Origin of the sequence: Kitasatospora sp. NBC_00458, from assembly GCF_036013975.1 — a bacterium.
Lineage (GTDB): Bacteria > Actinomycetota > Actinomycetes > Streptomycetales > Streptomycetaceae > Kitasatospora.
Genome location: NZ_CP107904.1, coordinates 6,017,577 through 6,075,247 on the forward strand (window position 1 = coordinate 6,017,577; position 57,671 = coordinate 6,075,247).

At 74.8% G+C, this 57,671-nt stretch carries 39 protein-coding genes and 2 pseudogenes (1 of these 41 only partly in view); 34 read left to right on the plus strand and 7 right to left on the minus strand.

The window, feature by feature from the left end:
- The 5 genes and pseudogenes from miaA to hflX all read left to right on the plus strand — a co-directional run.
- A pseudogene (gene miaA, locus OG550_RS25120) lies at window positions 1-675 on the plus strand (tRNA (adenosine(37)-N6)-dimethylallyltransferase MiaA); its annotated part reaches 234 nt to the left of the window's first position; the annotation flags it as partial.
- Window positions 676-924: 249 nt separating this feature from the next.
- Window positions 925-1,467: a hypothetical protein gene (locus tag OG550_RS25125; protein ID WP_327681155.1), complete on the plus strand. Its 543-nt coding sequence runs from the start codon at window positions 925-927 to the stop codon at window positions 1,465-1,467.
- Window positions 1,468-1,606: 139 nt separating this feature from the next.
- A complete protein-coding gene (gene dapF, locus OG550_RS25130; protein ID WP_327681157.1) occupies window positions 1,607-2,515 on the plus strand; it encodes a diaminopimelate epimerase in 909 nt (302 codons plus the stop codon).
- 198 nt (window positions 2,516-2,713) lie between these two features.
- On the plus strand, window positions 2,714-5,215 hold the full coding sequence (locus OG550_RS25135; protein WP_327681159.1) for a RelA/SpoT family protein: 2,502 nt from the start codon (window positions 2,714-2,716) through the stop codon (window positions 5,213-5,215).
- 109 nt (window positions 5,216-5,324) lie between these two features.
- Entirely contained in the window at window positions 5,325-6,833 is a 1,509-nt protein-coding gene (gene hflX, locus OG550_RS25140) for a GTPase HflX (protein ID WP_327681161.1), read from the plus strand.
- 111 nt (window positions 6,834-6,944) lie between these two features.
- On the opposite strand, the gene OG550_RS25145 is transcribed toward hflX, so the two are convergent.
- The gene (locus OG550_RS25145; protein WP_327681163.1) at window positions 6,945-8,105 is read right to left on the minus strand and encodes a trypsin-like serine peptidase; all 1,161 of its coding nucleotides are present in this window, start codon (window positions 8,103-8,105) and stop codon (window positions 6,945-6,947) included.
- A gap of 355 nt (window positions 8,106-8,460) precedes the next feature.
- Here OG550_RS25145 and OG550_RS25150 point away from each other — a divergent pair, with 355 nt between their 5' ends.
- The 5 genes and pseudogenes from OG550_RS25150 (at window position 8,461) to OG550_RS25170 (ending at window position 16,620) form a co-directional block, all read left to right on the plus strand.
- On the plus strand, window positions 8,461-10,350 hold the full coding sequence (locus OG550_RS25150; RefSeq protein WP_327681165.1) for an IucA/IucC family protein: 1,890 nt from the start codon (window positions 8,461-8,463) through the stop codon (window positions 10,348-10,350).
- A pseudogene (locus OG550_RS25155) lies at window positions 10,242-10,916 on the plus strand (GNAT family N-acetyltransferase); the annotation flags it as partial. The gene OG550_RS25150 and the pseudogene OG550_RS25155, both read left to right, overlap by 109 nt.
- Before the next feature lie 168 nt (window positions 10,917-11,084).
- Window positions 11,085-12,590, plus strand: coding sequence for a lysine N(6)-hydroxylase/L-ornithine N(5)-oxygenase family protein (locus tag OG550_RS25160; protein WP_327681167.1), 1,506 nt, complete (start codon window positions 11,085-11,087; stop codon window positions 12,588-12,590).
- Complete coding sequence (locus OG550_RS25165; protein ID WP_327681169.1) at window positions 12,568-14,466, plus strand: IucA/IucC family protein; 1,899 nt, start codon at window positions 12,568-12,570, stop codon at window positions 14,464-14,466. The genes OG550_RS25160 and OG550_RS25165 overlap by 23 nt, the downstream gene beginning before the upstream one ends.
- 12 nt (window positions 14,467-14,478) lie before the next feature.
- On the plus strand, window positions 14,479-16,620 hold the full coding sequence (locus tag OG550_RS25170) for an ATP-dependent DNA helicase (RefSeq protein WP_327681170.1): 2,142 nt from the start codon (window positions 14,479-14,481) through the stop codon (window positions 16,618-16,620).
- 166 nt (window positions 16,621-16,786) lie between these two features.
- Here the strand turns inward: OG550_RS25170 and lexA are convergent, their stop codons facing one another.
- Window positions 16,787-17,449, minus strand: a complete 663-nt coding sequence (lexA, locus tag OG550_RS25175; RefSeq protein WP_224281048.1) for a transcriptional repressor LexA — start codon at window positions 17,447-17,449, stop codon at window positions 16,787-16,789.
- A 567-nt stretch (window positions 17,450-18,016) separates the two neighbouring features.
- Between lexA and nrdR the strand changes: the two genes are divergently transcribed.
- Window positions 18,017-18,514 carry a transcriptional regulator NrdR gene (gene nrdR, locus OG550_RS25180; protein ID WP_327681172.1) on the plus strand — a complete coding sequence of 166 codons (498 nt, stop codon included), beginning with the start codon at window positions 18,017-18,019 and terminating at the stop codon, window positions 18,512-18,514.
- Window positions 18,515-18,731: 217 nt separating this feature from the next.
- Window positions 18,732-21,638, plus strand: a complete 2,907-nt coding sequence (locus OG550_RS25185) for a vitamin B12-dependent ribonucleotide reductase (RefSeq protein WP_327681174.1) — start codon at window positions 18,732-18,734, stop codon at window positions 21,636-21,638.
- Window positions 21,639-21,755: 117 nt separating this feature from the next.
- On the opposite strand, the gene OG550_RS25190 is transcribed toward OG550_RS25185, so the two are convergent.
- A complete protein-coding gene (locus tag OG550_RS25190) occupies window positions 21,756-22,151 on the minus strand; it encodes a winged helix-turn-helix transcriptional regulator (protein ID WP_327681176.1) in 396 nt (131 codons plus the stop codon).
- Window positions 22,152-22,219: 68 nt separating this feature from the next.
- Between OG550_RS25190 and OG550_RS25195 the strand changes: the two genes are divergently transcribed.
- The 14 genes from OG550_RS25195 (at window position 22,220) to OG550_RS25260 (ending at window position 39,355) form a co-directional block, all read left to right on the plus strand.
- Window positions 22,220-22,888, plus strand: coding sequence for a nitroreductase family protein (locus OG550_RS25195; RefSeq protein WP_327681178.1), 669 nt, complete (start codon window positions 22,220-22,222; stop codon window positions 22,886-22,888).
- Between the two features lie 153 nt (window positions 22,889-23,041).
- On the plus strand, window positions 23,042-23,278 hold the full coding sequence (locus tag OG550_RS25200; RefSeq protein ID WP_327681180.1) for an RNA polymerase subunit sigma-70: 237 nt from the start codon (window positions 23,042-23,044) through the stop codon (window positions 23,276-23,278).
- 3 nt (window positions 23,279-23,281) lie between these two features.
- Window positions 23,282-23,845 (plus strand): Clp protease N-terminal domain-containing protein, encoded by a 564-nt coding sequence (locus tag OG550_RS25205; RefSeq protein ID WP_327681182.1) that lies wholly within the window; start codon window positions 23,282-23,284, stop codon window positions 23,843-23,845.
- Between the two features lie 236 nt (window positions 23,846-24,081).
- Entirely contained in the window at window positions 24,082-25,827 is a 1,746-nt protein-coding gene (locus tag OG550_RS25210; protein WP_327681184.1) for a sensor histidine kinase, read from the plus strand.
- Entirely contained in the window at window positions 25,827-26,294 is a 468-nt protein-coding gene (locus OG550_RS25215) for a roadblock/LC7 domain-containing protein (RefSeq protein WP_327681186.1), read from the plus strand. Before OG550_RS25210 ends, OG550_RS25215 begins: the two co-directional genes overlap by 1 nt.
- Window positions 26,291-26,680: a DUF742 domain-containing protein gene (locus OG550_RS25220; RefSeq protein WP_327681188.1), complete on the plus strand. Its 390-nt coding sequence runs from the start codon at window positions 26,291-26,293 to the stop codon at window positions 26,678-26,680. The genes OG550_RS25215 and OG550_RS25220 overlap by 4 nt, the downstream gene beginning before the upstream one ends.
- Complete coding sequence (locus tag OG550_RS25225) at window positions 26,661-27,440, plus strand: GTP-binding protein (RefSeq protein WP_327681190.1); 780 nt, start codon at window positions 26,661-26,663, stop codon at window positions 27,438-27,440. The genes OG550_RS25220 and OG550_RS25225 overlap by 20 nt, the downstream gene beginning before the upstream one ends.
- Window positions 27,437-28,681 carry a cytochrome P450 gene (locus OG550_RS25230; RefSeq protein ID WP_327681191.1) on the plus strand — a complete coding sequence of 415 codons (1,245 nt, stop codon included), beginning with the start codon at window positions 27,437-27,439 and terminating at the stop codon, window positions 28,679-28,681. The genes OG550_RS25225 and OG550_RS25230 overlap by 4 nt, the downstream gene beginning before the upstream one ends.
- A 48-nt stretch (window positions 28,682-28,729) precedes the next feature.
- A complete protein-coding gene (locus tag OG550_RS25235) occupies window positions 28,730-29,956 on the plus strand; it encodes a cytochrome P450 family protein (protein ID WP_327681193.1) in 1,227 nt (408 codons plus the stop codon).
- Window positions 29,957-30,292: 336 nt separating this feature from the next.
- The gene (locus OG550_RS25240; protein ID WP_327681195.1) at window positions 30,293-31,681 is read left to right on the plus strand and encodes an ABC transporter substrate-binding protein; all 1,389 of its coding nucleotides are present in this window, start codon (window positions 30,293-30,295) and stop codon (window positions 31,679-31,681) included.
- Between the two features lie 272 nt (window positions 31,682-31,953).
- The gene (locus OG550_RS25245; protein WP_327681197.1) at window positions 31,954-32,961 is read left to right on the plus strand and encodes a carbohydrate ABC transporter permease; all 1,008 of its coding nucleotides are present in this window, start codon (window positions 31,954-31,956) and stop codon (window positions 32,959-32,961) included.
- Window positions 32,958-33,875 (plus strand): carbohydrate ABC transporter permease, encoded by a 918-nt coding sequence (locus tag OG550_RS25250; protein ID WP_327681199.1) that lies wholly within the window; start codon window positions 32,958-32,960, stop codon window positions 33,873-33,875. Before OG550_RS25245 ends, OG550_RS25250 begins: the two co-directional genes overlap by 4 nt.
- A 227-nt stretch (window positions 33,876-34,102) precedes the next feature.
- Window positions 34,103-37,267, plus strand: coding sequence for an Ig-like domain-containing protein (locus OG550_RS25255; RefSeq protein WP_327681201.1), 3,165 nt, complete (start codon window positions 34,103-34,105; stop codon window positions 37,265-37,267).
- A gap of 516 nt (window positions 37,268-37,783) precedes the next feature.
- On the plus strand, window positions 37,784-39,355 hold the full coding sequence (locus tag OG550_RS25260) for a DUF4153 domain-containing protein (protein ID WP_327681203.1): 1,572 nt from the start codon (window positions 37,784-37,786) through the stop codon (window positions 39,353-39,355).
- 245 nt (window positions 39,356-39,600) lie between these two features.
- On the opposite strand, the gene OG550_RS25265 is transcribed toward OG550_RS25260, so the two are convergent.
- Window positions 39,601-41,148: an MFS transporter gene (locus OG550_RS25265; protein ID WP_442906076.1), complete on the minus strand. Its 1,548-nt coding sequence runs from the start codon at window positions 41,146-41,148 to the stop codon at window positions 39,601-39,603.
- A 160-nt stretch (window positions 41,149-41,308) separates the two neighbouring features.
- On the opposite strand from OG550_RS25265, the gene OG550_RS25270 reads away from it, so the two are divergent.
- The 3 genes from OG550_RS25270 to OG550_RS25280 all read left to right on the plus strand — a co-directional run bounded on the left by OG550_RS25270 (window position 41,309) and on the right by OG550_RS25280 (window position 43,688).
- Window positions 41,309-42,013 carry a TetR/AcrR family transcriptional regulator gene (locus OG550_RS25270; protein ID WP_327684129.1) on the plus strand — a complete coding sequence of 235 codons (705 nt, stop codon included), beginning with the start codon at window positions 41,309-41,311 and terminating at the stop codon, window positions 42,011-42,013.
- Between the two features lie 155 nt (window positions 42,014-42,168).
- Window positions 42,169-42,879: a ribonuclease HII gene (locus tag OG550_RS25275; protein ID WP_327681205.1), complete on the plus strand. Its 711-nt coding sequence runs from the start codon at window positions 42,169-42,171 to the stop codon at window positions 42,877-42,879.
- A gap of 101 nt (window positions 42,880-42,980) precedes the next feature.
- Complete coding sequence (locus OG550_RS25280; RefSeq protein WP_327681207.1) at window positions 42,981-43,688, plus strand: hypothetical protein; 708 nt, start codon at window positions 42,981-42,983, stop codon at window positions 43,686-43,688.
- 278 nt (window positions 43,689-43,966) lie between these two features.
- On the opposite strand, the gene OG550_RS25285 is transcribed toward OG550_RS25280, so the two are convergent.
- Window positions 43,967-44,686 (minus strand): hypothetical protein, encoded by a 720-nt coding sequence (locus OG550_RS25285; RefSeq protein WP_327681208.1) that lies wholly within the window; start codon window positions 44,684-44,686, stop codon window positions 43,967-43,969.
- Between the two features lie 389 nt (window positions 44,687-45,075).
- Complete coding sequence (locus tag OG550_RS25290; RefSeq protein WP_327681209.1) at window positions 45,076-47,274, minus strand: RecQ family ATP-dependent DNA helicase; 2,199 nt, start codon at window positions 47,272-47,274, stop codon at window positions 45,076-45,078.
- Window positions 47,275-47,504: 230 nt separating this feature from the next.
- Between OG550_RS25290 and OG550_RS25295 the strand changes: the two genes are divergently transcribed.
- Window positions 47,505-49,247, plus strand: coding sequence for a DUF4192 domain-containing protein (locus OG550_RS25295; protein WP_327681211.1), 1,743 nt, complete (start codon window positions 47,505-47,507; stop codon window positions 49,245-49,247).
- Between the two features lie 104 nt (window positions 49,248-49,351).
- Here the strand turns inward: OG550_RS25295 and OG550_RS25300 are convergent, their stop codons facing one another.
- A complete protein-coding gene (locus OG550_RS25300; RefSeq protein ID WP_327681213.1) occupies window positions 49,352-50,668 on the minus strand; it encodes an alpha/beta fold hydrolase in 1,317 nt (438 codons plus the stop codon).
- Between the two features lie 693 nt (window positions 50,669-51,361).
- Between OG550_RS25300 and OG550_RS25305 the strand changes: the two genes are divergently transcribed.
- From OG550_RS25305 to OG550_RS25320, 4 genes are all read left to right on the plus strand, one after another.
- On the plus strand, window positions 51,362-53,485 hold the full coding sequence (locus OG550_RS25305; protein ID WP_327684131.1) for a glycogen debranching N-terminal domain-containing protein: 2,124 nt from the start codon (window positions 51,362-51,364) through the stop codon (window positions 53,483-53,485).
- 109 nt (window positions 53,486-53,594) lie between these two features.
- On the plus strand, window positions 53,595-54,353 hold the full coding sequence (locus tag OG550_RS25310; RefSeq protein ID WP_327681215.1) for an NUDIX hydrolase: 759 nt from the start codon (window positions 53,595-53,597) through the stop codon (window positions 54,351-54,353).
- A gap of 373 nt (window positions 54,354-54,726) precedes the next feature.
- Window positions 54,727-56,556, plus strand: coding sequence for an ATP-binding cassette domain-containing protein (locus OG550_RS25315; RefSeq protein ID WP_327681217.1), 1,830 nt, complete (start codon window positions 54,727-54,729; stop codon window positions 56,554-56,556).
- A 3-nt stretch (window positions 56,557-56,559) separates the two neighbouring features.
- Window positions 56,560-57,465, plus strand: coding sequence for a hypothetical protein (locus OG550_RS25320; RefSeq protein WP_327681219.1), 906 nt, complete (start codon window positions 56,560-56,562; stop codon window positions 57,463-57,465).
- Window positions 57,466-57,671: the final 206 nt, after the last annotated feature.

Genomic DNA, 57,671 nt, shown 5'->3' on the forward strand with positions numbered 1-57,671 from the left:
CTGGCCCGGGCCGAGATGGACCGGCTGATCGCGGCCGGCCGCACCCCCGTCCTGGTCGGCGGCTCCGGGCTGTACGTGCGGGCGGCGATCGACGAGATGGAGTTCCCCGGGACCGACCCGGAGGTCCGCGCCCGGCTGGAGGCCGAGCTGGCCGAGTCCGGCCCGTACGCGCTGCACCGCCGGCTGGCCGGACTGGACCCGGCGGCCGCCGAGGCGATCCTGACGAGCAACGGGCGGCGGATCGTCCGCGCGCTGGAGGTCATCGAGATCACCGGGCAGCCGTTCACCGCGAACCTGCCGACCAACACCGCCGTCTACGACGCGGTGCAGATCGGCGTCGCGGTGCCCCGGGCCGAGCTGGACGAGCGGATCACCCTGCGGGTGGACCGGATGTGGCAGGCCGGGCTGCTCGACGAGGTGCGGGCGCTGGAGGGGCTCGGGCTGCGCGAGGGGCGGACCGCGTCCAGGGCGCTCGGCTACCAGCAGGTGCTGGACCACTTCGCCGGGGAGTGCACCGAGGACGAGGCGCGCGCCGAGACCGTCCGGGCCACCAAGCGGTTCGCCCGCCGCCAGGAGTCCTGGTTCCGCCGGGACGACCGCATCCACTGGCTGGCCCGGCCCGCCGGCACCGACCCGGTCGGGCTGCTGGAGCGCTCGCTGGAGCTGATCGACCGTCAGGAACCCGCCGTCCGACAGGCGCTTTCCGGCCACCCGGCGGTGCAGCTGCGCGCGCAGACGGGCGTGCAGGACGAACCGGCGGTCACGACCGGATCACGTGATGGCCACGGATCACCCGCCGACCCCGGTCAGGCCCGGAACGCCCCCCTGGACATGCCATCATCGATGCCATAAGGGATCGACCCGGCGGGTCGATCGTGCCCGGCCGCGAGTTCGCACTCGTGTCGAACTGTCAGGGGAGGCCGCGTGTCGACGGGTACCGGCCCCGAAACCGGCCAGAGCGCCGCTTCGAGGAGCGGCAGCGCCACCAAGGCGCAGGCCGGCGGTCTCGACGCCTCGGCGCTGACCGACCTGCCCGACCTGCCGGTGCTGCCCGGTCTCGACGCCCCCACCTCGTACGCGGTCGCCCTGCCGGCGCTGGACACCCGCGCCCCGGCCGGGGCCGTGCACGAGCGGGAGATCCGTCCGCGCCGCCGGCTCCGCTGGTGGCAGACGCTGCCGATCGCCCTGCTGGCCACGGCCGGTTCGCTGATGTTCTCCTTCCCGCTGGCCTTCGGCTCGGCCGGGGCCGGCTCGGCGATGATCGGGATGCTGGGCCTGCTGCTCACCGCGGCCTCGGTCGGCTGGGGCGCGATGGCCGCTCGGCACGCCGGCTACAAGTGGCCGGGCCTGCCGCGCCGCGGCACCGGTGAGCGGGCCGGGTGGAAGGCGATCGTGATCTACACGCTGATCGTGCTGGCCGCCTGTGCGCTGGCCCTCTGGCGAGTGGTCCGGCTCTCCGGCCGGTAGGTCCCGTCCGGCGGCTCCGGTCCGGCGGGCCCCGCCCCGCGGGTCCCGTTCACGGCCCGCCGGTCCCGTCCGGCGGCGTCCCGTCCGCGCGGTGGAACCGGAGCGCGGCGGTCCGGCCCGGCTCGGTAGCATCGGGAGGGTGACCGCATCCTCCGCTCAGCCCGCCGGCCTCCCCTTCCTCAAGGGGCACGGTACCCAGAACGACTTCGTCATCGTCCCCGACCTGGACGGCCGGCTGGCGATCGGCCCGCGCGCCGTCGCCGCGCTCTGCGACCGCAGGGCCGGGATCGGCGGCGACGGAGTGCTGCGCGTGGTGCGCTCCGCCGCCGATCCGGCCGCGGCCGACCAGGCGGACCGGGCCGAGTGGTTCATGGACTACCGCAACTCCGACGGCTCGATCGGCGAGATGTGCGGCAACGGCGTCCGGGTCTTCGCCCGGTACCTGGTCGAGGCCGGGCTGGCCGAGCCGGGCGAGCTGGCGGTGGCCACCCGGGCCGGGGTGCGGACGGTGCGGGTCGCCGAGGACGCCGAGGATGGCACGCCGGGCGAGGTCACCGTGGACATGGGCCGCGCGGTGCTGCCCGGCCCGGACGGGATCGAGGTCGTGGTCGGCGAGCGGCGCTGGCCGGCCCGGAACGTCAACATGGGCAACCCGCACGCGGTGGCGTTCATCGAGAGCCTGGACCACGCGGGCGACCTGCTGACCGCACCGGAGACCGGCCCCGAGGGCGTCTACCCGCAGGGCGTCAACGTCGAGTTCGTGGTGGACCGGGGGCCGCGGCACGTCGCGATGCGGGTGCACGAGCGCGGCTCCGGCGAGACCCGCTCCTGCGGCACCGGCGCCTGCGCCGTCGCGGTGGCCACCGCGCGCCGGGACGGCGTGGACCCGGCGGTCACCGGCGAGGCCGTCACGTACACGGTGGACGTTCCGGGCGGCCGGCTGGTGATCACCGAGCACCCGGACGGCCGGGTGGAGAAGACCGGCCCGGCGGTGATCGTGGCCCGCGGCGAGCTGGACCCGGGCTGGCTGGCCGCGCTGGAGGGGTGACACCCGCGCGCGGCCGCGGACCGGGCCCGTGCCGGTGGGCGCGGCCCGTCCGTTTGCCCATTCCGTATGCGGCCGAATCCCCCCGTTCGGGTGATACCCATGACGGACGGGAAGCAGGGCATCGCGGAACGTGCTCTGCTCGGTAGCATGGACCACCGGGTCGGCCCAAGCTCCCGGTGACCGCTGCCGGAGGTGCCGATGACCATCGAAGCCGGGCAGCCCCTGGCGGGGCAGCCGACGTCCGCACGGCAGGCCGGGCCCAGGCGGCCCCTCGGGGGGCTCGGCCGGGCAGCCCTCGGCCGCGCCGGCCGGGCCGCGCTGCTGGCCACCGGCCGCCCGCCGGTGCCGGACGCCCTCGAACCGCTGGTCCAGGCCCACCGGCGGCACCACCCGCAGGCCGACCTCGGCCTGCTCGGCCGCGCCTACCGGCTGGCGGAGGCGAGCCACCGCGGGCAGAAGCGGAAGAGCGGCGAGCCGTACATCACCCACCCGCTCGCCGTCACCATGATCCTGTCCCAACTCGGCGCCGAGACCACCACCTTGGTCGCCTCGCTGCTCCACGACACCGTGGAGGACACCGAGTTGACGCTGGATCAGGTCAGTGCCGGGTTCGGTCCCGAAGTCGCCTACCTGGTCGACGGGGTGACCAAACTGGAGAAGGTCGACTTCGGTGCGGCCGCCGAGGCCGAGACCTTCCGCAAGATGCTGGTCGCCACCGGGGACGACGTCCGGGTCATGGTGATCAAGCTCGCCGACCGGCTGCACAACATGCGCACCATCCGGCACATGAAGCCGGCCAGCCAGGTGCGGATCGCCAAGGTCACCCGGGACGTCCTGATCCCGCTGGCCGAACGGCTCGGCATCCAGGTCCTCAAGGCGGAGCTGGAGGACATCGTCTTCGCCACCCTGCACCCCGAGGAGCACACCCGCACCCGCTCCCTGCTCGCCCGCCACGAGGCCGGTCAGGACACCCTGCTGGATCCGTTCGCCCGGACCCTGGGCCGCCAGCTGGCCGAGGCCGGGATCGCCGCCGAGGTCACCGTCCGCCCCCGGCACTGCGTCTCGCTGCACCGGGTGCTGCTCAAGCGGGCCGCCGCGCCCGGCCCGGACGGCCGGCCCCAGGGGCCGCAGCCCGCCGACTTCGGGCGGCTGCTGGTGGTGGTCGAGGAGAACGCCGACTGCTACGCCGTCCTCGGCGAGCTGCACACCTGCTGGACGCCGCTGCCGGGCGAGTTCAAGGACTTCGTGGCCGCCCCCAAGTTCAACCTGTACCAGTCGCTGCACACCGCCGTGGCGCTGTCCGGCGGCGAGGTGGTCGAGGTGCTGGTGCGCACCCGGCGGATGCACGAGGTCGCCGAGACCGGCGTGGTCGCGCTCGGCGACCCCCGGCAGCCCGGCGGCGGCGACCAGGGCGGGGACGAACTCGACCGCACCGACCCGGCCAGGCCCGGCTGGCTCTCCCGGCTGCTGGAGTGGCAGCAGGAGACCCCGGACCCGGACGCCTTCTGGTCCGCGCTCACCGCCGACCTGGCCGGGGACCGCGAGATCACCGTCGTCACCGAGCACGGCGTGACGCTCCAGCTGAGGGCCGGCGCCAGCTGTGTGGACGCCGCGTACCTGCTCGGCGAGGAGACCGGCCACCGCTGTATCGGCGCCCGGGTCAACGGCCGGCTCACCGCGCTCTCCACGGTCCTCCAGGACGGCGACCAGGTCGCCATCCTCACCGACGAGCCCGCGGCACCGGACGGGGCCGGGCCCCCCGGAGGGGCCGGGGACACCCAGGCCGGGCCCGGCGGCCACCGGGCCGAACCGTCCGGTCCGGCCCCCGAGTGGCTGGCGCACGCCCGCACCCCCGCCGCGCGGCTGGCCATCGAACGCTGGCTGGCCGACCACCCGCCGCGCCGCCCGGTTGTCCGCACCGGCCCCTCCGCCGGTCAGCCGGCGCCGCCCGCGCACCGTGCCGCGGCCGACCGGCCGGCCGCCCCGGTCACGGTCGCCGGCCGCCCCGCCGCACCGGTCCGGCTGGCCCGCTGCTGCACCCCCGTACCGCCCGACGCGATCGCCGGCTACCCGATCCGCGGCGGCACCGTCGCCGTCCACCGGGCCGACTGCCCGGCGGGGGAGCGGATGCGGGCGGACGGCCGCGTCGCCCTGGAGGTCGGCTGGCGGCCCGGCGGCGCACCGCCCGCGGGCTACCGGGCCACCCTGCGCGCCGAGGCGCTGAACCGGCCGCGGCTGCTCGCCGACCTCACCGCGGCGATCTCGGCGGAGGGCGTCGGGATCGTCTCCGCCGAGGTCGAGCCGCCGCAGGAGCTGCGGGTCCGGCACACCTACACCGTCGAACTGCCCGACCCGGCCGTGCTGGCCGCCGTGCTCCGGGCGATGCTCAGGGTCTCCGGGGTGTACGACGTCGGCCGCCCGCACGCCCCGGCGGGCGGCGGCCCGGGGAGGACCCCGGCCGGTGCCGCACCGGGGGAGGGGTCGGTGGGGCGGCCGCCGGAGACAAGGGGGGAAACGCGGGAGGAGACGGGGGAGGAGAGGGGCGGGAAGGGGCCGGAGGAGGGACCGGGGGAGGCGCCCCGGCGAAATGGGGATGCCCCGCCCGCGCCGGGCGTGCGAACATCATGGGGAATTCACGGCCGGACCGCGGCGTTGACCGGGCAGAGAAGTCTCAGCCCGTTCCGCGGCCCCGAGGGGTAGCTCACACCTCGCCCGAGTGGTAGACGGGGCGGCAGCTGGGCAGACTCCGGGCACGACCGTCCGTACGGTCGCGCACAGGCCACCCGAGAACCAGCAGCCTAAGGACAGAATGACCTCCACGTTCGACACCCGCGACCACGCCGACGCCCCGCGCCGCACGGACGGTCTGCGGGCGGAAGCCCTCATGGACGAGGACCTCGCGGCCATCGACGAGGACCTCGGCAACCACTACGACGGCGACCAGTACGACCGCAGCGAGCGTGCCGCGCTGCGCCGTGTCGCCGGCCTCTCCACCGAACTCCAGGACGTCACCGAGGTCGAGTACCGCCAGCTCCGGCTGGAGCGCGTGGTGCTCGTGGGCGTCTGGACCGACGGCACCGCCGAGGAGGCGGAGAACTCGCTCGCCGAGCTCGCCGCGCTGGCCGAGACGGCCGGGTCCGAGGTGCTGGACGGTGTCATCCAGCGCCGGGACAAGCCCGACGCCGCCACCTACATCGGCTCCGGCAAGGCGAAGGAGCTGCGCGACATCGTCGCCGCGACCGGCGCCGACACCGTCGTCTGCGACGGTGAGCTCACCCCGGGCCAGCTGATCCAGCTGGAGGACGTCGTCAAGGTCAAGGTCGTCGACCGGACGGCCCTGATCCTCGACATCTTCGCCCAGCACGCCAAGTCCCGCGAGGGCAAGGCGCAGGTCTCGCTCGCGCAGATGCAGTACATGCTCCCGCGCCTGCGCGGCTGGGGTCAGTCGCTCTCCCGGCAGATGGGTGGTGGCGGTTCCGGGTCGTCCGGCGGCGGCATGGCGACCCGTGGTCCCGGTGAGACGAAGATCGAGACCGACCGGCGCCGGATCCGCGAGAAGATGGCGAAGCTCCGCCGGGAGATCGCCGACATGAAGAAGGGCCGCGACACCAAGCGGCAGGAGCGGCGGCGCCACCAGGTGCCGTCGGTGGCGATCGCCGGGTACACCAACGCCGGCAAGTCCTCCATCCTCAACCGGCTCACCGGCGCGGGCGTGCTGGTGGAGAACGCGCTGTTCGCCACCCTCGACCCGACCGTGCGCCGGGCGCAGACCCCGAACGGCCGGGTCTACACCCTGGCCGACACCGTCGGATTCGTCCGGCACCTGCCGCACCACCTGGTCGAGGCGTTCCGCTCCACCATGGAGGAGGTCGCCGAGGCCGACCTCATCCTGCACGTGGTGGACGGCTCGCACCCCGAGCCGGAGACCCAGCTGGCCGCCGTCCGCGAGGTGGTCGTCTCGGTCGACGCGCAGAACGTGCCCGAGATCGTGGTGATCAACAAGGCCGACGCCGCCGACCCGATCGTGCTGCAGCGGCTGCTGCGCCGCGAGCCGCACGCCATCGTGGTGTCGGCCCGCACCGGCCAGGGCATGGACGAGCTGCTCAAGCTCATCGACGACGAGCTGCCCCGCCCGGCCGTCGAGGTGCACGCGCTCGTCCCGTACACCCAGGGCGGCCTGGTCTCCCGGGTGCACGCCGAGGGCGAGCTGCTGGGCACCGAGCACACCGCGGAGGGCACGCTGCTGCACGCCAAGGTCCCGGCCGAGCTGGCCGCGGAGCTGGAGCGCTACGCCGTGGCGCTGACGCCGCAGGCCTGACGCCCCGGGCCCCGTACGCCGACGGGCCCCGGTCCCCCTCCTCCGGGAGGCGGACCGGGGCCCGTCGGCGTACCCGCCGCCGGCCGTACGGGCGGCGGCCCGTACCCGCGGCTACTTCTTCTTCGCGATCCAGTCCAGCGCCTGCTTGGCGACCGTCTCCAGGTACGGCCCGCTCAGCGAGGTGTGGTCCTGGGTGCCGATCGAGGTGTTGGAGACCAGCGCGGTCCTCCCGTCCGGCATCGGGGCGAACCAGCCGCCGCCGCTGGAGCCCTGCGTCATGTTGCAGCCGACGGTGAGCATCGACGGGCGCTTCGGGTCGAAGGAGAGCCGGGTCGGCTTGCCGCCCTCGCAGCGGTAGAGCTCCTGGCCGTCGAACGGCTTGTAGAGCGGGTAGCCGACCGCCGCGACGGCGAGCTTGTCACGCGGGGCGTCGAACCAGACCGGGACGGCCGAACCGACCGTCTCCTCCAGCGACTTGCCGGTGTCGTTCTGGTTGCTCACCCGCATGATCGCGAAGTCGTACTGGCTGGCCGCGTCGCCCGTGCCGCCGCCCTCGACCAGCCACTGCGGCGAGGTCACCACGTCCTTCGCCCACCAGGTGCCGAGCGGCGCCAGCTCCGCGAGCGGGGCCTTCTTGCCGCCGCTGGAGGCGCCGGAGTTGTTGTAGGCCGGGACGAACACCAGGTCCTTGAAGTACTTGCCGCCCTTGCCCGGGTGGACGCAGTGGCCCGCCGTCCACACCAGGTTGCTCTTGCCCGGGTGCGCCGGGTCCGTGATCACGGTGGCCGAGCAGTTGCCGCGACCGCCGTCGGCGGAGAAGAAGATCTTCCCGGAGGGCTGCTTGGTGTACGGGCGCGGCACCGGCACGGCCTTGACCACCGCGGGCTCGGGGTCGGTGACCCCGGCGTCGTCGGCCGGCTTGGCGGTGGGCGGGGCCGGGTCGGCCGGCTTGGAGTCGCCCATCTTGTCCGGGTTCCAGAAGTCCTTCACGATCGGGTTGTTGAAGACGTTCTTGGACGCCCACTTGTCCCAGTCGTCGAACGTCCACTTCGTCAGGTCGTCCCAGCTCTTCGGCAGGCCCTCCAGCAGGCCCGTCGGGAGACCCGTCGGGAGCGTGATGCCGCCCCCCGTGGCGGTGGCGCCGCCGGTGGCGGGCGGCGGCGCGGCGGTGCCCCCGCCGCCGGAGGGCCCGTCCGGGCCGCAGGCGGTGACGGCGAGCAGGGTTCCCGCGGCGAGGGCCGCGGCCACGGCTGACCGGTGGATCGCTGGCATGGAGTGCTTCCCCCTGGTAGATCGGCGTGCGGGCGGCGGGCCGCCGCCTTGGAGTCTCCCACTGGGTATCAGGACGGCACCGGCCGACCCCCGGGTTCCGGGCGCGGCAGGCGGTCACCGATCTGTGACGCGGACCGGCCGGGCGCGTGACGCCGTCCCGCCCGGCGCGTCGGCAGGACGGGTCCTCGCTCCCCCTGAGTGGTGAACAACCATCGTTCTTCACTCGGACGAGTGAGCCGTCCTTGTGATCACCCGTCAGGGATAGCTAACCCTTACCTGACGCGACGGTGCGAGCGCCCGCCGGTTCCTCTCCACCCCACGCGCGTCGGCATCCCATGCGCCCCAAGGAGCAGCATTGAGCACCGCCCTCACCGGAGCACCGCCCGACGCCCCGACCGCCCCCGTCCCGGCCACCCACGTCCAGGCCGCCCCCGTCCAGGCCGCCGCCGGCCCGGCCGCCGCAGCGCCGGTCCAGACCCCGGCGGCCTCCGCCCGGACCGACCGGCTGCTCCACCCGGACCCGGCCGTCGCCGCCGAACAGGCCGCCATGGAGGCCCTGCTGCGCTGCTGGGCCCGCGAGACCGGCGCCGCCCCCGGCCCGGACGGGCACCTGCGGATCGCCGTCCTCGGCGGCGCCGCCCGGCTCTCCGCCCCGGTCCGCCACTGGTCGCCGGCCGGCTGGCACCGCTTCGGCCAGGCCGCCCTCGCCGCCGGTCCGGGCGCCGCCGACGCCCCGGTGGACGCCGTCACCGCCGCCGCCCTGCTCGCCGCCGCGGCCGCCGACCGGCCCGACCCCGGACGGATCGCCGACCTCGCGGCCCGGGTCGCCGACTCGGCCGTCCGCACCGCCGACATCCTCGCCCACCACCGGACCGCCCCCGCCGCGCTCGCCGGCGGGCCCGAGGGGTCGCGGTTCCTCGCCTCCGAACAGTCCCTGCTGCTCGGCCACCCGCTGCACCCCACCCCGAAGAGCCGCGACGGCCTCGGGCCCGCCCAGAGCGCCGCCTACTCGCCCGAACTGCACGGCTCCTTCCGGCTGCACTGGTACGCCGTCGACCGGGAACTCCTCGCCGCGGGCTCCGCCCTCACCGAGAGCGCCGACCGGATCACCGCCCAGCTCCTCGGCGACCCCGCCCTGCTGCCGCCCGGCACCGCCGCCCTGCCGCTGCACCCCTGGCAGGCCCGCGAGCTCGCGCACCGCCCGGCCGTCGCCGCCCTGCTCGCCGAAGGCCGGCTGCACGACCTCGGCCCGGTCGGCGGAGCCTGGTACCCCACCTCCTCGGTGCGCACCGTCTACCGGCCCGGCACCCCCTGGATGCTGAAGCTCTCGCTCGGCCTGCGGATCACCAACTCCCGCCGGGAGAACCTCCGCAAGGAGCTCCACCGCGGCCTGGAGGTGCACCGGCTGCTGGAGAGCGGCCTCGGCGCCGAGTGGCGGGCCGCCCACCCCGGCTTCGACGTGGTCCGCGACCCGGCCTGGATCGGCGTCGACCACCCCGGCCTCGGCGACCCGGGCGGCCTGGACACCGTGCTGCGGGCCCAGCCCTTCGCCCCCGCCGACCGCGTCCACTGCGTGGCAGGCCTCGTCGCCGAGCAGCTGCACGCCGCCGCCGACCCCGGCGGCACCGTGCCGTCCCGGCTCGGCGACACCCTGCGGGCACTCGCCGCCCGGAGCGGGCGCCCGCTGCGCACCGTCGCAGCCGAATGGTTCCTGCGCTACCTGGACGCCGTCGTGCTGCCCGTCCTCTGGCTGGACGGCCGGGCCGGCATCGCCCTGGAGGCGCACCAGCAGAACAGCCTCGTCCTGCTCGACGCCGAGGGCTGGCCGTGCGGCGGCCGCTACCGCGACAACCAGGGCTACTACTACCGGCAGAGCGCCGCCGAGCGGCTCACCGCCCGGCTGCCCGGCCTCGGCGCGCAGAGCGACACCTTCCTCGACGACCGGGTGATCGACCACCACTTCGCCTACTACCTGGGCATCAACCACGTCCTCGGGCTGATCGGCGCCCTCGGCTCCCAGCAGCTCGCCGACGAGGGCGTGCTGCTGGCCGCACTGCGCCGGTTCCTCTCCGGACCGGCCGCCACCGCCACCGGCTCCGCGCTGCCCGCCCTGCTGCTGGACGCCCCCGTCCTGCCCTGCAAGGCGAACCTGCTCACCCGGATCAACGGCATGGACGAGCTGGTCGGCCCGGTCGCGACCCAGTCCGTCTACGTCGAGATCCCCAACCCGCTGGCCGGCGCGTGACCGCGCCCGACCAGCCGCCCGGCAGCGGCAGCACGCCCACCGCCGCCGGCGCGTTCCGGCTCCGCCCGGTCCGGCTCCCCGCCGACCTCGCGCTGCTCACCCGCTGGATGAACGACCCCGAGGTCGACGCCTTCTGGGAGCTCGCCGGGCCGCCCGCCGCCACCGAACGGCACGTCCGCGCCCAGCTCGACGGCGACGGACGCAGCCTGCCCTGCCTCGGCCTGCTCGACGAGACCCCGATGAGCTACTGGGAGGTCTACCGCGCCGACCTCGACCCGATCGCCGCGCACTACCCCGCCCGGCCCCACGACACCGGCCTCCACCTGCTGCTCGGGCCCGCCGAGAGCCGCGGCCGGGGGCTGGGCGCCGTCCTGCTGGCCGCCGTGGCCGCCCGCGTGCTGCGGGAGCGCCCGCGCTGCGAGCGAGTGGTCGCCGAACCCGACGTCCGCAACCGGCGCTCCGTCCGGGCCTTCGAACGGGCCGGGTTCCGGCTCGCCGCCGAACTCGACCTGCCGGGCAAGCGCGCCGCCCTGATGGTCCGCGACCGGCTCCCGGAACCGGTCGCCGACCGCCGGGTCCCGGAGCCGGCCACCGACCGCCGGGTCCCGGAGCCCGGCCCGGCCCGGGGCCCTCGCCCCACCACCTCCGGCGGCCCGGACGGCGCCGCGTCCCGCACCCCGTCCGCTCCCGCACCCCGCCACGTCCCGCACCCCGCCTAGGACACCCCCCGACTCATGGACACCCCCGCACCCCGCCCCGGACCGTACGACCTGCTCGGCGTCGGCATCGGCCCGTTCAACCTCTCCCTCGCCGCACTCGCCGAGCCCGTGCCCGGCCTGCGCACCCTCTTCTGCGACCAGCGCCCCGAGTTCCGCTGGCACCCCGGCATGCTGGTCGACGGCGCCCGGATGCAGGTGCCGTTCCTCGCCGACCTCGTCTCGCTGGCCGACCCGACCAACCCCTGGTCCTTCCTCAACCACCTGCGCGAACAGGACCGGCTCTTCCCGTTCTACTTCACCGAGCGGTTCCAGCTGACCCGCCGCGAGTACGACCACTACTGCCGCTGGGCCGCCGAGCGCCTCGCCAACTGCCGCTTCGGCACCGAGGTCACCGCCCTGCACTGGGCCGGCGACCGGTACCGCGCCGAACTGCGGGACACCGCCACCGGAGGGCTCAGCACCGTCGAGGCCCGCCACCTGGTGCTCGGCGTCGGCACCCGGCCGGTCCGTCCCGAGGCCTTCGCCGCCCTCGACGGCCACCCCGCCGCCCTCCACTCGGCCGACTACCTCCACCGGCGCGAGGACCTGTCCGGAGCCCGGGACGTCACCGTGGTCGGCAGCGGCCAGTCCGGTGCCGAGGTCTTCCTCGACCTGCTGCGCCGCCACGACGGCGACGGCGTCCGGCTGCGCTGGCTCACCCGCACCCGGGCGCTCGCGCCGATGGAGTACTCCAAGCTCGGCCTGGAGCACTTCACCCCCGACTACACCCGGTACTTCCACGGCCTGCCCGAGGGCGTCCGGGACACGCTGGTCGAGGCCCAGTGGCAGCTGCACAAGGCGGCCTCCGCCGAGACCCTCGCCGAGATCCACGACACCCTGTACGAGCGGACCGTCGGCCGGCCGATCGGCGCCACCCCGGTCGAGATCACCCCCGGCACCGCCGTCACCGACGCCCGGACCGGCCCGTGCGGAGGGTTCGAACTCCGCTGCCGGCACACCGACTCGGGCGTCGAGCACGTGCTGCGCACCGACGCCGTGGTGCTCGCCACCGGCTACCGGGCCGCCCGCCCGGCCGCCCTGGAGCCGCTGGCCCACCTGGTCGACTGGGACGGGGCCGGGCGCTACCGGGTCGACCTCGACCACCGGGTGGCGATGCTCCCCGAGGTCACCGGCGGCCTGTACGTCCAGAACGCCGAGCTGCACACCCACGGTGTCGGCACCCCCGACCTCGGGCTCGGCGCCCACCGGGCCGCGGTGATCCTCAACGCCGTGGCCGGCCGGACCGTCCACCGGCTGCCCGCCCGCACCGCCTGGACCGGCTTCGCCCCGCCGCCGGTCGGCCCGTCGGCCGGCCCGGCCGACGGGCAGCCCTCCGCCCGGCCCGGTGATCCACCCCGCGACCGTTCCCCCGACCGTTCCCCCGACCGGGCCCCTGCCACCGACCGCACGTCCGCCGCCGACCGCACCCCCGCCGTCCCCCGACCCCAGGAGCCCACCCGTGCCGCAACCGCCGGCCGCTGAACCGCCGCTGTACCTGCCCCCGCAGCTCACCGCCGGGCACTGGCAGCGGGCCGGCCGCGCGCTGCTGGCCAAGATGCTCGGCGAGTTCGCCTACGAGGAGCTCATCGTCCCCGTGGAGACCGGCACCCCCGTGGACGCCGGCGCCCCCACGGGGACCGCCGCTCCCGCCGGTGCCGGTGCCGGTGCCGGGTCGGCGGCCGGGGCCGACTACCTGCTCAAGCTGCCCGACGCCGAGTACCGCTTCACCGCCCGCCGCGGCGCCTACGGCAGCTGGTTCGTCGACCCGGCCACCCTCCACTGCACCCGCCCCGAGGGCCTGGACCCGCTGCGGCTGCTGACCTACGCCCGGCACACCCTCGGCCTGCGCGGCGACACCACCGGCCACCTGGTCCGCGAACTCACGGCCACCCTCATCGCCGACGCCCACCTCCTCGCCACCGGGCTCACCGCCGCCGAACTCGCCGACCTCGGCCACACCGAGCTGGAGGGCCGGCAGGGCGGCCACCCGTGGATCGTCCCCAACAAGGGCCGGATCGGCTTCTCCGCCTCCGACGCCGCCCGCTGGGCCCCGGAGGCCCGCACCCCGCGGCCGCTGCCCTGGATCGCCGTCCACCGCCGCCTCGCCGAGTACCGCGGCGTCCCCGGCCTGGCCGACCCCGAGCAGCTCTACCGGCGCGAGCTGGACGACCCCGCCGCGCTGCGCGCCCCGCTCGGCCCGGACGCCGGCGACTACCTGCTGCTGCCGGTCCACCCCTGGCAGTGGGACGAGACCGTCGTCCCGCTCTTCGCCCCGTGGATCGCCTCCGGCGAGATCGTCCCGCTGGCCGGCGACGGCGACCTGCGGCTGCCCCAGCAGTCCATCCGCTCCTTCTTCAACCACACCCGGCCCGAGCGCTGCACGGTCAAACTGCCGCTCGCCATCCTGAACACCCTGGTCTGGCGCGGCCTGCCGACCGAGCGCACCCTGGCCGCGCCCGCCGTCACCGCCTGGATCCACGGTCTGCGCGACGCGGACCCGTTCCTGCGCGACGAGTGCCGGGTGGTGCTGCTCGGCGAGATCGCCTCCGTCACCGTCGACCACCCGCTCTACCGCGAGCTCCCGGAGGCGCCGTACCAGTACAAGGAGCTGCTCGGCGCGATCTGGCGCGAACCGCTCGGCCCGGCCCTGGACCCGGGCGAGCGCGGCCGCACCCTGGCCGCCCTGCTGCAGACCGGGACCGACGGCCGGGCGCTCGCCGCCGAACTGGTCGCCCGCTCCGGACTCACCCCCGCCGAGTGGACCGGCCGGCTGTTCGCCGCCATGCTGCCGCCCCTGCTGCACTTCCTCTACCGGTACGGGCTGGTGTTCTCCCCGCACGGCGAGAACGCCGTCGTCCTCTTCGACGAGCACGACGTGCCGGTCCGGCTGGCGGTCAAGGACTTCGTCGACGACGTCAACCTCAGTGACCAGGACCTGCCCGAACTGCGCGCCCTGCCCGCCGAGGTGGACGCCGTGCTGCTCCGCGAGGACCCGGCGGGACTCTGCCAGTTCCTGCACTCCGGGCTCTTCGTCGGCGTCTACCGCTACCTGGCCCCGCTGCTGGAGGCGCAGACCGGCCTGCCCGAGGAGGCGTTCTGGACGCTGCTGCGCACCGAGGTCCTCCGGTACCAGGAACGCTTCCCCGCACTGGCCGGGAGGTTCGCGCTGTTCGACCTGTTCCGGCCGCGGATCGACCGGCTCTGCCTCAACCGCAACCGACTGCTGATGGACGGCTACGCCGACCGCCCGCAGCGTCCGCACGCCGCCCGGCACGGCACCGTCCCCAACGCGCTCGTGCCCGGCGGAGCGGCGCCGCTGCCCGGGCAGCGGGACCGGATTGTCACCCCCGCCCCGTAGGCTGGGACGGTCATGACGAACGACTCCGAATCCCCGCTCCCCGCCGAGGACGCCGCAGACGCCGCGGACTCCGCGGAGGCCCCGGACACGCCCGTCGAGGCGGTCCCCAGGGCCCGCATCCCCGAGCTGCTGCACGCCGCGGTGGCCTCCGTCGGCGGCGTCGAGCGCCCCGGCCAGCTCCGGATGGCCGAGGCCGTCGCCGACGCCGTCGACCACGGCGAGCACCTGCTCGTCCAGGCCGGCACCGGCACCGGCAAGTCCCTCGCCTACCTGGTGCCGGCGCTCGCCCACGGGGACCGGGTGGTGGTCGCCACCGCCACCCTGGCCCTCCAACGCCAGCTGGTCGAACGGGACTTGCCGCGCACCGTGGAAGCACTGCACCCGGTGCTGCGGCGCCGGCCGCTGTTCGCGATGCTCAAGGGCCGCTCCAACTACCTCTGCCTGCACCGGGCCAACGAGGGCACCCCGAGCGAGGAGGGCGAGGGCCTCTTCGACCCGGTGGAGGCGATGGGCGGCCCCACCGGCAAGCTCGGCAAGGAGGTGCTCCGGCTGCGCGACTGGGCCGACGAGACCGAGACCGGCGACCGGGACGACATGAGCCCCGGCGTGTCCGACAAGGCCTGGGCCCAGCTCTCGGTGACCTCCAAGGAGTGCCTGGGCGCGACCAGGTGCGCCTACGGCCAGGAGTGCTTCGCCGAGAAGGCGCGGGAGCGCGCCAAGCTCGCGGACGTGGTGGTCACCAACCACGCGATGCTCGCCATCGACGCCATCGAGGGCGCGCCGGTGCTGCCCGAGCACGGGCTGCTGATCGTCGACGAGGCCCACGAGCTGGTCAACCGGGTCACCGGGGCGGCCACCGCCGAGCTGACCGTCGGCGCGGTGAACCGGACGGTCAAGCGGGCCGCCCGACTGGCCAACGAGAAGGCCGTCGACGCGCTCCAGGCCGCCGCCGAGAACTACCACGGCCTGATGGAGACCGCCCAGCCCGGCCGGGTCGAGGAGCTGCCCGAGTACCTCGCGTACGCGGTCACCGCGATCCGGGACGCCGCCCGGCAGGTGATCACCTCGCTCGGCGAGACCAGGGACAAGGGGCTCACCGACGAGGACGCCGTCCGCAAGCAGGCGATGGCCTCCGCCGAGACGCTGCACGAGACCGCCGACCGGCTGCTCCAGGACTCCGAGTACGACGTCGTCTGGATCGACCGCGGCGACCGCTTCGGCCTGGGCACCGCCTCGCTGCGGGTCGCCCCGCTGAGCGTCTCCGGCCTGCTGCGCGAGGGGCTGTACAAGGAGCGGTCGGTGGTGCTGACCTCCGCCACGCTCAAGCTCGGCGGGGACTTCAATGGCGTGGCCGCCTCGGTCGGCCTGTCGTCCGAGGCACGGCTGCCGGACGCGCGCACACCGGGCGACAACCCGGAGGCCGCCGGCGAGGGCTTCGGGGACGAGCCGGTGCCGCAGTGGCGGGGCATCGACGTCGGCTCGCCGTTCAAGTACCCCAAGCAGGGCATCCTGTACGTCGCCCGGCACCTGGCCGACCCGGGGCGCGACCCCGAACGGCCGGACATGCTGGACGAGCTGACCGAACTGATCGGCGCGGCCGGCGGGCGGACGCTGGGCCTGTTCTCCTCGATGCGCGGCGCCCAGACGGCCGCCGAGGCGATGCGGGAGCGGCTCGACAACCGGGTCCTGCTCCAGGGGGAGGACACCCTGGGCGAGCTGATCCGCGAGTTCGCCTCGGACGCGACCACCTGCCTGTTCGGCACGCTCTCGCTCTGGCAGGGCGTGGACGTGCCCGGCTCGGCCTGTCAGCTGGTGGTGATGGACCGGATCCCGTTCCCGCGCCCGGACGACCCGCTGATGAGCGCCCGCCAGAAGGACGTCGAACAGCGCGGCGGGAACGGCTTCATGGCCGTCGCGGCCACCCACGCGGCGCTGCTGATGGCGCAGGGCGCCGGCCGGCTGGTGCGGGCGGCGGACGACCGCGGGGTGGTGGCGGTGCTCGACCCGCGGGTGGAGACCAAGCGGTACGGGGGCTTCTTCCGCTCCTCGATGCCGGAGTTCTGGTACACCACCGACCGCAACCAGGTGCGCCGGTCGCTGGCGGCCATCGACGCCTCGGCGGAGCCGGTCCGGCCGGTGGCCAAGCGGGGCTGAGGGCCGCTCCCGGCACGGCGGGTGCCGGAGGGCGCCGATGGTGCCGATGAGGTGCGGTGGGTGCCCGGGAACGACGGAGGGGCTCCGCGCTGTCGCGTGGAGCCCCTTCCCGTACGCCCTCGTGCGGTGCCCTCCTGCCGGGGCGGGGTGGTGTGCCGTGGTGCGGTCAGAGCCGGCGGAGGACCGCCACGACCTTGCCCAGGATGGTCGCGTTGTCGCCGTTGATCGGCTCGTACGCCGGGTTGTGCGGCATCAGCCAGATCCGGCCGTCCTCGCGCTTGAGGCGCTTGACGGTGGCCTCGCCGTCGATCATCGCGGCCACGATGTCGCCGTTCTCGGCGACCGGCTGGCGGCGGACGGTGACCCAGTCGCCGTCGCAGATCGCGGCCTCGATCATCGAGTCGCCGCGCACGGTGAGCGCGAACAGCTCGCCCTCGCCGACCAGCTGGCGCGGCAGCGGGAAGACGTCCTCGACCGTCTGCTCGGCGAGGATCGGCCCGCCGGCCGCGATCCGGCCGACCAGCGGGACGTACGAGGTGGACGGGCGGCCGGCCGTCTCGGCGGTGTTCGGCCGGGCCACCTCGACGCCGCGGACCTCGTAGGCGCGCGGGCGGTGCGGGTCGCGGCGGAGGAAGCCCTTGCGCTCCAGGGCCATCAGCTGGTGGGCGACGGACGAGGTGCTGGACAGGCCGACGGCCTGGCCGATCTCCCGCATGGACGGCGGGTAGCCCCGGCGCTGGACGGAGTCCCGGATCACCTCGATCACCCGGCGCTGGCGTTCGGTGAGCCCGGCCTCGTCGGTGCGGATCCCGGGCGGTCGGCCGGGCATCGAACGGGTCGGCGCCGGGTGGGCGTCGTCCAGCACGGGGGAGTGTTCGATGGGCTGGTCCGGAACGCGGCCCACGCCGGAATGGCCGGGGCCGGAGAGGCGGTGTTCTTCGCTACTGCGGTCCATGCTGATGTCCACACTCTGCTGATTCGTGGTGCGCTGCCCCACCTTGAGCTGGGAGTGTTCCTGCACCGGGATGGTGTTGGTTTCGACGGTGTTCATGGCGGCCCCTCTCGACGGCTGTCCTCTCCTTTTTCCAGCCCAACGCACCTCGTATCGAAAGGTTGCGCCAAACACACGTTCGAGTGAATTATTCGGGAGTTGGCTGACTCGATCAAGGCTTTGTTGTACATCGATTAAATGTTCGAGTCGAAGTCGACTCCGGCAGTTTAGTCCGGGCCGACACGCCAGCGCCTTCGGATCCGCCTCAGACCTACATGTAGTGGCTACAGTCCTCTCCGTGACCCAGTACTTGTGGTTGCGGCGTCAAGATCGGGTTGCCTCGGGTGCCCCGGGATCGCATAGACTCGACCTAGTCCGCACGTCCTGCCAAGGAGGGATCCTCAGGTGCACTGCCCCTTCTGCCGGCACTCCGACAGCCGCGTCGTCGACAGCCGGACCACCGAGGACGGCAGCTGCATCCGCCGCCGACGGCAGTGCCCGGACTGCGGCCGCCGTTTCACCACGGTGGAGACGGCCGCCCTGATGGTCATCAAGCGCAGCGGCGTCACCGAGCCGTTCTCCCGGGAGAAGGTCATCTCCGGAGTCCGCAAGGCCTGCCAGGGCCGCCCGGTCACCGAGGACGCCCTCGCCCAGCTCGGCCAGCGGGTCGAGGAGTGCGTGCGGGCCACCGGCAACGCCGAACTCACGACCCATGACGTCGGGCTGGCCATACTCGGCCCGCTCAAGGAGCTCGACGTCGTCGCCTACCTGCGCTTCGCCAGCGTCTACCAGGCGTACGACGGGCTCGAAGACTTCGAGGCCGCCATCGCGGAACTCCGCGCCGAGCGACCCGTCCCCGAGGCGGACGGCACCTGCGTGCCCGTCCCCGCCGCCGCGCCCTAGCGGCCCGGCCCCACCACCGGCCCCTTCCGGGACCGGCAGCAACCCCACGGCCCTTCCGGGGCCGACGTGTGCCCGAAAACGGCGCACAGACCATGACAAAACGTGCACGGGCGGTCGGGGGGTCCCGTCTGCCCGCACACCGGAAGAGCGAACCAGGCCGTGCCCGGATTTTTCGGTGCACTTCGGGCGTTTGCCCAACCAGGAGGAGGAGCGAGAAGTGACAGACACCACGAGCGGTTCCGCACGCGGGTCGAAGTCCGACAGGACCGGGGCCAAGGGTGCCGGCAAGGCGCCCAAGGGCGGCCTGCGGATCGAGCGCATCCACACCACTCCTGGCGTGCACCCCTATGACGAGGTCCGCTGGGAGCGGCGCGACGTCGTCATGACCAACTGGCGGGACGGCTCGGTCAACTTCGAGCAGCGCGGCGTCGAGTTCCCCGACTCCTGGTCGGTCAACGCCGTGAACATCGTCACGTCCAAGTACTTCCGCGGCGCCGTCGGCACCCCGCAGCGCGAGTGGAGCCTCAAGCAGATCATCGACCGCGTGGTGCTCACCTATCGCGCCGCGGGCGAGAAGAACGGCTACTTCGCCACCCCGGACGACGCCGAGGTCTTCGAGCACGAGCTGACCCACGCCCTCCTCCACCAGGTCTTCAGCTTCAACTCGCCGGTCTGGTTCAACGTCGGCACCAAGCAGCCCCAGCAGGTCTCCGCCTGCTTCATCCTGTCCGTCGACGACTCCATGGACTCGATCCTCGACTGGTACAAGGAAGAGGGGATGATCTTCAAGGGCGGCTCCGGCGCCGGCCTCAACCTCTCCCGGATCCGCTCCTCCAAGGAGCTCCTCTCCTCCGGCGGCAACGCCTCCGGCCCGGTCTCCTTCATGCGCGGCGCCGACGCCTCCGCCGGCACCATCAAGTCCGGCGGCGCCACCCGCCGCGCGGCCAAGATGGTCGTCCTCGACGTCGACCACCCGGACGTCGAGGCCTTCATCGAGACCAAGGTGAAGGAGGAGGAGAAGATCCGCGCCCTGCGCGACGCGGGCTTCGACATGGACCTCGGCGGGGACGACATCACCTCCGTCCAGTACCAGAACGCCAACAACTCGGTCCGGGTCAACGACGAATTCATGACCGCCGTCGAGAACGGCACCGAATTCGGCCTGCGCGCCCGGATGACCGGCGAGGTCATCGAGACCGTCGACGCGAAGAAGCTCTTCCGCAAGATGGCCGAGGCCGCCTGGGCCTGCGCCGACCCCGGCATCCAGTACGACTCCACCATCAACCACTGGCACACCTGCCCGGAGTCGGGCCGGATCAACGCGTCCAACCCCTGCTCCGAGTACATGCACCTGGACAACTCCAGCTGCAACCTCGCCTCGCTCAACCTGATGAAGTTCCTCCGCGACGACGACTCGTTCGACGCCGAGCGCTTCGCCAAGGTCGTCGAGCTGGTCATCACCGCGATGGACATCTCCATCTGCTTCGCCGACTTCCCCACCGAGAAGATCGGCGAGACCACCCGCGCCTACCGCCAGCTCGGCATCGGCTACGCCAACCTCGGCGCCCTGCTGATGGCCACCGGCCACGCCTACGACAGCGAGGGCGGCCGCGCCCTGGCCGGCGCCATCACCTCCCTGATGACCGGCACCGCCTACCGCCGCGGCGCCGAACTCGCCGGCGTCGTCGGCCCGTACGACGGCTACGCCCGCAACGCGGCCCCGCACCAGCGGGTCATGAAGCAGCACGCCGACGCCTCGCTCGCCGCCGTCTCCCGCGACGAGCTCGACGCCCCCGTCTGGGCCGCCGCCAACGAGGCCTGGCAGGACGTCCTCCGGATCGGCGCGCAGAACGGCTTCCGCAACGCCCAGGCCTCGGTGCTCGCCCCGACCGGCACCATCGGCCTGATGATGGACTGCGACACCACCGGCGTCGAGCCCGACCTCGCGCTGGTCAAGTTCAAGAAGCTGGTCGGCGGCGGCTCGATGCAGATCGTCAACGGCACCGTCCCGCGCGCCCTCAAGCGCCTGGGCTACCAGGACGAGCAGATCGAGGCGGTCGTCGCCCACATCGCGGAGCACGGCAACGTGGTCGGTGCGCCCGGCCTGCGGACCGGGCACTACGAGGTCTTCGACTGCGCGATGGGTGAGCGCGTCATCTCGGCGATGGGCCACGTGCGGATGATGGCGGCGATCCAGCCGTGGATCTCCGGCGCCATCTCCAAGACGGTGAACATGCCGGAGTCCGCCACCGTCGAGGAGATCGAGGAGATCTACTTCGAGGCGTGGAAGATGGGCGTCAAGGCGCTCGCCATCTACCGCGACAACTGCAAGGTCGGCCAGCCGCTCTCGGCCAAGACGAAGACCGGCGACGCGGCCAAGGCCGAGTCCGCCCCGGCCGCCCCGGCGTCCGCGGTGGAGAAGGTCGTCGAGTACCGCCCGGTCCGCAAGCGCCTGCCGAAGGGCCGCCCGGGCATCACCACCTCCTTCACGGTCGGTGGCGCCGAGGGCTACATGACCGCCAACTCCTACCCGGACGACGGCCTCGGCGAGGTCTTCCTGAAGATGTCCAAGCAGGGCTCGACCCTCGCGGGCATGATGGACGCCTTCTCCATCGCCGTCTCGGTGGGCCTCCAGTACGGCGTGCCGCTGGAGACCTACGTCGCGAAGTTCACCAACATGCGCTTCGAGCCGGCCGGTCTGACCGACGACCCGGACGTGCGGATGGCGCAGTCGATCGTCGACTACATCTTCCGCCGCCTGGCGCTCGACTTCCTGCCGTTCGAGACCCGCTCGGCGCTCGGCATCCACTCCGTCGAGGAGCGCCAGCGCCACCTGGACACGGGCTCCTACGAGCCGCTGGAGGCCGAGGAGCTGGACACCGAGTCGCTGGCGCAGTCCACGCCGGTGGCCGCCCCGGTCGTCCCGGTGGCCAAGCCGGCGCCGGTCGCCGCACCGGCCCCCAAGGCGAGCCCGGCCCAGGCGCACAACTCGACCGAGCTGATCGAGATCCAGCTGGGCCTCAACGCCGACGCGCCGCTCTGCTTCTCCTGCGGCACCAAGATGCGCCGCGCCGGCAGCTGCTACCTCTGCGAGGGCTGCGGCTCGACCAGCGGCTGCAGCTGAGGCCGGTAGTCGACCGGGCGTGAGACGCCCGGCCTGAGCGGGGAGTCGGACGGTTCCGACTCCCCGCTTTCGTCATGCCGTCGCACCTGCGGCGCCCGGCGTGCCCGCCGCGCCCGCTCAGGGGGCCTTCGCGGCTTCCGACGCGACCCGGACCCGGGCGCGTTCGATCTCGTTGATGTGGGTCTCCGTCCACCTGCGGAGCGCGGTGATCGGCTCCGCGAGGCTGCGGCCGAGCTCCGTCAGGTCGTACTCGACCCGGGGCGGAACGGTGGGGTGGACGGTGCGGGTGACGAACCCGTCGGCTTCGAGGCCGCGCAGGGTCTGGGTGAGCATCTTCTGCGACACGCCCTCGATGCGCCGGCTCAGTTCGGTGTACCGCAGGGTGCCGTCGAGGAGCGCGTCCACGACCAGGACGGTCCACTTGCCGGAGATGTGGTCGAGGACCTGGCGGGTCGGGCACTTCGCGGAGTAGACGTCGGCCGGCAGGCCGGACGATTCCACAGTGGTCTTCATGCGGGGAGAGTAACGCACTAAATAGTGCCTTCTTCCCGTTGGAGAGTGACTCTCCAATAGTGAGTGGCATGACGAGTCCCACGATGTCCGTCGCAGAAGCGATCCGCACCCGCCGCACCGTCCGCCACTACCTGCCCGACCCGGTCCCCGAGGCCGTGCTCGACACGCTCCTCGGCCTCGCCGTCGAGGCCCCCACCAGCTGGAACCTCCAGGACCGGTCGATCGTCGCGGTGTCCGGGGAGGAGGGCCTCGCCGGACTGGCGTGGGCCACGGGGGGCCAGCCCCAGCCGCAGGAGGCCCCGGTCGTCCTGGTCTTCGTCGCCGAGCCGCAGGCCTGGCGGGGCGACCACAGCGACGTCCACGAGCAGGCGCTCCGCAGCGGAGCGTGGGACGAGGAGTTCGTCGCGATGTTCTCCGCCGCGGCGCAGGCCTTCCAGGAGGACCTCGACCGGCGGGGCCTGCTCCGGGAGTACGCGGTCAAGGACGCCGTGATCGCGGCGTCCTTCGTGATGCTCGCCGCCACCGAGATGGGTCTGGCGACCTCGCCCATGAACGGCTGGGACGAGGCGAAGGTGAAGAAGGTGATCGGGATCGAGGACCGCGACGACCTGGCCATCGCCCTGTTGGTGTCGGTCGGCTATCCGGCGGAGGAGCGGCGCCACCCGGGCCGGCGCTCCCGCGAGCGCACGGTCTTCCGGGAGTCGTACGGGGCCGCCGGGGGAGGCGCGCGGCAGTAGGGGCGGGCGGCGTGCCGCCGCCGCGGGCCCCGTCCCCGGGCGGGGCGGGCCACGACTGAAGGCGGGGCGGGGACATCGGGTCCCCGCCCCGCCTTTCGGGCTCTTCTGTCAACCGGGGTTGACGGCGGCCGAGTGTCAACCTAGGTTGACATCATGAGTGAGAGCGGAGAGCTGGCGGCCGCGGCGGGGAGTCGGGACCCGGCCGTGGGGCTGCGGGCGGTGCGGGCCCTGCGGGAGCTGGCCGACCGGCTGGAGGAGCTGCAGGTGGGCAACGCGCGCGGGCGCGGGTGGTCCTGGCAGGAGATCGCGGTCTGCCTGGGGGTCTCCCGGCAGGCGGTGCACAAGAAGTACGCGAAGCGCGGGACGGGTAGCGGGAAGGACGGGGACTGAGCGATGTTCGAGCGATTCACCGATGAGGCCCGGCGGGTGGTCGGCCGGGCGGGGCAGGAGTCCGCGGAGCTGCGGCACGGGTACGTCGGCACGGAGCACCTGCTGCTGGCGATCCTGGCCGAGCCGGAGGATCCGGCGGTGCGGGTGCTGGTCGAGGCCGGGCTGGACCGCGAGGAGGCCCGGCGGGCCGTCCTGCGACTCCTGGGGGAGGGCGGCGACGCACAGGCGCTGGCCTCGATCGGGGTGGATCTGGAGGCCGTCCGGGAGGCGGTGGAGTCGGTGTTCGGGGAGGGCGCGCTGGACGCGCCCCCGAAGGACGGGCCGCGCCGGCGGGGGTGGTTCCGCTCCGAGGGGCGGGCGGCGCGCAGTCCGTTCACCGCGCCGGCGCGGAAGGCCCTGGAGCTGTCGCTGCGCGAGTCGCTGCGGCTGAAGTCCGGTCACATCGCGGTCGGTCACCTGCTGCTCGGCGTCGTCCGCGAGGGCGAGGGGCTCGGCGCGCGGGTGATCACCGGTCACGGGCTCGACCCGGAGGCCGTGCGGCGGGGGGTGGAGGCGGCGCTGGGGTGAGCGCCGGGTGAGCGGGGCGTGAGGGGCGGGTGAGCGGCCTGCGGGCGGCTCGCGGTGGTGCGGTATACGGAGCGTGCGGGAACGAGACTGACCGTCAACTCGTCGGTTGAGCACATCGTCTGAATGGATATGATCGGCCGACTGCGTGTACCGAATCACCCGCCCGGAGACGTTTCACGACGTCGGCCGGGCGGTCGCGCATTCGCCCCTCCCCGCTGCCGAGGACACCGCCACCGATGACAGAACGCACCAGCCACGACGGCGGGTCACGCCGACGACCCGCCGCGCGTACCAGGGCCCTGATGGCGGCCTCCGCCCTGCTGGCGGCGGTGGCCGGGCCGGTGGGGGTGCAGCGGGCGATGGACGCCGACCAGCCGCTGACCGCCGCGGCCGTGTGCGCGGTCACCGCGCTGTGGCTGATCGCCGTCTGGCAGGCGGGGACCGCCACCGAGCGGGCCCGCCGACTGGGCGAGGAACTGGCCGGGCACGACGGCGAGGCCGTGGCGGCACTGGTGGTCGCCGGTGCGGCCGAGCAGGCCAGGGCGGCCGCCCTGCAGCTGGCCGTCATCCGGGAGACCGAACGGGACGAGGCCCTCGCCGGGCAGGAGCGTGCCGAGGCGGACGCGGCCGCCGCCCGCGCGGAACTCGCCCGGGCGCAGGCCGAGGCGGAGGCCGAGCGCACCGGGCGCGAGGCACTGGACCGGCTGGCCGACGAGGTGCTGCCCGAGGTGGCGAAGCGGCTGCGGACCGGCGCGTCCGTGGACGCCGCGCTCGCCGCGCACCGCGACCACCCCCGGTACCCGCTGCTGCGCGCCGTCGCGGAGGAGATCGGCCGCGGCGAGCGGCTGCGGGCCGCCGCCCTGGCGGTCTGCGCGACCGCCGCCGGCCGGGTCCAGGCGCTGGCCACGAGCATGCACGCGGAGCTGCGCGAGATGCAGCACCGGCACGACGAGGAGGTCCTCGGGGACCTGCTCCGGCTGGACCACTCCACGGCGCAGGCCGGCCGGATGGCGGACGGCATCGCGGTGCTCACCGGCGCCCGCTCGGGGCGCCGCTGGGCCAAGCCGATCGCCGTGGAGTCGGTGCTGCGCGGCGCGCTCGGCCGGATCGGCGCCTACCAGCGGGTCCGGCTGCACAACGCGAGCACGGCCGCGGTGGCCGGGTTCGCGGCCGAGGGCGTGATGCACGCGCTCGCCGAGCTGATGGACAACGCCACCAACTTCTCCGCCCCGCCGGCCGAGGTGCACGTCTACGTCGAGGAGGTGCCGGCCGGCCTGGCGATCACCGTCGAGGACAGCGGCCTGGGGCTCGGCGACAGCTGGCTGCGCCGGGCCGAGCGGGCCGTGTCGGCCGAGCCGCTCGACCTCACCACGCTGTCCGCGGGGACCAGGATCGGACTCGCGGTGGTCGGCGTGCTGGCCCGCAAGTACGGGCTGCAGATCTCCTTCCGGCCGTCGGCCCGCGGCGGTACCGGGGTGGTGATGCTGATCCCGCAGCAGCTGGTCACGCACGCCGAGCCGGCGCCCGCCCCGGCGCCCATCTCCACGGAGCAGATCGCCCCGGCTCTCCCGCGCCCCGCGCTCACCCCCGCACGCCCGGCGCTCGCCGCCCCGGTGTCCACCGGCCCGACGCTCACCGGCTCCGTGCCCTCGGCTCCCGCGGCGGCCCCCGCACCGGCTCCCGCGGCGACGATCCCGGAACCGCGGCCGGCCCACGCCCCGGCCCCGCTCCAGGTACCGGTCACCGACAGCGGACTGCCGCAGCGCCGCCGCGGCCAGACGCTGACCTTGGCCGCCCCCGCGGCCGAGCCCGCCGGGAGGCCCGCCCGCGCCGACACGGCGAGCGCCGCCGCCCGGTTCGGCGCGTTCCGCAGGGCCGCCCAGCAGGCCAAGGGCGCCGACGTGCCGACCACGGGCACCGACGCGCCGACCACGGACACGACCACGTCCGACGCTTCCCCCGTCACCGAGAAGGACTCCTGATGAGCAGCGCCACCGACCGCGACCTCGACTGGCTGTTGGAAAACCTGCTGACCGCCACCCCCGGCACCCGGCACGCCCTGGTGCTCTCCGCCGACGGCCTCAAGCTCTGCCACACCTCCGGGCTGAGCGCCGACCAGGCCGACCAGCTGGCCGCCATCGCCTCCGGACTGCAGAGCCTGGCGCACGGCGCCTCCATCGAGTTCGGCGACGGCAGCGGCGGCGTGCGGCAGTCGATGACCGAGTTCCACGGCGGCATCCTCTGCATCGTGGCGGCTGGCGAGGGCGCCCACCTGGCCGTCGTCACCGACGAGGACGCGGACGTCGGCGTGGTCGGCCACAACATGCACGGCCTGATCGAGCAGATCGGCGTCCACCTCAGCGCCCCCGCCCGGGACGACGCCGGGGCGGCCGGCGGGTCGGCCGGCCGGTCGGGGGACGCCGTGACGGGTGAGGGCGCCGGGGCATGAGCGAGCGCGGGGGGAGCACCGACGGGCGGCCGGTCCGGCCGGGCCGGGACGACGACCCGGACCGCCTGTACACCATCACCCGCGGCCGCAGCCGGGCCCCGGAGAACGCCTTCGACCTGGTCACCCTGATCGTCGCCGAGCGCGCGCCGGCCCCGGGCATGCAGTCGGAGCACGTGCGCATCCTGCGGATGTGCGAGGCGCCGACCGCCGTGGTGGAGGTCGCCGCCGAACTGGCCCTCCCGATCTCGGTGGTGAAGATCCTCCTCGGCGACCTCCTGGAGGCCGGGGCGGTCACCGCCCGGCACCCGCGGTTCGCGCCGAACAAGGCCCGGCTGCCCGATCTCGACACGCTGAAGCAGGTGTTGCATGGACTCCAACAGCTCTGACGGCCCGGGCGGCGCCGTGGCCCCGGCTCCGGACGCCGCTCCGGACGCGGACCGGCTCCCGGCTCCGGACGCGAGCGCGTCCCCGGCTCCGGCCGCGAGCCCGTCCCCGGCTCCGGACGCGGACAGCAGGCCGGCCCGCCGGACGCCGCTGCGCCGCACAGCCGACAACGCGTTCAAGATCGTCGTGGTCGGCGGCTTCGGCGTGGGCAAGACCACCCTGGTCGGTTCGGTCAGCGAGATCCGCCCGCTGAACACCGAGGAGACCATGACCAAGGCGGGCGAGGGGATCGACGACCCCTCGGGAGCCTGGGGCAAGCGGTCCACCACGGTCGCGTTCGACTTCGGCCGGATCACGCTGTCCGCCAGCCAGGTGCTGTACCTGTTCGGCGCCCCCGGCCAGGAGCGGTTCTGGTTCCTCTGGGACCGGCTGTTCAGCGGCGCCCTCGGCGCGGTCGTCCTGGTGGACACCCGGCGGCTGGCCGACTCCTGGTACGCCATCGACCGGCTGGAACACCACGGCACGCCGTTCATCGTCGCCCGCAACAACTTCGGCGAGCCGACCCACACCCTGGAGCAGGTCCGCGAGGCGCTCGACCTGCCGCCCGAGGTGCCGCTGGTGGACTGCGACGCCCGCGACCGGGAGTCCGGCAAGCGGGTGCTGATCGAGCTGGTCCGCCACCTGGCCGCCCGGGCCGAGGCCGAGGCGGCCGGTCCCCGCTCCGCTGCCGCCGCCACCGTCTATGAGGAGAGCACCCCGTGACCGAGCCCGCCGCCACCCCGCCGCCGGGCTGCCCCGCGCACGCCGGGGCCACCCCGCTGTACGGGCCGCGCTTCCAGACCGACCCGGCCCAGCTCTACCGCGAGCTCAGGACCGCGCACGGCCCGGTCGCGCCGGTCGAGCTGGCCGGCGGGGTCCCGGCCTGGCTGGTGATCGGCTACCGCGAGCTCCAGCTGGTGACCGGCCAGCCGCAGCTGTTCGGCCGGGACTCGACCCGCTGGACCGGCTGGGCGACCGTCCCGGAGGACTGGCCGCTCAAGCCGATGATGGCCCCGGTGCCGTCGATCCTGTACGCCGAGGGCGAGGAGCACGTCCGCCGCTCGCGGGCGGTCACCGACGCACTGGCCGCCGTCGACCCGTACGAGCTGCGCAAGCACTGCGAGGAGCTCGCCGACCGGCTGATCGACGGGTTCGCCGGCCGCGGCGAGGCCGACCTGGTCGCCGAGTACGCGCACCGGCTGCCGCTGCTGGTGCTCTGCCGGGTGCTCGGGCTGAGCGAGGAGCAGGCACCGGTCCTGATCGAGGGCCTGCTCACCATGCTGGACGGCGGTCCGGACGCGCCGGCCGGCGCGCAGCGGCTGCTCGCCACCATGCTGGAACTGGTCGAGGAGAAGGCCGTGCACCCGGGCGACGACGTCGCCTCGCGGATGCTGGCGCACCCGGCGGGCCTGGAGCACGAGGAGGTCATGCGGGACCTGCGGGTGCTGCTGATCGCGGGCCACCAGCCGACCTCGTACTGGATCTCCAACGCGCTGCGGCTGATGCTGACCGACGAGCGGTTCGCCGCCTCGCTCTCCGGCGGCCGGCGCAGCATCAGCCAGGCGCTGAACGAGGCGCTCTGGGAGGACACCCCGACGCAGATCTTCGCCGGCCGCTGGGCGACCCGGGACACCCGGCTCGGCGGGCAGCGGATCGCCGCCGGGGACATGGTGCTGCTCGGTTTCGCGGGGGCGAACGCGGACCCGTCGGTCCGGCAGGCGGACGGTCGGCCGGCCGAGGGCAACCGCGCGTACCTCAGCTACTCGTACGGGGAGCACGGCTGCCCGTTCCCGGCGCAGGAGGCGGCCGAGGTGATCGCGACGACGGCGGTGGAGGTGCTCCTGGACCGGCTGCCCGACCTGCGGCTGGCGGTGGCCGAGCACGCGTTGGTGTGGCGGCCGTCGGCGTGGGTGCGCGGGCTGGTGGCGCTGCCGGTGTCGTACGCGCCGGGGTACGCGGGCTGAGGCCCGCCGTTGTCGAGCAGGACCAGAACCGAAGGAGAGTTGTCACCGATGACCGCCCCCGCCCCGATCGTTCCCGCCCCGATCGTCCTCGACCCGCTGGCGCGCGACAACGCCGCCGAGGGTGCGCTGCTGCGGGCCGCCGGACCGGCGGTGCCGGTCGTGCTGCCCGGCGGTGTGGCCGCCTGGGCGGTGACCAGGCACGCGGCCGCCCGTGATCTGCTGACCGATGCCCGGCTGGTCAAGGACGCCGCGCACTGGGCGGCGTTCCAGCGCGGCGAGGTCCCGAAGACCTGGCCGCTGATCGGGCTGGCCGTGCCCGGGCCGAGCATGGTGACCACCGACGGCGCCGCGCACCGGCGGCTGCGCGCGCTGGTGGCGCAGGCGTTCACGCCGCGCCGGGTGGAGCTGATGCGTCCGCAGGTCGAGGCGATCACGAGTGGCCTGCTGGACACGCTGGCGGCGGGGGAGCCGGTGGTGGACCTCAAGTCGGCGTTCGCGTTCCCGCTGCCGATGACGGTGATCTGCTCGCTGCTCGGGGTGCCGGAGTCCGACCACGGCCTCCTGCGTGACCTGTACGAGCGGTTCTTCGGTGCCCGGCCGAACCCGGAGGGCATCCAGGCGACCATCGCCGGACTCAACGCCTTCGTCAACGACCTGGTGGCGCAGCGCCGTTCCGCTCCCGGTGACGACCTGGCCAGTGTGCTGCTGCTCGCGGACGCCGAGGGCGGGGCGCTGACCGACGCGGAGGCGGCGGCCACCCTGCGGGTGATCATCGCGGCGGGTCACGAGACCACGGTCAACCTGATCGGCAACGCGGTGCGGGCGCTGCTGGCCCATCCGGACCAGCTGGCGCTGGTGCGGGCGGGCGAGGTGGGCTGGGACGCGGTGGTCGAGGAGTCGCTCCGCTGGACGCCGCCGACCAGCAACTTCCTGTTCCGCTTCGCGGCCGAGGACGTCCCGGTGGGGGACACCGTGATCCCCAAGGGCGAGCCGGTGCTGATCTCGTACAACGCGATCGGCCGGGACCCGCTGCAGCACGGGGTGACGGCGGAGCTGTTCGACGTCACCCGGGATCCGATCCGGCACCTGTCCTTCGGGCACGGCCCGCACGTGTGCCCGGGGTCGCCGCTGGCCCGGCTGGAGGCGGGGATCGCGCTGCCGGCGCTGTTCGAGCGGTTCCCGGGGCTGGCACTGGAGGTGCCGGACGGGGAGCTGCTGCCCAGCGGGTCGCTGGTGGTGAACGCGCTCAAGGAGATCCCGGTCCGGCTCTTCTGACGGATCGTCATGCCATTGCGGCCCCGTCCGGTCCGGGCGGGGCCGTCGGCGTCCCCGGGCGGTCCGGCGCGGCCGGCGGGGTGGGCGCGGCCGGCGTCCGGTGGGCGGGCGGGGTGCCGCACCGGCGCCGGGATGTGTGCGGCCGGTGCGGCCGGGTCACAACTGGGGCACGTGGTGGTGAAGGCCGCGCGCGCACCTTGGCGGCACGTGGCGGCTGGGTTAACGTCGTCAGATCGGCCGGCCGCCGCGTCCATGTCGAACGTCGATCTCCGGTACAGCGCAATGTCGTTCTGTCGTTTTGCCGAGCGTTTCCACGCCCTGGCGAGGAGGACCGCATTGACCCCCACCCCGACCGTGCCGTCCACGCGTACCCGCCGCCGTCTGCTCGCCCTGCCGGCCCTGCTGGCCGCGGTGGCGCTGACCGCGGCCTGTTCCAACAGTTCGGGCAGTTCGGACGGCGACTCCGGAGGCGGGAACCAGACCCTGTCCGGTGACTGCGCCAAGTACCAGCCGTACGCCGGGCATTCGGGCAAGACGGTGACGGTCTTCGCCTCGATCCTCAGCCCCGAGTCCGACAACCTGGAGAAGTCCTGGGCCGAGTTCGGATCCTGTACGGGGATCCGGATCAGCTACGAGGGCAGCAACGACTTCGAGTCCCAGCTCCCCGTGCGGGTGAGCGGCGGCAACGCCCCGGACTTCGCGATCATCCCGCAGCCGGGCCTGCTGGCGCAGATGGTCAAGAGCGGCAAGGTGGCCAAGCCGCCGCAGCGGACCGTGGACAACCAGGCGAAGTGGAGCCCGGTCTGGAAGACCTACGGCTCGGTCAACGGGACCTTCTACGCCGCGCCGATGAGCGCCAACATGAAGTCCCTGGTCTGGTACTCGCCGAAGGCCTTCAAGCAGGCCGGCTACGAGGTCCCGAAGACCTGGGCCGACCTGATGGCGCTCAGCGACCGGATCGCCAAGGCCGGTGGCGGCAAGCCGTGGTGCGGCGGCATCGGCTCCGGGACGGCCACCGGCTGGCCCGCGACCGACTGGCTGGAGGAGGTGGTGCTCGGCTCGTACGGCGGCGAGGTGTACGACCAGTGGGTCAAGCACCAGGTGAAGTTCTCCGACCCGAAGATCACCGCGGCCATGAAGACCGTCGCCGACTGGATGCAGAACCCGGCCTGGGTCAACGGCGGCTACGGTGACGTGAAGTCGATCGCGACCACCACCTTCCAGGACGCCGGGGCGCCGATCCTGACCGGCAAGTGCTTCATGCTCCAGCAGGCCTCGTTCTACAAGGCGCAGTGGCCGAAGGAGACGAAGATCGGCGAGGACGGCGACATCTTCGCCTTCCAGCTGCCGGCCGTGGACCCGTCGGTGCCCAGCCCGGTCGAGGGCGGCGGGGAGTTCCTCACCGCGTTCGCGAGCCGGCCCGAGGTGCAGGCGGTGCAGAACTACCTCTCCAGCGCCGAGTGGGCGAGCAGCCGGGTACGGACGGCCACCGGCTGGGTCTCCGCCAACCAGGGGGTGGACAAGAGCCTGTACACCGACCCGATCGACCGGCTGTCCGCCGCCGCGCTGACCGACCCGGCGGCGACGTTCCGCTTCGACGGTTCGGACCTGATGCCGGCCGCGGTCGGCGCCGGGCAGGAGTGGAAGTCGCTCACCGCCTGGTTCGCCGAGGGCCAGTCGATCCAGAAGACCGCCGCCGACATCGACGCCGCCTGGCCGCAGTAGCGGCCGGGGCGGTGCCGGAGGACCACCTGTCGAGGGCGGTGCGGGGCCACCCACCCGCACCGCCCGCCCCCTCCGGGGGTTCGGCGGCCTCCGGGCCCGGCCTGCCGCCCGGCTGACCGCCCGGGTCGGCCTCCGCCCGTCGGCTCCGGTGCCCGTGGGTGCGCCGCGCCCTTCCCCGCTCTCCCTCCCCGTCCGCCGTTCCTCGTCCCCGGCACGCAGTCCGCAGTCCGCAGCCCGCAGTCCGCAGTCCGCACGGGAAAGGACGTCCCGCCATGTCCCTCTCCGCCCCCGCACTCGCCGCCGGCGCCTGGGGCGACGCGGTGGTCAAGTTCGGCAACGGATTCGGCGCGATCGCCGGCTTCCTCGGCATCCTGCTGCTGGTCTTCCTGGTCGCCGGCCGTGCCTCCGGGCGGATCGCCCGCCCGCTGGCCGTGGCCGTCTTCCTCGGCCCGGCGGTGGTGCTGCTGCTGGTCGGGCTGGTCGCGCCGCTGGTCCGCACCGTCTGGCTGAGCCTCTACAGCGACGACAGCAGCCGCTTCGTCGGCGGTGAGAACTTCGGCTGGGCGCTGACCACCGAGTCGGTGCGCGAGGTGCTGGTCAACACCCTGCTGTGGCTGGTGATCGCACCGCTGGCGGCGACCGGGCTCGGCCTGGTGCTGGCGCTGCTGGTGGACCGGATGCGCGGCCAGGCGGTGTACAAGTCGCTGATCTTCATGCCGATGGCGATCTCGCTGGTCGGCGCGTCGATCATCTTCAAGTTCGTCTACGAGTCCCGGGACGCCTCGCAGCAGCAGATCGGCCTGCTGAGCCAGGTCGCCATCGCGCTGGGCTGGGAGCATCCGCCGAACTGGATGCTCGCCCAGCCGCTCAACACCTTCCTGCTGATGGCGGTGATGGTGTGGGTGCAGACGGGCTTCGCGATGGTGGTGCTGTCGGCGGCGATCAAGGCGATCCCGGACGAGGTCACCGAGGCGGCCCGGCTGGACGGCGCGGGCGGGGTGCGGCTGTTCTGGTACGTCACGGTGCCGATGATCCGCACCACGGTGGTGGTGGTGCTCACCACCGTCATGATCACCACGTTGAAGGCCTTCGACATCGTCCGCACCATGACCGGCGGGAACTTCGGCACCCAGGTGCTGGCCAACGAGATGTACTCGCAGTCCTTCGTGCAGTTCAACACCGGGCGGGGCAGCGCGCTCGCGGTGATCCTCTTCCTCGCGGTGCTGCCCCTGGTGGCCTACAACGTCGTCCAGCTGCGGAAGGAGCGTGGGGTGCGATGAGCGTACGGCGTGACGGCGGTCCCGTCCGGAAGTCCTTCTCCACCCCGCTCGCCTCGGCGTTCGTGATCGTGGTGACGGTGCTCTGGACCGTTCCCACCCTGGGGCTGCTGGCGACCTCGCTCCGGCCCAAGAAGGACGTCACCACCGACGGCTGGTGGAACGTCCTCCTCCACCCGGACCTCGGCCTGGACAACTACCACACGGTGCTGTTCGAGGGCGGCTCCGGCGTCTCGACCGGTCTGATGCCGTTCCTGGTGAACTCGCTGGCGATCAGCGTCCCCGCCACCCTCTTCCCGCTGGCGCTGGCGGCGATGGCCGCGTACGCGCTGGCGTGGGTGCGGTTCCGGGGCAGTGACACGGTGTTCTTCGTGGTGTTCGCGCTCCAGGTGGTGCCGCTCCAGATGGCGCTGATCCCGCTGCTCCAACTGTTCTCCGGGGGAGCCCACCTGGGCTCGGTGACGCTGGTCCCGGCGCTGGAGCTCAAGGGCACCTACGCGCCGGTCTGGCTGGCGCACACGATGTTCGCGCTGCCGCTGGCGATCTTCCTGCTGCACAACTTCATCGCCCAGCTGCCGCGCGACCTGATGGAGGCGGCGGTGGTGGACGGCGCCTCGCACTTCAAGATCTTCCGTTCGATCGTGCTGCCGCTCTGCACGCCGGCGCTGGCCTCGTTCGCGATCTTCCAGTTCCTCTGGGTCTGGAACGACCTGCTGGTCGCGCTGACCTTCGCCGGGGGCACGCCCGAGGTCGCGCCGATGACGGTGCGGCTGGCGCAGCTCTCCGGGTCGTTCGGCGGGCGCTGGGAGCTGCTCACCGCCGGGGCGTTCCTGTCGATCGTGATCCCGCTGGCGGTCTTCTTCGCCCTCCAGCGGTACTTCGTCCGCGGCCTGCTGGCCGGATCGGTCAAGGGGTAGGCGCGTCGCGCGGGTCGGGCCGGGGGGGCGCCGGGCGGCTCCGGCCCGACCCGGCGGTGGGCCGCGGTGGGCCAGGGCGGGCCGCGGTGGGCCAGGGCGGGCCAGGACGGCAGGGCGCGGGAGGGCGTCGCGAATCACGCCGGACGTGTCGGTTTCGTGGACACGTCCGGCACGGAACCGGTACGCCGTTGACGGCGGTCGGCCGAGGTGACACAGGGGGCGGGGTCATGGCAGACGCGGGCACACGAGCGGGCCGGCGGTGGCGGCGGAGGGCCGGGGGCCTGCTGGCGGCCCTGGCCACGGCGGCGGCGCTGGTCTCCGGGCCGGGTACCGCCCCGGCGGCGGCCGCTCCCGGGGCGGCCGCGACGGCCACTCTCGGCAGCACCGACATCGGCACGGCCGTCGACTCCGCCGACTCCGGCCACCTCAACGCCTCGCGCTACGTGACCGGTTCGGCGGGCGGCACGGTCACCTCCCTGTCGGTGTACGTCGACGCGGTGGACGCGGCGCCCGCCAACCGCTACCAGGTGGCGGTCTACCGGGACAGCGGCGGCAGCCCGGGCGGCCTGCTGGCGAGCAGCGCCACCGCGACCCTCACCGCCCACAGCTGGAACACCGTCCCGCTGACGGCGCCCCTGGCGGCCGGCACCGCGTACTGGCTGGCCTACAACACCAACGGGACCACCCAGGCGGCCAACAACCTGCGGTACAGCCCCGGCGGCACCAGCGCGTACGCCGACGGCGGTCAGCCGTTCGGCAGTTGGCCGTCCACCGTCGGCCCGGTCACCCGCAGCGGGCTGAGCTTCTCGATCTACGCGACCTACACCGCCGAGGAGGCCCCGACGCCCCCGGTCCCGGGTGCCGGCCCGGGTGCGGAGGGTCCGATCCTGCTGGTCACCAGCCAGGCCAACCCGTACACCCGGTACCTGGCCGAGATCCTCAAGGCGGAGGGCCTCAACGCCTACCGCCAGGTGGACCTCTCCGCCGTCACCCCCCAGGTGCTCGCCGCCGCCGACGTGGTGCTGCTCGGCGAGACACCGCTGACCGCCGCCCAGGCGGCGCTGTTCACCACCTGGACCAACGGCGGCGGGCGGCTGGTCGCGATGCGCCCGGACCGGCGGCTCGCACCGCTGTTCGGCCTCACCCCGGCCACCGGCACCCGCTCCGACGCCTATCTGAAGGTCGACACCGGATTCTCGCCGGGCGCCGGGATCACCGGCGACACGATGGGCTACCACGGTGCGGCGGACCTCTACGCGCTGAACGGCGCCACCGCCGTCGCCACCCTGTACAGCGACGCCACCACCGCCACCGCCAACCCGGCGGTCACCCTGCGCACCGCCGGCGGCGGCCGGGCCGCCGCGTTCAGCTTCGACCTGGCCAGGTCGGTCGTGCAGACCCGCCAGGGCAACGCCGCCTGGGCCGGACAGCAGCGCGACGGCGTCGACGGCTACGAGGCCGGTGAGATGTTCTTCGGCACCGGCGGGCAGCCGGACTGGAACGACCTCGGCAAGGCGCTGATCCCGATCGCCGACGAGCAGCAGCGGCTGCTCGCCAACCTGCTCACCCGGCTGGCGTCGACGGCCAAGCCGCTGCCCCGGTTCTGGTACTTCCCCCGGGACGTCAAGGCCGTCGTGGTGATGACCGGCGACGACCACGGCGTCGGCGGCACGGCCGGCCGCTGGGACGGCTACCTCGCGCAGAGCCCGCCGGGCTGTTCGGTCGCCGCCTGGGAGTGCATCCGGGGCTCCTCGTACGTCTACACCGACGCCCCGCTCACCCCGGCCCAGGCCAAGGCCTACAGCGACCAGGGCTTCGAGGTCGGCGTGCACGTCACCACCGACTGCCGCCCCTGGGGCACGACCGCCGCCCTGCAGGGCCTCTACCGGGACCAGTTGGCCCAGTGGCGCGCCAAGTACCCGGCCCTGCCGACGCCTTCGAGCAGTCGCACGCACTGCGTCGAGTGGGACGACTGGGCCACCCAGGCGAAGACCAAGCTGGCCAACGGGATCCGGCTGGACACCGACTACTACTTCTACCCGTCCGCGTTCACCCGGGACCGGCCGGGCTACTTCAACGGCACCGCACAGATCATGCGGTTCGCCGACACCGACGGCAGCGTGATCGACGAGTACCAGGCCACCACCCAGCTCACCGACGAGTCCGGGCAGTCCTACCCGGGCACCGTCACCACCCTGCTCGACGCCGCGTACGGGGCCGAGGGCTACTACGCGGCGCTGACCGCCAACACCCACACCGACTTCGCCGCCTCCGCCGCCTCGGACGCGATCATCACCGCGGCGAAGGCGCGCGGCGTCCCGGTGGTCTCCGGCCGGCAGATGCTCACCTGGCTGGACGGCCGCAACGGCTCGGCCTTCTCCCGGCTGGCCTGGAACGGGGGCGCGCTCACCTTCGACATCACCGGCGGGGCCACCGGGCTGCGCGCGATGCTGCCGGTCGACGCGGCCGCCGGCACGCTGACCGGGATCACGTCGGGCGGCCGTCCGCTGCCGTACCGGACCGAGACGGTCAAGGGCGTCGCGTACGCGTTCTTCGACGGCGCGGCCGGCTCGTACACCGCGACCTACGGCCACGACACCACCGCGCCGACGGTCACCGGCACCACCCCGGCCGGCGGTGCGAACGGCGTGGCGCCCGGTACGGCGGTCCGGTTCTCCTTCGGGGAGCCGCTGGACCCGGCGAGCGTGACCGCCTCCGCGGTGGCGCTGCGCACCACCGCGGGCGGCACGGCCGTCGCGGGCACGGTGGCCTACGACCCGGCGGCCAACGGCGTGGTCCTCACCCCGGGCGCCCCGCTCGCGCCGACCACCGGGTACACCGCGACGGTCCAGGGCGTCCGGGACACCTCGGGCAACGCGCTGGCCGCCCCGTACGCGTTCGCGTTCACCACCGGGGGAGCGGAGCCGAGGACGATCGGCAGGACCACGGTGGGCCCGCTGATCGACGACACCGACTCCAACCACCTGAACGGCAGCAGGGTGACGACCGGCGCCGCCCCGGTGTCGCTGACCGCGCTGAGCGTGCACGTCGGCCCGGTCGGCGCGGCGCCCAACGACCGCTACCAGCTGGCCGTCTACACGGACGCGGGCGGATCGCCGGGGACGCTGGTCGCGGCGACCGGGAGCGGCACGCTCACCGCCGACGCCTGGAACTCGCTGGCCGTCGACCTCACGCTGAGCGCCGGCACGTCCTACTGGTTCGTCTACAACAGCAACGGCACCAGTGCCGCGGTGAACAACATGAACTACTCGACCGGGGGCGGCGGGCAGGGCGCGTACAGCAACACGGTGGTGCCGTTCGGGACGTGGCCGGCGAGCTTCGGACCGGCGGTGAGGGACGCGTTCCAGTACTCGCTGTACGGGACGTACTGAGGTCGCGGGGGCGCCCGGCGGGGCCTCACCGGGGTGGGTTCCCGGGTCCCGGGGGCGGGCTTCCGGGCGGGCTCCCGGGTCTTCCTCCGCCGGTGGTCCGCGGGGAGCGCGCCGGGCCGACCGGCGCTCGTGCGCGGCGCCGAGAGGCCGTACCCGGCTCTGTCACAGGCGTGCGACAGAGCCGGGTCCGGCGTTTTTGAACCTGTTCAGAATGGTCTACAGTCGGCTCTGGCCGCGGTGCCCGGTGCCTCACCGGTGTGGTTCCGCGTGCCCGCCGGCGCCGCACGCCCGTGCTGTCGCGCGCCGGTCGGCGGACCGCCCCGAGGGCGGCTTCCGCGCGCCCGCCCTACCACCGAGGGGGAACCCATGTCCGGACACACCACGCCCGCCCCGGACGGAGCACCGGCCGGGGCGGGTCCAGGATCCGGCCCCGGCACCGGCCCCCGGTCCGCTCCCGGGTCCGGGCCCGGTCCTGTGCCGGGCCCCGTTCCGGCCGGTGCGGCGCCCTATGGTGCGGTGCCCTACGGTGCGGTGCCGGCCGGAGCCGGCTTCCACCGGGCGCCCGGGACCCCGGCCCCGCAGCCGTTCCAGTGGCTGCGGCTCAGCGACCCCGAGCGGAAGGCGCCGCCCACCGGCCCGGCGCTGCTGGCGGCCCTGCTGACCGGCCTGCTGACGACCTGGATGTTCGGCGACGGACTCGGCGTCAACCTGCTGTTCTGTGCCGTGCTCGCCGCCGTCGGCGCCGGGCTCGCCGCGCGTTCGGCCGGCCGGGGGCCGCGCGGGTGGACCGTCCTGTGGAGCGCCCTCGCGGTCGCCCTGCTCGCCGTGCCCGCCCTGTACGAGGCCGGCTGGCCGGTCCTGCTGGCGACGTTCTGCGCGCTGGGCCTCGCCTCCCTCGCGCTGCACGGCGGCCGCCGCTGGACCGGTGTCCTGCTCGCGCTGCCCGGCCTGCTCTGGAACCTCGTGCCGGGCCTGCGCTGGGCCCTCGACGGTCTGCGGGGCCGCGGAGCGGCGGGCCGGGACAGGGTGGTCCCGGTGCTCAAGGCGGCGCTGGTGGCCGCCGTGCTGGTGGCCGTCTTCGGAGCGCTCTTCGCCAGTGCCGACGCGGCGATGGCCGGTGTCTTCGAGAGCCTGACGCCCGACGTCGACCTCGGTGAACTCCCCTTCCGGGTCGTGCTCTTCGTCATCGGCCTGGCGACCGCGCTCGGCTTCGCCCGGATCGCCGCCGGCCCCCGGCGCTGGGACCGCACGGTGGTCCGCCCGGCCCGTGCGCGGGGCCGGCTGGAGTGGGCACTGCCGCTGGTCGCGCTCGACCTGATGTTCGGCGCCTTCGCGGTGGTCCAGGCCGTGGTGGTGCTCGGCGGCCGGGACTCGATCACCGAGACGACCGGGATGAGCCGCTCCGAGTACGCCCGACAGGGCTTCTGGCAGCTGCTGGTGGTCACCGTGCTGACCCTGTTCGTGGTCGCCCTCGCCCGGCGCTGGGCGCCGCGCGGCACCGAGGCCGACCACCGGCTGGTGCGGCTGCTGCTCGGCGCGCTCTGCCTGCTCACCCTGACCGTCGTCGCCTCGGCGCTCGGCCGGATGTGGTTCTACGTGGACGCCTCGGGGCTGACCTCGCTCCGGCTCTGGGTGCTGGTGGTCGAGGTCTGGCTCGGCGTCGTCTTCCTGCTCCTCATCGCGTCCGGCCTGACCCGCTCGACGGCCTGGCTGCCGCGCGCCGCGGTGCTCAGCGCGGCGGTGGCCGCCGCCGTCTACGGCCTGATGGGGCCGGACGCGATCGTCGCCGAGCAGAACGTCGCCCGCTTCGAGCAGACCGGCCGGATCGACCTGCGCAACGTCCGGAGCCTGTCACCGGACGCCGTCCCGGCCCTGGACCGGCTGCCGGGCGACTACCGGACCTGCGCGCTGGACGCCTTCGCGTCGTACGGGGCGGCGGAGGGCTCGCCCTGGTACGCGACCAGCCTGGCGGAGTCCCGGGCCCGGCGGATCCTCGTCGAGCGCCCTCCGGCGGAGACCTCCTCCGAGCGGGACGGTGCGTGCGCACGGCTGGGGCTGTACGGCGACGGCTACGTCGGCGGGCGCTGAGCCCCGGGCTGCGCGGCGCCGCGTGGCGCCGGGGGCGGGGCGGGGGCGGGGGCGGCAGGGCGAAGGGGGCCGGGGGAGTCGGGGGAAGCGTGAGGGCCGGCCGGGAGCGTACTGCTCCCGGCCGGCCCTCACGTCCGGCGGCCGTTCGGTGCATGGTGCCCGAAGTGCGCCGTGCACGGTGCCAGGTGTTCAGCGAGCCGTGCCCAGTGGGTGGTGCCCGGTGGGTGGTGCTCAGTGGGTGGTGCTCAGTGCATCGCGACGCCGGCGGCCTCGGACGGCAGGTCGGATGCCTTGGCCTTGACGACGAAGACCGCGACCAGCAGCGCGAGGAACGCCAGCGCGGCGCCCGCGATGAAGCCGTGCGAGATGCCCTGCGCGAGCACCTCGTTGGCCGCCCCGGTGCCCTGCGGGAACTCCTGCTTCTCCAGCAGCCAGGCCTTCTGGTCCGGCGTGGCCGTGGCCATGAAGCCGGGCAGCTGGACCTTGGCCTCGGCGGTCGCGTAGTGCGCGAACACCGTGGTCAGGATCGACAGGCCGAGCGAACCGCCGATCTGCTGCATCGAGTTGAGCAGACCGGAGGCGGCGCCGGTGTCATCCCCGGAGACACCCGCGACGGCGAGCAGCATCACCGGGACGAACACCAGGCCCATGCCGAAGCCGAAGATCACCGTGGGGCCGAGCACGCCGTCCAGGTAGCCGCTGTCCGCGTCCATGAAGGTCAGCCAGCTGAGCCCGATGGTGACCAGCAGCGAACCGCCGGCCATGAACGGCTTCGGACCGTACTTGACCTGCAGGCTGGAGGCGAGCTGGGCGGCCACGATGATGGACGCGCTGATCGGCAGGAAGGCGAAGCCGGACTTCAGCGGGCTGTAGTCGAGCGGACCCTGCACGAAGAGCGTGATGTAGAAGAAGATGCCGAACATGGCCGCGGCCAGGCAGAGCATCATCACCAGTCCGCCGGTGCGGTTCCGGTCGGCGAACAGCTTCAGCGGGGTGATCGGCTGAGCGGTCCGGGTCTCGATGACCAGGAACGCGGCTATCAGCACCACGCCGGCCGCGAAGGAGCCGAGCGTCAGCGGGTCGGTCCAGCCGTCCGAGGCGGCGCGGATGAAGCCGTAGACCAGGCCGACGAGGCCGAGCGTCGAGGTGAGCGCGCCGGGGAGGTCGAAACGGCCCTCGTGGCGCTCGGACTCGGCGATGTGGCGCGGCGCGGCGACGGCGATCAGGACGGCGATCGGCACGTTGACGAAGAAGACCCAGCGCCAGTCCAGGTACTCGGTGAGCACGCCGCCGGCCAGCAGGCCGATCGCGGCGCCGGACCCGGCCACCGCGGAGAAGACCCCGAATGCCTTGTTGCGTTCGGGGCCTTCGTCGAAGTTGGTGGCGATCAGTGCGAACGCCGTCGGTGAACAGATCGCGCCGCCGATGCCCTGGAGTGCGCGGGCGGCGAGCAGCATGCCGCCGTCCTGCGCGAACCCGCCGAGCAGCGAGGCGAACCCGAACAGGAGCGTGCCGGCTATGAAGACCCGGCGCCGGCCGAGGATGTCGCCCGCGCGACCGCCGAGCAGCAGCAGGCCGCCGAAGGTCAGCGTGTAGGCGTTGATCACCCACGACAGGTTGGTGGTGGAGAAGTTCAGCGCGTCCCTGATCTGCGGCAGGGCGATGTTCACGATGGTGGCGTCGAGCACCACCATCAGCTGCGTGGCCGCGATGACGGTCAGGGTGAGGTTCTTGTTGCGCCCCTGTCGGCCCTGCGCTGGAGAGTTCTTGCTGAGTGTGTCGGAGATAGCCAAGTTGATGCCCCCTGCTGGCTATTGCTTCGTATACTTCGGACCCGGGGTCCGGCACGGTCCGACGGCGTCCCGCGGACTATGAAGGAACGGAATCGTTCACTACTGTGGACGATATCGTGGTCGAGATTATGAACGCAAGCGTTCCTTAGGGCTGGTGACGATGGATCAGTTGGTGCGGCGCCAGGCGACGGACCGGTCGGTGGGCCGGGTGGTCGACCGGCCGGCCGAGCGGGTGGTCGAGACCGCCTCGGGGCCCTGTCCCGTGCGGGTCGCGGCAGAGGTCCTGCGCCGACCGGTGCGACGGCGGGGGAAGGAACTGGAGGTCGCGATCTTCGAAGCGACGCTCGACCAGCTCACCTCCGGCGGATTCGCACGGCTGACGATGGAGGGGGTCGCCGGTGCCGCCCGGACCGGGAAGGCCGCGCTGTACCGGCGGTGGGCGTCCAAGGTCGAACTGGTCATCGACGCCCTGGACTCCACTCTGCCACGCCCCTCCGACACGCCGGACCTCGGGTCCGCCCGCGACGAACTGCTCCACCTCATCGAGAGTTTCGCCGCCGTCGTCCACTCGCGCTCCGGCGGGGCGATGCACGCGCTGATGGCCGAGCTCGACCAGGAACAGGCCGAACTGTTCAAGGACTTCATGGCCCAGCGGGTGATCGAACCGACCAAGCGGGTCATCCTGGACATCCTCCGGCGGGGCGCCGAGCGCGGCGACGTGCGGCCCGGTGCCGTCACCCCGATGGTCGCCGACCTGGCGCCGGCGATGCTGCTGTACCGGGTCAAGATCTGCGGCGGGCAGGTGGGGCCGGAGTTCGCGACCGAGCTGGTGGACGAGGTCCTGGTCCCGCTGATGCGGAGCTGAGGGCGGGGCGCCGGGAGGGCCCGTCGGGGTGGTGGTGGGCGGGTGGCGCGGGGCGGGTGGTCGGTCGGGTCGGCCGGGCCGGTCGTCGGGCCGTCGTTCCGGGCCTCCCGGCGGGTGGAATACGCTGGAGTCCGCCCAGCTGAACGGACTCCACCATGCCCATCGTCCCGCCGACGCACTCCGTCGAGCGCTCGCTCCGGCGGGCCGGCGCCAAGGTCGTGGTCGGCCTCGACGAGGTCGGGCGCGGCGCCTGGGCCGGGCCGGTGACCGTCGGTGCGGCCGTCACCGGACTGCGCAAGCCGCCGGAGGGCCTGACCGACTCCAAGCTGCTCACCGAACTCCGCCGCGAGGCGCTCGCCCCCGTCCTCGCCGACTGGGTCACCGCGTACGCGCTCGGTCACGCCTCGGCGCTGGAGTGTGACGAGTTGGGGATGACGGCCGCACTGCGGCTGGCCGCCGTGCGGGCGCTGGAGGCGCTGCCGGTGGAGCCGGACGCGGTGATCCTGGACGGCAAGCACGACTACCTCGGCGGTCCGTGGCGGGTCCGCACGGTGATCAAGGGCGACCAGTCGTGCATCTGCGTGTCGGCCGCCTCGGTGCTCGCCAAGGTGCACCGTGACGGCCTGATGGCGGAACTGGGCGAGGCGCACCCCGCGTACGGCTTCGCCGACAACGCGGGCTACCCGTCGCCGGTCCACCGGGCCGCGCTGGAGGAGCTCGGGCCGACCGAGCACCACCGCCTCTCCTGGGCGTACCTGGACGGACTGCCCGAGTGGCGCCACCTGAAGCGTGACCGGCCGCTCACCGGAGCGGGCGGACCGGGTTCGGCAGAGCCGGTCGGCGAACAGCTGTCACTCGGGTTCTGACGGGCCGTCGGCACCGGTGGGTGTGCGTTCCGGGAGGTCCGCAGTGCCCAAATGGTGGGGCGCCCGTGCGCGTCCGACCGGCATTTGATAGATATCCGGGTATGCCTGTCTTCCCCGAGGAGCCGGAAATCAGCGAGAGCCTCCCGGGCCCCGGCGTTCCCAGCCCCCGCGAGTCGGACGCACAAGCCCTCCGCGCGCCTGCCACCACCGGCGCGACCACCGCCGTACCGTCGGCCGCGGTCCCCGCGCCGGCCAGGGTGCCGGGCCCGCGCCCCGCGGCGCCGCGGCCGGTGCCGCCGCGTCCGGCGCCCGCGCGTGCGGACCGTCCGGGGCCGCCGCCGCGCCCGAACCAGATCCCCAAGCCCACCCCGCCGCGCCCGCCGTCGCGGCCCGCACCGGTCGAGGTCCGGCACGTCCCGGCGAACGGAGCGGAGGCCCTCGACCGGGCCGACGAGACCGTCGACCGGCTGCTGGACTCCGGCCGCGACCCCGGCGACATCCTGGTGCTGACGGTCGGCGCCGCCCACCCGTGGCAGCAGCACGAACTCACCTTCGGCGAGGAGCGCTACTGGGCGCAGCTCGCCGAGGGCGGTGACGTGTTCTACGCCGACGCCGGTCTGACCCGCCCGGTCCGCCGCGCGGTGGTCGTGCTGGTCGTCAACGGCGGTTCGGCCGGCCACGCCGCCGCCGCGCACACCAAGGCGCTCCAGCACGCGGACACGCTGCTGGTGGTCTGCGGTGGCGCCGCTCCCGCTCCGGCCTCCCTCGCGGCCGCCGGAGCACCGACCGCCGGACGACTGCCCGCCTGAGACCCCCTGGACCGACGGGGCCCGGTACCGCTGGTGCCGGGCCCCGCTGTTTTCCGGTTCCGCTGCTTTCCGGCCCCGCTGTGTCCGGGCGCGCTGTGTCCGGGCGTGCTGTTTCCGCCGGGACGCGTCAGCGGCGGGGCAGGACGGGGCGGGGCGGAGCCGGACCGGCGGCCGGTCGTCGGTGGCCGACGGGAGCCGAACGTTGCGAACGCCCGGGCCCCCGGGGTCCCGGCACCGTCCCGTCGGAGCGGGGGCCGGGAGCGGGGGCGCCGGTCGCGTCAGCGGGTGCCGGTGCGGCGTGCCGGCTCGATGGCCGTGACCCGGGCGGGTGCCCACGGGAGCTCGGACGGGCGCGGCCGCTGGGGCCGCTCCCCGCGCTGGGGCCGCTCGGGTGCCGCCTGCCGCAGCGGCCGCTGGCCGCGCGGGCCGTCCAGGGCCGAGCGCGGCGGCAGCTCCGTCACGGTGTGGACCGGTCCTTCCGCCCACGAACCCGCGTGCGGATTGCGTCCGCTCCGTCCGTCGCCGAGGATCTGCCAGCCCGCCGGTGTCAGGGCGATGTACGAGCCGCACCGCAGCCCGTGCAGGGGGGCCGCGTCCTGGAGCGCCCACATCCAGGCGCCGTCCTGCTCCGTCCAGCCCGCCGCGCCCTCCCGGCAGCGCAGCAGCACGGCCGTCCGGGTCGGGGCGGGGAGGCGCAGGTCGTGCGGGATGACCTGGCGCAGGTGCGTGAGGATCGCGTTGCGGTGCAGCCAGCCGTCCTCGTGGTGGGGCCGCGGCGCGAACGAGGCCGAGGCGACCAGCCGGTGCTGAGCGTCCAGGACGGCGACCACGACGGTGCCGGGCTGGGGCAGGTGGCGCTGGTGCAGCTCCAGCACGAACTCCCGCGGATCGCGGAGCAGCGGGATCCCCGAGGCCGTCCAGGTCTCCAGGTCGAGCACCCGTCTGAGCGCCGAACTCCGGGCGAGGGGATACTGACCTCGGTCGATGCCGTTGATCACGATCCTCCTTCCCGACCCACGGGCGCGCGGGTACCTGCGTACGCCGAAGACCTGGTCGAAAGGACCGGGTTCCGGGTACGGTCCAATTCTCAGGGTAGACGGGGTGGAGCGGCAACGATGAAATGATGAACGCCGCCCGAAAGCCAACGTTCTGCCGGATATATTCCACGTTCGTGCGCGCGCTACCCGACTGCCGCCGGACTGTGATCCGGGCGGGTCGGACGGCGACGCGAAGTGGCCCAGGGTGACTTCACCTCCTCTTTTCGCCGAGGGCGGCCCCGGCGTCGGCCGCCGGGTGCGCCGCCGTTCCGGTGATCTCCCTCATTACTCCATTCGAGTGATAGGGATCATATTGTCCCCGGGCTGCCCCCGGGGCGCCACGGGGGCGGTCAGCCCTGCACCGCCAGCACCAGCGGCAGCACCGCACTCGCCCCGGCGCGGCGCAGCAGCCGGGCGGCCACGGTGACCGTCCACCCGGAGTCGACCAGGTCGTCCACCAGCAGGACCGGCCCGCCCGCGGCCGCCACCGCGGCCTCCAGCTCCGGGGGCAGGACGAGCGCACCGGCCAGCGCGTTCAGCCGCTGGGCGCTGTTGCTGCGCGACCCCTGCGGCGGCTGCCCGGTCGCGTAGGCGATCTGCCCGAGCAGGGGCAGCCGCCCGATCTCGGCGATCCGGGCCCCCAGGCTGCCGACCAGCCGGGGCCGGCGGGAGGAGGCCATGGTCACGACGCCGACCGGGCGGTCGAGCCGGGCGCCGTCGGCCGTCGCGGCGCCGGCCCAGCCGCCCGGACCGCGCGCCCAGTCGGCCAGCACCGTCACCAGGGCGTCCACCGCCTCACCGGGGACCGGCGCGTCGGGGGCCTGGTCGGCGAGCAGCGTCCGCAGGCGGTTGCCCCAGCCGATGTCGGAGAGCCGGCCGAGCGCCCGGCCGGTCTCGGCCTGCTCGCCGGCCGGGATGCGGCCCTTGAGCGGCACGCCCAGCGCGTCCATCCCGGTGGGCCAGAGCCGGCGGGGCTCGAAGCCGACCCCGGGGCGGCCGAGCGCGGCCCGGGCCGCCTCCAGGGCCTCGGCCGACACCTCCGGCCCGTGCAGCGGACCCGCGCAGTTGTCGCACCGGCCGCAGGGTGCGGCCCGGTCGTCGTCCAGCTGCCGGCGCAGGAACTCCATCCGGCAGTCGGTGGACGCCGCGTACTCGCGCATCGCCCGCTGTTCGGCCTCGCGGGAGGCGGCCACCTTGGCGTAGCGGGCGGTGTCGTACTCCCAGCTCTGCCCGGTGGCCGTCCAGCCGCCCTTCACCCGCCGGACGGCGCCGTCGACGTCGAGGACCTTGAGCATCGTCTCCAGCCGGGCGCGGCGGAGGTCCACCCGGGGCTCCAGCGCGGCGGTGGAGAGCGGCCGACCGGCCTCGGCGAGCGCGTCGATGGTCCGGCGCACCTGCTCCTCGGGCGGGAAGGCCAGCGAGGCGAAGTACCGCCAGATCGCCTCGTCCTCCCGCCCGGGCAGCAGCAGCACCTCGGCCCGGTCCACACCGCGCCCGGCCCGGCCGACCTGCTGGTAGTAGGCGATCGGGGAGCTGGGCGAGCCGAGGTGGACCACGAAGCCGAGGTCCGGCTTGTCGAAGCCCATCCCCAGTGCCGAGGTGGCGACCAGCGCCTTGACCCGGTTGGCCAGCAGGTCGGCCTCGGCGGTGCGGCGCTCGGCGTCCTCGGTGCGGCCGGAGTAGGAGGCCACCGCGAAGCCCCGCTCGCGCAGGAAGGCCGTCACCTCGTCCGCGGCGGCGACCGTCAGGGTGTAGACGATGCCGGAGCCGGGCAGCCGGTCGAGGTGGTCGGCCAGCCAGGCCAGCCGGTGCGCGGGGTCGGGCAGGGCGAGCACGCCGAGGGTGAGGCTCTCGCGGTCGAGCGGTCCGCGCAGCACGAGGGCGTGCGCGTCGCCGGCGCCGGTGCCGAGCTGTTCGGCGACGTCGGCGGTGACCCGGGCGTTGGCCGTGGCGGTGGTGGCCAGCACCGGGACGCCCGGCGAGAGGTCGGCGAGCATCGTGCGCAGCCGGCGGTAGTCGGGGCGGAAGTCGTGGCCCCAGTCGGAGATGCAGTGGGCCTCGTCGACCACCAGCAGGCCGGTGGACGCGGCGAGCTTGGGGAGCACCTGGTCGCGGAAGTCCGGGTTGTTCAGCCGCTCCGGGCTGACCAGCAGGACGTCCACGGAGCCGGCCGCGACCTCGGCCTGGATCGCGTCCCACTCGTCGGTGTTGGCGGAGTTGATGGTGCGGGCGCGGATGCCGGCCCGGGCGGCGGACTCCACCTGGTTGCGCATCAGGGCGAGCAGCGGCGAGACGATGACCGTCGGTCCGGCGCCGCGGGCCCGCAGCAGGGAGGTGGCGATGAAGTAGACGGCGGACTTCCCCCAGCCGGTGCGCTGGACCACGAGGGCCCGGCGGTGGTCGACGACCAGCGCCTCGATGGCCGTCCACTGGTCGTCGCGGAGCACGGCGCCGGGGCCGGCCAGCTCGCGCAGGACGGCCTCGGCCCGGGTCCGGACCTCGGCACGGTCGGCGGCGGTGGCGGTGCTGTGGGTCTTCGGCTGCTGCATGGCGTCCATGTAACCCCGAGGTGCCGACAACGGGCGAACGGCGACCGGTGACGGCCGGGTGGAACGGGGTCGTATTTCATCGGATGTTCCGCTGGACGGAGGTCGAATGTCCCCCGGGGGAGTGGTGCGCGTTGACCCGAACGGGGGAGGAGTTATGCACAGGCGGGGTTTATCCACAGGGCAGAAAGAAAAATCCGGGGCACCCGGTGAATTGCGCCAGTCTTCCGCCCATGAACGACGAACGCATCGCGCTCCCCTTCGGCGACGGCCCCGGCGGCCGTCCGATCACCATGCGGGGCCCGGCCGACATGGCCGAGCTGCTGCCCTACCTCCTCGGGTTCTTCCCGGACGACAGCATCGTCGCGGTCGGCCTCCAGGCGCCGGACCTCCGCCAGGGCGGGGTGATCCGGCTGGACATCCCCGCGTCGGCCGCGGAGTGGCCGGCCGCCGCCGAGGAGACGGCCGCCCTCCTGGTGGGGCTCTCCGAGCGGCAGGGGGAGCGGCCGGTCCAGGTCCTCCTCTACCTCTGCCAGGATCCCGGCCGGGACCACGGCCCGCCGGTGGACGAGCGGCTGCGGCCGCTCGCCGAGCGGTTGCGGCTGGCCTTCGAGGGCCGCGGGGTTCCGGTGAAGGAGTCGCTCTGCGTCTCGGGAGGCCGCTGGTGGTCCTTCCTCTGCCGGAGCGACGGGTGCCGTTGCGATCCGGCGGGCAACCCGGTCGGCAGCGGCCCCGGGCCGGGCCCGGTCGCGGTGGCCGCCACCGTCGCGGGCCTCGCCCCGCGCGGGAGCCGCAAGGAGATCGTCGCCGCGCTGGCGCCGGTCGGCCCGCCCCTGGCGGCCCTCCAGCGGCGGGCGATCGCCCGGGCCGAGGGCCGGGCGGCGGGGCGGCGACCGGTGCTCGACCGGCAGGAGACCGCCCGGCTGCTCGACCGGGCGGTGGGCGAGTTCACGGCGGGCGCCACCGAGCTCGACGAGGACCGCACGGCCCGGCTGCTGTTGGCGCTCCAGGACCGGGTGGTCCGGGACCGCGCCGCCGAGTACGCGAGGCCGGCCGAGCTCGCGCCCGCGCAGCGGCTCTGGCGGTTCCTCGCCACCCGCTGCGTGCCGCCCCACACGGGCTACGCCGCGCCGCCGCTCACCCTGCTGGCCTGGGTCTCCTGGGTCGCGGGGGACACCGCCACGGCGCGGGTGGTGCTCGCCCACACGCTCCGGCTCGCCCCGTCCTACCTGCTGGCCCAGCTCCTGTACGAGTCGCTCAACGGCGGGTTCACACCCGAGTCGTTGCTGGTGAGCGTGGAGGCGGAGCGCCGCCGCCGCACCGAGCGGGAGCAGGGGCTGGGGGCGGACCGGGCACCCGTGCCCGAGCCGGTCGACGACGGGCGGGCCGCACCCGGACGGAGCGGTGCGGGGTGTCCCGACGCCGCGCCCGCCGGTCCCGGGCCGGCGGGCGGTGAAGAGGGTGAGACCGGCCCCGGCGACGGGGGAGCGGGCGATCCGGCCCGGCCCGACGCGAGCGGAGGACCCGACCGGACGGGCGGCGCCGGCGCGGCGAAGGCCCGTCGTCGGCGCAGGCGTGCCCGCCGGGCCGGGCGGGAGGGGACGCCACCGCCCGGTGGGGTGTCGGGCCCGGTGGCCGGTGCCTCCGACGGTCCCGGGCACTCGGCCGGAGCACGGCCCGAGTCGGCGGCGGCCCCGGGGCAGCCGGGTCAGCCGGGTCAGCCCGGTTCGTCGGGGCCGGAGGATCCGTCCGGCCGAGGCGGGGGCGGGGGCGGGGGCGGCCGGTCCGGAGCGGAGCCGGTGCCGCGCACCCGGAGGCTGCCGGGGCGCAGTCCGGCGGAGCGGCCGTGCTCCGCCCGCGGTGCGCGGGTCGGCCGCCCCGCACCCTGGGCGGCACCGGCCGCCCAGGCCTCCGCCCGACGGGGCCGCTGCCGGGGCGTGCGGGGTGCGCCGGCCGGGGCCCGGAGCGCCCGGTGACCCCGGAGGCCCGCCCGGTCCGGCTCCGTTCCGGTCCGGCCGCCCGAGGGGCGGGGCCGGACCGGGCGGGGCCGGGGCCCCGGAGATCCGCGAACGGCGGGCGGCTACGCCTCGCCGCGGGCCATCGCGATCAGGCGGTCGAGCACCTTGCCGCCGCTGACCCGGAGGCCGTCGTGCTCCCACTCGTCGGTGACCCAGGTCCGCAGCCCCCGGACGGACCGGGCGGTCTCCAAGGAGTCGGCCGTGTCGACGTACATGTCGTCGTGGTAGACGGCCGCCACGACCGGCACCTCGTTGGCGGCGAGCCGCGCCGGGTCGTACAGGTCGGGCCAGTCGGTGCGGGCCGCGAGCAGATCCGCGGTCTCCTTCAGCGGGCGCAGCGCCGGGTCGGTGTCGAACATCCAGGGGTAGATCATCTCCCCGGTGAACAGCACCGGGGCGCCGGACTCCAGGGCGGCCGCGGCGTCGAACTCCGGGAACTCCGCGCGGACCCGCCCCGCGGACCACGCGGTGCCCGCCGGGTCCACCGAGCGCTGGCCGTAGATCGACTCGTGCAGGACGGCGTAGAGCGGGCCCTGCGCGAAGGAGAGCTGCGCCTCGGCGCCGGCCAGGAAGGTGTCGGAGAGCTCGGGCCCGGCCGTGCCCTCCACCCAGGCCTCCTCCAGCAGGTAGTGCAGGGTGCCGGAGCCGCTGCCGCCGCCGAGCAGCAGACCGAGCGCCTGGAACGCGCGGACGGTGAGCAGCCCCCCGCCGGGCAGGGCGGCGGGGGAGTCGGCGAGGTGGGCGGCGATCCGCCGCACCGCCGCGACGTCCTGCGGGAACCGCTCGTAGTGGCCCTCGTTCTTGCGGACGACCCTGGGGTAGGCGGCCCGGTAGACGTCGTCGGCGGAACTCCGCAGACCGGCGAGGCCACCCGTGATGAAGGCCTGGTCCAGTCCCTCGGGTGCGATCGAGAGGTAGGTGAGGGTGCAGAAGCCGCCGAAGCTCTGGCCGAGCACGCTCCAGCGGCGGTCCTCGCCGAGCAGCCGGCGCCGGATCAGCTCGGCGTCCCGCACGATCGAGTCCGCGCGGAAGTGCGCCAGGTAGTCGGCCTGCTCCTTGGCACCGCCCCGCCGGGCGAGCGTCTGCCGGGTCGCCGGCGTGGACCGCCCGGTCCCGCGCTGGTCGAGGAGGAGGACCCGGTAGTCGTCGAGGGCGCGCTCCAGCCAGCCGTCCCGGCCGAGCGGGCGGCCGGCCTTGCCGCCCGGTCCGCCCTGGAGGAAGAGCAGCCAGGGCAGGTCGGCGTCCTTCGCACGGCCCGGGGCGACCACCTCGCGGGCGTAGACCTCGATCTGCTCGACCTGCGGTGCGCTGTGGTCGAGGGGCAGTTCGAAGACGTGGTCGGTGATGACGATCCCGGGCAGCCGGCTGGGGGTGGACATACAACTCCTCGGTCTCTGCTGGTCACAGCGATCGCGCCGGACCCGACCGGGGTTGCCGGTGGCGGGGGCGCGATCACCGCACCGTATCCTGGCCGCGGCCGGGCACCGGTCGGGCGGCCCGTCGTCCGGGACCGCCCACCCCGCGGACCGGCCCCGGCGGTCCGCGCGGCCGACGAACGGCGCCACCGGACGGAGCGGCGGCGAAGCCCCGGCGGGGCCACCGGAACCGGCGGTACGGAGGCCCGGTACCCCGGGCGGGTGCCGCGGCCGACGGGGCGGGCGTGACCTGTGGCCGGTCTCCGGCGTTCACCCCGGGGGCGCTGTGCCGGGAGTCACACCGCCTCCGGACCCGCCGCCGGACCAGGAGCACCGCCCGACAGGACGGCCGGAACGGCGACGCCGCCGGGTACCGGGGTACGGAACCGGACCGGGCCCCGGTCCGCGGTTCCGGGCAGCGGGGCGCACGGGGCGCGGGGCACCGACCCGGCAGGGCCCGGGAACGGCGCGGGGCCGGTACCCCGGTACCGCGCACCGCATGGCACGGCCCGGCACCGGGTACGGCCAGGCACGGAGCACCGGCCGGCGGGGAGGTCCGCCGGCCCGACACGACCAGCACGCGATCGAACATGCTCGCGGCCCACAGGCCCTGACCGGCCACCGGACCGCCGAGGGGAGGAGAGTCCGGTGACCGCGATGAGGCCACCACAGGCCGCCATGCCGGCCGAGAGTGTGGTCGGCGCGCCCAGACCGGTCGGCCGACCGGACCAGGCGCAGCCCGGCGCACCCGGCGGCCAGGCCCGGTCCGTGCCGCCGCGCCCGCAGCCGGCCGCCGCGCACCACGCGGTGCTCTGCGTCAACGCTCCGGCGATGGCCGCGTCCGGTCCGGACGGCCAGCTGCGCGGGCACGGCCTGCACGGCTTCTACCGTTCGGGCGTCCGGGTGGTGGCCCGGATGGAGCTGCGAATCGGCGGGATCGAGCCGCTCCCGCTCCAGGGCACCCTGACCACCGCGGCCCAGGCCCGCTTCCTCGGCGCCGTCCGCATCCCCGGCGACCCCGACCCCGATCCGGCCCTCACCGTCGAGCGCCTGCGCCACGCCGACGGCGTCGAGACCGTCACGGTGCGCAACACCGGCAGCCGCGCGGCCCGGCTCCCGCTGGAGATCGCGCTCGGTACCGACCTCGGCCCGGTCGGCGAGATCGCCGCCGGGCACCGGACGGCGGACCTGCCCGGCCAGGTGCAGTCCTCCGGCCTGCGCTGGGCGGGCCCCGCCCACAGCGCCACGGTCAGCGCCCAGCCCTCGCCGCACGCCGTGCTGGCCGGCGCCGGCGTGCTGCGCTGGGACCTGGAGGTCCAGCCCGGGGCCCGCTGGTCGGTCGAGCTGCGGGTCGGGTTGGAGAGCACCGCGCCCGGCCCCCGGCCGCCCGGCGGCCGGGGCACCGGGGTCCCGCTGCCCTGGGCCGAGCCCGAGGTGCGCTGCGACGACCCCCGGGCCGCCCTGGTGGTGGCGCGCTCCCTGGACACCCTCGGCGGACTGCTCTTCGCCGACCCCGACCGGCCGACCGACCTCTACGCGGCCTCCGGCGCGCCCTGGCGGTTCGGGCTCGCCCCGGCCGACGCGCTCTGGGCGGCCCGGATGGCCCTCCCGCTCGGCACCCGGCTCGCCGCCGGCACCCTCCGGGCCCTGGCCCGCCGCCAGCAGCCGGCGTCCGCCCCCGGCCAGGGCGGTCGCCGCACCGAGGGGCTGCTGCCCGGAGCCCTGCGGCACGGCGGCCCCGAGCTGCCGCCGACCTGCACCGCCACCGAGGCGACGCTGCTGTTCGTCACCGTGCTGGCCGAGGCGTGGCGCTGGGGCCTGCCCCGGCAGGAGGTCGCCGAGCTGCTCCCGGCCGCCGAGCGCGCCCTGTCGGCACTGCGCGACGGCCTGGTCGACGGCTTCGTCACCGACCTGAGCCGCCCGGTCGAGGAGCGGTCCGCCCACCCGGTGCCCGCCCGGGCGGAGGTCCAGGCCCAGGCACACCGCGCCGCCCTGCACGGCGCCGACCTGCTGGCGGCCTTCGGCCGGCCCGGCGCCGAGGAGTGGCGGAGCTGGGCGGCCGGACTGCGCGCACGGTTCCGTGACCGGTTCTGGGTGGACGACCTCTCCGGCGGCCGCCCGGCCGCCGGCCTGGCCCCGGGCGGCCAGCCGCTGCCCGCCCTCGCCTCCGGCCTGGTCCACCTCCTCGACCCCGGGCTCTCCGCCGAGGGCGGTCGGCACGAGAGCCTGCTCGACCGCGAGCAGACCAGGCTGCTCGCCCAGCGTCTGGCCGCGCCGGAGCTCGACAGCGGCTGGGGTCTGCGCACCCTCAGCGCCAAGTCGCCGAGGTTCAACCCGCTCGGCCACCGCAGTGGCGCGGTGCGCGTCCACGAGACCGCCCTCGCCGTCGCCGGTCTCGCCGAGGCCGGTCACGAGAACGAGGCCGGGGCACTGTTGGAGGGCCTGCTCGGAGCGGCCGCCCACTTCGAGGGCCGGCTGCCCGAGATGTACGCGGGGGAGCAGCGGACGCCGGGCTTCCCCCCGGTGCCGCACCCGGGTGCCTGCCGGCCGGCCGCGGTCTCGGCCGCCGGGGCCGTGCACGCGGTGTTCGCGCTGGCCGGCGTCCGGCCCGACGTCCCGGGCGGGCGGGTGCTGGTCCGCCCGGCCAGCACCGCGCCGCTCGGAGAGCTGGAGCTGACCGGACTGCGGGTGGCGGGCGAGCCGTTCTCGGTGCGGGTCAGCCGGATCGGCGTCGCGATGGTCGAGGAGGCGTCCGCCGAGCTGCAGCTGGTCGCCCGCTGACGCGGCGTCCCCGCGCGGGGCGGGCCCGGCCGTCCGTCGGCCCGCCCCGCGCGGACGGTCCGTACGCGGGCCTGTGCTTATCGTCAGAGAGACGACTATGATCGTCGCCATGTCGCGTTATGACCCGTCGGCCTTCCCCCCGTTCGCTGTCACGGTCGACCTGGTGGTGCTGACGGTGCGCGAGCACGCACTCTGCGCCCTGCTGGTCCGACGGGGTGAGCCGCCCTACCAGGGCTACTGGGCCCTCCCCGGGGGTTTCGTCCGGCCCGGCGAGGGCCTCGCCGAGGCGGCTTCCCGGGAGCTGGCCGAGGAGACGGGCCTGCGCGCCTACTCCGCTCCGGGCCACGACGCGGTCGGCCCCGGTACCGCGGGCGCCCACCTGGAACAGCTCGCGACCTACGGCCACCCCCAGCGCGACCCCCGGATGCGGGTGGTCAGCGTGGCCTACCTGGTCCTCGCGCCGGACCTGCCGACCCCGCGCGCCGGCGGCGACGCCAGCAGCGCCCGCTGGGCCCCGGTCACCGAACTGCTCGGCCCGGACCCGGTCGACGGGGTCCCGCTCGCCTTCGACCACGGACTGATCCTGGCCGACGGGGTGGAGCGCGCCCGCTCCAAGATCGAGTACTCCTCGCTGGCGACGGCCTTCTGTGCGACCGAGTTCACCGTCGGCGAGCTGCGCCGGGTCTACGAGGCGGTCTGGGGCGTGGTGCTCGACCCGCGGAACTTCCACCGCAAGGTGACCGGCACGCCGGGTTTCCTGCTGCCCTCGGGCGGCACCACGACACGTCAGGGCGGACGCCCGGCACAGCTGTTCACCTCCGGCGGGGCCAACGTGCTCAACCCGCCGATGCTGCGCCCGGAGGCCTGAGCCGCCGACGCCCCGCCCGGCACTCCCACGGGCACTACCTCCGCCCCCTCTTCCGCTCCTCCGCTCCTCCTCCGCTCCTCCTCCGACGCCGCCGCCCGGGTGTCGCCCGGGCCCGCCGGGTGCTACCGGTGCGTCACCGCGCTCCCACCCCGCGCCTCCGGGCCCCGCCTCGCCCGGCCGGGGGACACCGGTCTCCGTCGCGGGATCGGATCGTCCCCTGATCGGGTGAGGTGTGCGGGCACCGGGCCCGTGCCACTCCCGCAATGCCCGGAATCTCCGGTACGGCCCCCTAATGTGCTGGCGCGGAGCCGTGCGGGCGCGACCCCGCGCCGCGACGCAGACCGGGTCGGCCGAGGCATGGGAGCAGCCAGCGATGATCCAGATCACCGGACTGACCAAGGTCTACCGCAGGGGCGGTCCGCCGGCGGTGCTGGATCTGACCTTCGACGCCCGCCCCGGCATGGTGACGGCGCTGCTCGGCCCGGAGGACGCGGGCAAGTCGACCGCCCTGCGGCTGATGCTCGAACTCGAACGCGGACGGGGCGTCACGCTCTTCGAGGGCCGCACCTACCGCCGGCTGCGCCGGCCCGAGCGCGAGGTCGGTGTGGTGCTGCCCGGAGCGGGCGGTGCGGACGCGGCGGCGGACACCGCCGGGCACCCCGGGCGGAAGGCGCGCGGCCACCTCAGGATGCTGGCGGCCGCCGTCGGGGTCCCGGCGAGCCGGGCCGACGAACTGCTCGAACAGACCCGGCTGGCGGCCGTCGCCGACCAGCGCCTGCGGACGTTCTCGCCCGGGATGCACCGTCGGCTGGCCCTCGCGGCGGCACTGCTCGGCGACCCCGGGATCCTGCTGCTGGACGCGCCGACCGAGGGGCTCTCGCCGCGCAACGCGGAGTGGTTCCAGTCCTTCCTGCGGTCCTTCGGTGTCGCGGGCGGCACCGTACTGGTCACCACCCGCACGCCGCAGGACGCCTCGCAGCTCGCCGACCGGGTGGTCACCCTGGACCAGGGCCGACTGGTGGCGGACCAGCCGGTGACGGAGTTCCGGCGCACCCGGCTCAGCCCGGAGGTCGCCGTCCGCGGGCCGCAGATGGCCCGGCTCGCCGATCTGCTGGTCGGCCGGGGCGCACAGGTCCGCCGGGACGGCGGGGCGGGTCTCGCGGTGGCCGGGATCGGCCGCACCGAGATCGGTGAACTCGCCTACCGCAACGGCATCCTGCTGCACGAACTGGCCGACCGGGTGGTCGAGCAGCCGGCACCCCGGGCCGCCCTGCCGGACGGCTCCGGCCGCTCCGGCCACCTCACGGTCCGGAGCGGGGCGGGCCGGGCCCGCCCGGCGACGCAGCAGGCCGACCGGTCCGACGGGAGTCCGCGGGCGGGTGTCGAGCGGGAGGTCGGAGCCGCCGACCACACGGTCGCGATGCCGCAGGTGTCGGCGGCCCCGGCCCCGGCCCCGACTTCGGCCCCGACTTCGGCTCCGGCTCCGGTCCCGGTGCCGCAGCCATCCGCCGCCGAGCGGGAGCAGGTGCCCCCGCCCACCGTCGCCCTACCGGTCACGCCCGGGCCGACGGTGGCCCCGGTCGCGGTCTCGGCGGCGACCGCGCTGTCCGCGATCACGGCCCGGGCCGCCCGGCGCGCGGCGCGGCGCCCCGGAACCACACCGCCGCCGACCCCGACGCCCGCGCCCGCACCGGCCCCCGTCCCGGCACCGGCCGCCGCCGCGCCGGTCGACGAGGAGGCGGACACCTCCCCGACGGTGGCCGTGGACCGGCTCTTCCGGGACGGCCTGGACAGCCTGACCCGGTCCGGCGTGACCCCGGTGTCCGAAACGCACGACCGGGCCGGGCCCGCGGACGCGCTGCCGGCCGAGGACACCATCCGCCTCGGCCGCCTCACCCAGGCCGCGGGCCACCCGGCCACCGGGCCCGCCGACCGGTCCCGGCGCACCGGTGCCGCCCGGCAGGCCCCGGCCCCGGCCCCTGCCGCGACCGCGCAGTCCGGACCGGCCGGGGTGCGCGAGCGTGCCACCGCCGCCCCGGCCCGCCCGCTCCCGGCGGCCCCCGCCCCTGCGCCCGCCCCCGCTCCGGCCCCGGCTCCGGCCCCCGTGTGGAACACCGGTGGGCCGGCCACCGCGGAGGTGCCCGACCGCGGGTCCGCCGTCCTTCCCGTCACCCCCGCCACCATCGACCTTCGGAGCGAGTGAACCGTGCGAGTTCTGGCCTATGAGCTGCGCCGGCTGCGCGGCCTGCGTTCCACCTGGCTGCTGCTCGCCGCGGTGGTGCTCTGCGACGCGGCGGTGGCCGCCGTGCTGGCAGGACAGGCGCCCGACGGGGGCCTGGACGGGGCGGCGGGGGTCCGGCTGCTGACGGCGACGGTGCCGCTGGTTCCGCTGCCGTTGGCGGCACTGGCGGCGGGGGTGCTGGGGGCCCTGTCGTACGGGCACGAGGTGCGGCACCCGGGGCTGGCGGCCTCGCGGGTGTCGTACCCGCGCCGGGTGCGGCTGCTGGCGGCCAAGCTGCTGGTGACCGGTGCGGTGGCGGGGGTGCTGGGCCTGGTCACGCTGCTGGTGGACGCCGTGGCCGTGCACTTCGCGCTGCCGGCGGGGGTGACGGTCACGGCCTGGTCCGACCCGGCCGCGCTCTCCGGTCGGGTGGCGGAGGCGCTGGCCTCGGCCGGGCTGGGCGGGCTCGGCGAGCTGCCGACCGTGCTGGCCCCGCTGGCGCTGGCGGCCGGGCAGGGTGTGCCGGCCGCGTTGCTGGCCTTCGTCCTCCTGACGGTCGTGGCGGGCTGGACCGGGGTGCTGACGGCCTCGCTCACCCGCAGCGCCGCCGCGGGGGTGCTGCTGCTCTGCGCGCTGCCGCCGCTGCTGGAGTCCGGCGTGGCGCTGCTGCTGCGGCAGACCGGGACGGCCTGGCCGACCCGGGCGGCGGAGCTGCTGCCGTTCCAGTCCGGGGTCGAGTGGGCGTACGGATGGGTGTACGGCGGGGACCGCCGGGTTGCGGAGGGCGGATCGGCGCTGACGGATCCGGCGCTGCTGGCCGCGGTGACGGCGCCGGCCTTCGTGCTGCTGCTGACCGTCCTGGTGGTCCAGGCCCGGCGCCGGGCGTTCTGAGCCGCCGGGTGTTCCGAGCCGCCGGGCGTTTCGAGCCGGCGGGCGTTCGGGGCCGACGGGGGTTCCGAGCCGCCGGGGACTCCGGGGCGCCGGGCGCTCCGAGTCGCCGCCGGGCCGGGCGGTTCGCCAAGATCGACCAGCAGTGACCGCAATGAGCGTTTCTTCCTGATAAGAAGTCAATTATCCAGTCACGGTCGATCACCCTT

Coding starts and splice junctions, on each gene's coding strand:
- hflX (WP_327681161.1), top strand. CDS start 5,325: ATGACCTCCACGTTCGACACCCGCGACCACGCCGACGCCCCGCGCCGC.
- OG550_RS25255 (WP_327681201.1), top strand. CDS start 34,103: ATGGCAGACGCGGGCACACGAGCGGGCCGGCGGTGGCGGCGGAGGGCC.
- OG550_RS25220 (WP_327681188.1), top strand. CDS start 26,291: ATGAGCGAGCGCGGGGGGAGCACCGACGGGCGGCCGGTCCGGCCGGGC.
- OG550_RS25250 (WP_327681199.1), top strand. CDS start 32,958: ATGAGCGTACGGCGTGACGGCGGTCCCGTCCGGAAGTCCTTCTCCACC.
- OG550_RS25300 (WP_327681213.1), bottom strand. CDS start 50,668: ATGTCCACCCCCAGCCGGCTGCCCGGGATCGTCATCACCGACCACGTC.
- OG550_RS25275 (WP_327681205.1), top strand. CDS start 42,169: ATGCCCATCGTCCCGCCGACGCACTCCGTCGAGCGCTCGCTCCGGCGG.
- OG550_RS25135 (WP_327681159.1), top strand. CDS start 2,714: ATGACCATCGAAGCCGGGCAGCCCCTGGCGGGGCAGCCGACGTCCGCA.
- OG550_RS25305 (WP_327684131.1), top strand. CDS start 51,362: ATGAGGCCACCACAGGCCGCCATGCCGGCCGAGAGTGTGGTCGGCGCG.
- OG550_RS25160 (WP_327681167.1), top strand. CDS start 11,085: ATGGACACCCCCGCACCCCGCCCCGGACCGTACGACCTGCTCGGCGTC.
- OG550_RS25190 (WP_327681176.1), bottom strand. CDS start 22,151: ATGAAGACCACTGTGGAATCGTCCGGCCTGCCGGCCGACGTCTACTCC.
- OG550_RS25295 (WP_327681211.1), top strand. CDS start 47,505: ATGAACGACGAACGCATCGCGCTCCCCTTCGGCGACGGCCCCGGCGGC.
- OG550_RS25310 (WP_327681215.1), top strand. CDS start 53,595: ATGTCGCGTTATGACCCGTCGGCCTTCCCCCCGTTCGCTGTCACGGTC.
- OG550_RS25145 (WP_327681163.1), bottom strand. CDS start 8,105: ATGCCAGCGATCCACCGGTCAGCCGTGGCCGCGGCCCTCGCCGCGGGA.
- OG550_RS25215 (WP_327681186.1), top strand. CDS start 25,827: ATGAGCAGCGCCACCGACCGCGACCTCGACTGGCTGTTGGAAAACCTG.
- OG550_RS25270 (WP_327684129.1), top strand. CDS start 41,309: ATGGATCAGTTGGTGCGGCGCCAGGCGACGGACCGGTCGGTGGGCCGG.
- OG550_RS25245 (WP_327681197.1), top strand. CDS start 31,954: ATGTCCCTCTCCGCCCCCGCACTCGCCGCCGGCGCCTGGGGCGACGCG.
- OG550_RS25200 (WP_327681180.1), top strand. CDS start 23,042: ATGAGTGAGAGCGGAGAGCTGGCGGCCGCGGCGGGGAGTCGGGACCCG.
- OG550_RS25280 (WP_327681207.1), top strand. CDS start 42,981: ATGCCTGTCTTCCCCGAGGAGCCGGAAATCAGCGAGAGCCTCCCGGGC.
- OG550_RS25205 (WP_327681182.1), top strand. CDS start 23,282: ATGTTCGAGCGATTCACCGATGAGGCCCGGCGGGTGGTCGGCCGGGCG.
- lexA (WP_224281048.1), bottom strand. CDS start 17,449: ATGCCCGGCCGACCGCCCGGGATCCGCACCGACGAGGCCGGGCTCACC.
- OG550_RS25290 (WP_327681209.1), bottom strand. CDS start 47,274: ATGCAGCAGCCGAAGACCCACAGCACCGCCACCGCCGCCGACCGTGCC.
- OG550_RS25210 (WP_327681184.1), top strand. CDS start 24,082: ATGACAGAACGCACCAGCCACGACGGCGGGTCACGCCGACGACCCGCC.
- OG550_RS25235 (WP_327681193.1), top strand. CDS start 28,730: ATGACCGCCCCCGCCCCGATCGTTCCCGCCCCGATCGTCCTCGACCCG.
- OG550_RS25225 (WP_327681190.1), top strand. CDS start 26,661: ATGGACTCCAACAGCTCTGACGGCCCGGGCGGCGCCGTGGCCCCGGCT.
- OG550_RS25170 (WP_327681170.1), top strand. CDS start 14,479: ATGACGAACGACTCCGAATCCCCGCTCCCCGCCGAGGACGCCGCAGAC.
- OG550_RS25315 (WP_327681217.1), top strand. CDS start 54,727: ATGATCCAGATCACCGGACTGACCAAGGTCTACCGCAGGGGCGGTCCG.
- OG550_RS25195 (WP_327681178.1), top strand. CDS start 22,220: ATGACGAGTCCCACGATGTCCGTCGCAGAAGCGATCCGCACCCGCCGC.